This is a genomic window from Nonomuraea maritima (genome assembly GCF_900100395.1).
GTDB classification, from domain to species: Bacteria; Actinomycetota; Actinomycetes; order Streptosporangiales; family Streptosporangiaceae; genus Nonomuraea; species Nonomuraea maritima.
Window position 1 is genome coordinate 57,323 of sequence record NZ_FNFB01000023.1, and the last position, 55,911, is coordinate 113,233.

A 55,911-nucleotide genomic window follows, 5' to 3' on the forward strand; every position below is an offset into this window, starting at 1 on the left:
GGTGGGCGACGTCGAGGCCCTCGGTGTGGGAGGCCGAGGCCACCGCGGGTGTCGAGGGGTAGGAGATCGCGATGGGCATCGGCCTGGCGACGTCGGCCAGCGCCTCGGCGATCTCGCCCGGGGCGGTCAGCGGGGCCTGCCCCTTGCGCGACTCGGGCAGGCACGCCCGCACCGTGACGGCGTCGAGGTAGCCCGGCACACCGGCGGTGACCTGCCGGGGCGTGCAGAAGTGGCCGTCGGTCATGGGGGCCGCGGGCAGGTCGCCCTCTTCCTCGTCGCCCGGCCAGTGACCGGTCAGCCCGGCGTACAGCAGCCGGCCGAGCCCTTCGGCGTCGTCCAGGGCGGGCTGGTCGGTGGTGAGGCCGGACACCGCGGCGTCGACGGCCACGCCGAGCACCTTGACCGTGTTGCCGGTCGTCCACACCAGGTGGGCGGGACGCAGGCACAGGTGGTAGAGCTGCGCCTCGTGGGCGTGCGCCAGCGCCTCGGCGGCCTCGGCCACCAGGCCGGCGGCCCGCTCGGGCTCCAGCGGTCCCGCGGCGAGCAGGTCGGCCAGCGTCTCGCCGGTCACCCACTCGCTGACGACGTAGGCGGCCTTGTCGTCCTCGGCCGCGTCGAAGACCTGGGTGAGGCGCGGGTCGGTGAGGCGGCTCGCCGCGCGGGCGGCCGTGACGACCTCGTGGACGCGCGGGAAGTCGGGCGAGAACGTGTGGACGGCGACGGGCCGGGCCAGGATCTCGTCGATGGCCTTCCACAGGGTGGCCCCGTCGGCCTCGCTGACGCGATCTTCCAGCCGGAAGCGTTCGGCGAGGCGGGTGCCGGGGGTGACGGCCGACGTGCTCACAGGCTCACTCCGCTAGGCCGATCGGGGGTGCTCATGTCTCCACTCACCCGCGTGGTGTCCCACGAAGGCACGCTATGCCGGATGGATCCGCCCACGCCCCTCCTGCTTCCATTCGCGCGTGTCGGGCTCCATGGTAGTGCCGAGGAGATTCCGCCCGCGTTCTTTACCGACCTACCCGCCTCGCGACCATCCCAACGATCGAGTTGACCTCGGGAATGCGCATTCTGTGGGCCACGCCGAGATAAAGCAGCATCCCGAGACCGCCGCCGCTGGCCAGAACGATCAACGAATTGACGAACCCTAGCCCGTCGAGCGCCTCCGTGACCACCCATACGGCGGCGAGAGCCAGTACGGCGGTCGGCAGAGCCGAGAGATACATCCGCGTCAGGGCCATGCCGACGGTCCATCCGCCCAGCCCTTGGACCCGGCGGCTGGCCAGCGTCCAGGCGAGGACCGCGCCCAGCGCGTACGCGATCGCGTACGCCAGCGCCAGCCCCATGACCGTGTAGCGGGCCGGCAGCACCGCCGACAGCAGCACCATGAACACCGCGTTGACGGCCGTCGTGCCGGCGCCGATGTAGACCGGGGTACGGGTGTCGCCGAAGCTGTAGAACACCCGCAGCAACAGCTGGAAGATCGCGAACGGCACCAGCGCGAGCCCGTACACCTGCAGCACGTTGCCGATGTAGACGGCGTCGGCGACGCTGTTGGCGCCGTGGCCGTAGATCGGCACGGTGATCGCCGGGCCCAGCACCATGAGCAGCAGCGAGACCGGCACCATGACCGAGCAGATCAGCCGTACGCTCGACCCGAACTCGGTGCGCACGTCGTCGAAGCGCCCTTCGGTCACCGCCCGGCTCATGCGCGGCAGCATCGCGGTGATCACCGAGACGCCGATGACGCCGTACGGGAGCTGGAAGAGCTGGAAGGCCAGGGTGTACGGGCTGATGCCGTGGCCGGGCACCTCGTTGCCCGCCGAGCTGGCCAGGTTGGTGGTCAGCACGAAGCCGAGCTGGGTGACCACCACGTAGCCGATCGTCCAGATGCCGGCCCTGCCCATCTCGCCGAGCCGGGCGTTGCGCAGGTCGAACCGCGGCATGAAGGAGAACCCGACCCGCCGCAGCGCCACGATCAGCACGACCGACTGCGCCACGATGCCGGCCGTGGTGCCGAGGCCGAGCAGCGCGAGGTCGCCATCGGTCACCTTGGCGAGGTCGCCGCCGCCGGTGCCGAGGCCCGCGTAGAGGAGGAACGCGCCGATCTGCACCACGTTGTTGAGCACGGGCGCCCACATGGGGGCGCCGTAGCGGTCATGCGTGTTGAGGATGGCGCCCGCCACGGACCCGATGCCGAAGAAGGCCAGCTGCGGCAGGATGAACCGGGCCAGCGTGACCGCGACCTCGAACTCGCGGCTGCCGCGGTCCCAGTCGGTGTAGAGGTCGATGAGCAGCGGCGCGACCAGCACGGCGAGCGCCGCGACCACGATGAGCGCGGCCGTGGAGAGCGTCAGCAGCCGCTGCTCGTAGGCCCGGCCGCGGTCGGGGTCGTGCTGCTGCGCCCGGACGATCATCGGCACGACGACGCTGCTCAGCACGCCGAGCAGCAGCAGGTCGAGGATGCTGTACGGGATCGCGTACGCCGCGTTGTAGGAGTCGCCGAGCGCCGCCGTGCCGATCGCGTAGGCGAGGACCATCGACCGCACGAACCCCGTGACCCTGGACACCATGGTGCCCGCCGCCATGATGGCGCTGGCCCGAAGCATGCGGCTCATACGGTCTCACTTTCCCGTGACTTGGCGGCGCGTTCGTGCCTGCGCTGGGACCTGCGGCGGAGCAACCGCGTGACCACCGCGGCGAGCATCACGGTCAGCGCCGCCCCCACGATGACCAGCGCGATCCCGGTGTAGCCGGTCGTACGGATCGTCAGCCGCTGCGGCTTGCCGTACGGCTGCCTGTCGGCGGTCAGCAGCTGCACGGTCACCGTCGCGTCGCCGTTGACCGTGGCGGTCATCCGCACCTGGACCGTGCCGCTCTGACCCCCTCCGATCGGCAGCGGCTCGTCCTGCGGGAAGTCGACCTGCAGCAGGTCGGGGTTGTCGGACTTGACGTCGATGAAGAGCTGGATCGGCGTGGACAGGGAGTTCTTCACGCTGATGGGGACCACGCCGTTGCTGCCCGCCAGCGTGCGCGGAGCGCTGGTGATCTGGATCTTGTCGGTGGTCGACTTGACGGCGTCGCCGACCAGCTTGGTGACCGCGCGGCCCGCCCGCGTGCTGGTGCGCCAGGCCGACGAGGTCAGCCGCAGCACCGCCGCGTCGAAGGCGGACTCGGTCTTCTCGACCTTGACGAGCGCGGTGAGCTGCGCCTGGTGCCAGGTGTCCTTGACCGGCGCGAGGTATTTGCGGCCCAGCTCGTCCTTGCGGTTCTGGTTGGTGTAGCTCAGCCCGGCGCGCGGGACGGACGCCTTGCCCGGCTTGACGGAGTCGAGGGGGACCAGCTGCAGCCAGGGCAGCCGGCCCGCGGTCTTCAGCAGCGAGCTGACGAGCGCCGGGTTGGGGTTCCAGCGCCGCGAGGGGGCGATGACCAGCGTCCGCTGCGCGGTCTGGCCGGGTTCGGCGGAGATCAGCGCGGTCTCGGCGACGAAGCGCTGCGTGCTCAGCACGGACGACGCGCCGGACGCCGGCTCGAAGATGCGGCTCAGCTCGGCGTCGGCCGTCAGCGCGGTGACCGGCCCGTTGACCGAGTCGAGCTTCGCGGCGGCGTCGGGCGTGGTGGTGAGTGGCTGCTGCGGCGGCAGGTTGGCGGGGTCGAGCAGGACCGTGTCGACGCCGCTGACCGAGAGCAGGTCGAGCGCGTCGGGGTCGAGCAGGCCCGCGGCCGGCCAGTTGATGTTCGTCTTGGCGCCCCGGCCGAGCAGCGTCTGGGCCTTCGCCGCGCCGAGTTCGATGGCCCGCTTCGGCTGCGTGTCGAGCCCCTGGTGGGCGAGCGCCGTCACGTCGGGGTCGGCGTACGGGGTCGCGACCAAGGGGGAGGCGGCCAGCGAGGTGCGCATGGCCGTCAGCCAGTTCTTGGCCGCGGCGCTGGCGGGCTTGGGCTGTTCGCCGCCGCGGCTCTTGACGCGGTAGGCGCGCGACATCGCGTCGACGTCGTCGAGCAGCGCGGGGTCGACGACCCATGTGGTGCTGGCGGGCGCGGACTGCGCGATGGTCGCGAGGTCGGTCAGCCGGCCGCCGTCGCCGAGCGAGCCGGCGAGCTTGTCGTCGACGAACACCGGCCCGTCGACGGCCCGGTGGGGCTGGTCGATCACCGGCAGCACGACGGCCACCTTGACGCGCGGCGGCTTCGGGTTGGTGGGGGGCGCGTACGTCAGGTAGGTGCGCTGCGCCACCAGGGCGGCCCCGGCGTTGGGCGCGACCTCGACGGCGACCGGGTAGGCCCCGAACGTCCGGTAGCCGAGCTGCACGGGCGTAGCGGTGAACTGCCAGCGCGCCTGCCCGCCCGCGGGGATCGACGGGATGATCATCGCGGACGTGCTGGAGACGTTGTACGGGAGCGTCGCGGTGTTCTGGTCGCCCTGGTAGGCCGCCAGCGTCGCCCGGTCGGTGAAGGGCTGCGCCTGGTAGCGCAGGCGCACGTACACGTTGGTGAGCGGCGTGCCGGTGTCGTTGCGTACGGTGCCGGAGAACGTGATCACGTCGGTGAGGTTCTTCGCCACCGACGGCGTGATCGAGCCGATCGACAACGACACGGTCTGCCTGGCCGTCGTGGACAGCGGCCGCGAGGCAGCGAGGCTGGGCGCGGCCGCCATCGTGGGGGCGAGCAGCGCGGCGGACAGCATGGCGAGCAGCGCGGCCTTACGGATCACGCTGACACCCGGGCTGGTCTACGACGACGCACGCCCGCAATGGTACGGGCTCAGTGCCGTCGCGCGACCGCTCCACGTGCTCCCCTGGGTCGCGAGCCACGTAGGTCGACTATCTTGCCCGGCAGGAGAGTCAGCAGGTCAAGGCCCCGTACGGCGAGGGCTGTGTGCCGCTCTCCGGTGGGCATGAAGATCGGTTCCGGTCCGGTGGTGAGGCGGTCGTCGACGAAGACCGGCAGCGACTCCGGCAGCAGCAGCGGGCAGACCAGCCCGTCGGCGTAGTCGGTGGCCGCGTTCACCACGCGCGACGAGGCAGGACGCACCTGGCGCGCGCCGAGCAGACCGCCGACGACGCCGGGGCGCGGGGGGAGCGAGACGGGGGAGGTGACCCCGACGACGACCTCGCGGCCTGACCTGGTCGCCACCTCGAGCACCGTCACCATCAGGCACCTCTCGGGCGCGGCCGAGACCGTCTCGGGCAGCTCTTCGGCGCATGTCATGGGGCGCGGAAGGCGTACGATCTCATGATGGACTTGGTGCGCGAGGAGCCAGCGGTGGATCGCGAGGGCGTCCTTCATATAGTCCTCCTCCTTGCCTCATGCCCTGGCCCCCGACGGTCCTTGGACCGACGGTAACCCGGACCCGGTGTGGCTCGGGGGATATGTTCCGGAATCAGCCGAAGGACCCGACTCGTTTGTCCGACTCAACTCTGACCGAAAGCCAGCAGCGGGCCATGACCGACCTGTTCCGCAAGATCGCCCCGGTGGCCGACGAGCTCGGCCGTCTCTTCGAGGCGAAGGGCCACGAGCTCGCCGTCGTCGGCGGCCCCGTGCGTGACCTCCTGCTCGGCCGCATCGGCAACGACCTCGACCTCACCACCGACGCGCGTCCCGAGAAGGTCCTCGAGATCGTCAAGGACTGGGCCGACGCCGTCTGGACCATCGGCATCGACTTCGGCACCGTCGGCCTGCGCAAGGGCAGTCAGCAGATCGAGATCACGACGTACCGCAGCGAGTCGTACGACCCGAGGTCACGCAAGCCCGAGGTCATGTACGGCGACACGCTCGAGGCCGACCTCGAGCGTCGCGACTTCGCGGTCAACGCGATGGCGGTACGCCTGCCGTCCCACGAGTTCGTCGACCCCTACGGCGGGCTCGCCGACCTCGGCGCGAAGGTGCTGCGCACGCCCGGCCCGCCCGAGCGGTCGTTCGACGACGACCCGCTGCGCATGCTCCGGGCGGCCAGGTTCGCCTCCCAGCTCAGGTTCACGGTCCACCCCGCGACCCTCGCGGCCATGTCGGCGATGGCCGACCGCATCGACATCGTCTCGGCCGAGCGCGTCCGCGACGAGCTCGACAAGCTGCTCAGCGGCGCCGACCCGCGCGAGGGCCTGCGGCTGCTGGTCGACACGGGGCTCGCCGCCCGCGTGCTGCCCGAGCTGCCCAAGCTGCGCCTCGAGATCGACGAGCACCACCGCCACAAGGACGTCTACGAGCACACCCTGACCGTCCTCGACCAGGCCATCGCCCAGGAGGAGGACGGCCCCGACCGCGTCCTGCGCTGGGCGGCGATCATGCACGACGTCGGCAAGCCCAGGACGCGCCGCCACGAGCAAGGCGGACGGGTGTCGTTCCACCACCACGAGGTGGTCGGCGCGCAGATGACCAAGAAGCGCCTGGCCGAGCTGAAGTTCCCGAAAGACTTCGTGACCGACGTCTCCCGGCTGGTTGAGCTCCACCTGCGTTTCCACGGTTACGGCACCGGCGAGTGGACCGACAGCGCCGTGCGCCGCTACGTCCGCGACGCCGGCCACCTGCTCGACCGGCTGCACAAGCTGACCAGGGCCGACTGCACCACCCGCAACAAGCGCAAGGCGGCGGCGCTGGCGCGCACCTACGACCACCTTGAAGAGCGCATCGCGAGGCTCGCCGACGAGGAAGAGCTCGCCAAGATCCGGCCCGAGCTCGACGGCAACGAGATCCAGCAGGTGCTGGGCGTCGGCCCGGGGCCCGTCGTGGGGCGGGCCTACAAGTTCCTGCTCGACCTCAGGCTCGACAAGGGCATGATCGGCAAGGAGGCCGCCACCGAGGCGCTGCTCGAGTGGGCCAGGTCAAACGACCTCGGTGCGTGACATCGACGTGATCGCCCGGTAGGCGAGCGCCGCCGCCGGGTAGCCGACCGAGATGATCACGACGGCGAGGTACGACTTGCCGTCGGCCGGCAGGATCATCGCCGACAGGCCGGCGGCGAGCACGTACATGCCGTTGAAGAGCATGTCGTAGATCGAGAAGGCACGGCCGAGGTAGATGTCCTCCACGTCGCGCTGCACCGCGGTGTCGGCGCAGATCTTGACGCTCTGCCCGGCCACCCCGAGCACGAACCCGGCCACCGGCAGCCCCCACTCCTGGAAAGGCAGCACCAGCACCGCGGTCAGCACCCCGGCCGCGCTCAGCGCGATCGGCACCCACCGCTCGATCGTGAACCGCTCGGTCGCGTACGGGGTGATGATGACGGCCAGGAAGTAGCCGACGCCGGAGGCGGCCACCACCAGGCCGATCCCGCGCAGCGCGGCGTCGGGGTCGCCGTCGGTGAAGTAGTAGCGGTAGAGGATGATGCCGAGCGCCGTGCACATGCCGTACAGGAAGCGGTGGGCGGCGAGCGCGCCCATGGTGGCGGCGGCGGCGCGGTGGCCGACCAGGTGCCTGGCGCCGCTGACCAGACCGGCGACGACGTTGCGCAGCGCCTCACGGGCCTGCGGCCGCTCGGGGTCGTACGACGGGCCGAGCAGCTCGCGGTCCATCGTGCGCGCGACGAGCGCGCTCAGGCCGAACACCACGCCGGAGAGCACCATGAGCAGCGCGACGCCGTAGTGGTCGCCGCCGACCAGCTCGCGCAGCAGGAACCCGAGGCCCGCGCCGACGAACGTGACCACGGTGCCCGACGTGGGCGTCACCGCGTTGGCCGCCATCAGCCGGTCGGCGGGCACGACGTGCGGCAGCGAGGCCCCGAGCGCGGCGAGGAAGAACCGGTTGACGCCGAGGACGCTCAGCGCCACGGTGTAGAACGCCGGGTCGGGCGCGTCGGCCACGAGCAGCCCGGCGGCGACGAGCAGCAGCAGGGCCCGGACCATCGGCGCCACCACGAGGATCTGGCGCCGCGACCACCGGTCGATGAAGACCCCGACGAAGGGCCCGAGCACGCTGTAGGGCAGGAGCAGGACGGCGAGCCCGGCGGCCACCGCCAGCGCGGTCGTGTGGCTCTCAGGGCTGAAGAAGGCGAACCCCGTCACCGCGAACTGGAAGATCCCGTCGGAGAACTGGGACACCAGCCGGGTGCCGAAGAGGCGCCGGAAGTCTCGTCCCTGCAGGACCACGCGGAGATCGGCGGTGAAAGACACGCCCGCCAGCCTAGCCCGTGCGACCGCCGCGACCGTGCGGCTGATGCCAGGGGGGTTCCGTCCGCTCCGTGGGATCTCGTACGCTTCAAAGCGTGACGACAGAGGAACACGTGGTATTGGTCGATCGGGCCGGCCACTCGCTGGGCACCGCCCCCAAGAAGTCGGTGCACTGCCAGGAGACCCCCCTGCATCTCGCGTTCTCCAGTTACGTCTTCGACAGCGAAGGAAGCGTGCTGCTCACGAGGAGGGCCGATCACAAACTCACCTGGCCGGGGGTGTGGACCAACAGCTGCTGCGGCCACCCGCTGCCCGGCGAGGCCCTCCACGAGGCGGTCACTCGCAGGCTGTCGTACGAGCTCGGGCTGAAGGTCAGCCGGATCGACCTCGTGCTGCCGACCTTCGCCTACCGCGCCGTGATGGCCAACGGCATCGCCGAGCACGAGCTGTGCCCGGTCTACCGGGTCATGGTCGACGCGCCGGCCCGTCCCAACGCCGAGGAGGTGGGGGCGGTCCGCTGGATGCCGTGGAAGGAGTTCGCCGATGGCGTCGAGAACGGCCTGCTGGCCGTCTCGCCGTGGTGCAGGGAGCAGGTGCCGCTGCTCATGGAGCTCGGCGCCGACCCGCTCGCCTGGGTGCCGGCCTCGACGGCCGACCTGCCGCCGGCCGCCCGTCCGTGACTGAGCAGGCGCCGCACCCCTTGCGGGGATGCGGCGCCTCATCCGAAGGTCAGCGCTCGACCTCGCCGCGGATGAACTTCTCGACGTAGTCGCGGGCCTCGTCGTCGGAGTACTGCTCGGGCGGCGACTTCATGAAGTACGAGGACGCCGACAGGATCGGGCCGCCGATGCCCCGGTCGAGCGCGATCTTGGCGGCGCGCACGGCGTCGATGATGATGCCGGCCGAGTTGGGCGAGTCCCAGACCTCGAGCTTGTACTCCAGGTTGAGCGGCGTGTCACCGAAGGAACGGCCCTCCAGGCGCACGTACGCCCACTTGCGGTCGTCGAGCCACGGCACGTGGTCGGACGGCCCGATGTGGACGTCGGCCTTGGCCATCTCGTGCGGGATCTGCGAGGTGACCGACTGCGTCTTGGAGATCTTCTTCGACTGGAGGCGCTTGCGCTCCAGCATGTTCATGAAGTCCATGTTGCCGCCGAAGTTGAGCTGGTACGTGCGCAGCAGCTCGACGCCGCGGTCCTCGAACAGCTTGGCGAGCACGCGGTGCGTGATCGTGGCGCCGACCTGCGACTTGATGTCGTCGCCGACGATCGGCACGCCCGCCTCGGTGAACTTCTCGGCCCACTCGGGGTCGGAGGCGATGAACACCGGCAGCGCGTTGACGAACGCCACCTTGGCGTCGATCGCGCACTGGGCGTAGAAGCGGTCGGCCTCCTCAGAGCCCACCGGCAGGTAGGACACGAGGACGTCGACCTTGTTGTCACGCAGGACCTGGACCACGTCGACCGGGGCCTCGTCGGACTCCTCGATGATCTCGCTGTAGAACTCGCCGAGGCCGTCGAAGGTGTGACCGCGCTGGACGGTCACTCCCAGCGGCGGCACGTCCGCGATCTTGATCGTGTTGTTCTCGCTGGCGACGATGGCCTCCGAGAGGTCGCGACCGACCTTCTTCGCATCCACGTCGAAGGCGGCGACGAACTCGACGTCACCCACGTGGTAGTCGCCGAACTTCACGTGCATCAGGCCAGGGACCCGTGTGTCGGGGTCGGCGTCCTTGTAGTAGTGGACGCCCTGGACCAGCGACGACGCGCAGTTGCCGACACCGACAATGGCCACGCGAACCGAACCCATCGCACTCGCTCCCTTACTCATCAGTTGACGTGGTATCTCTTTCGGGCCTCTCCTCTGCGGAGGCCCGACGCTCCGTTGCGATCAGCTCGTTCAGCCAGCGCACCTCGCGCTCCACCGACTCGAGCCCGTGGCGTTGCAGCTCGAGGGTGTAGCTGTCGAGACGCTCTGCGGTGCGCGCGAGCGCGGTGCGCACCGCGTCGAGTCGTTCCTCCAGCCGGCTGCGACGGCCTTCGAGGATGCGCAGCCGCACCTCGGCCTCGGTGTGCCGGAAGAAGGCGAAGTGCACGCCGAAGCTTTCGTCCTCCCACGCGGAGGGACCGGCCTGGGTCAGGAGCTCCTGCAGCCGTTCCTTGCCCTCGGCGGTCAGCTTGTAGACGATCTTGGATCTGCCGCCGACGATCGCGTTCGGAGCGGGCTGCTCCTCGGCGATGAGTCCTCTGGCCAGCAGTGATCGCAGACAGGGATACAGCGACCCGTAGGAGAACGCACGGAACATCCCCAGCAGGGCGTTGAGCCGTTTGCGCAGCTCGTAGCCGTGCAGCGGCGTCTCGTGGAGCGACCCGAGCACGGCAAGTTCCAGGACCCTGCCCTGTCCGCCGGCCATGGGAACCGCCCTCCTCTCGCGTCGATGTATCGAGCCGATACATCCAGAGGATACGTCTGTCCGCTATATGGGTGCAATCGGCAAATCGGGCAAGTCGGTTAGATCGCCGGACGAAACGCCGTAGTCTGGCGCACATGTGGTCACAGCGAAGGGTGGTGGATTACGGCCTCGCCAAAAAGGCGGTGGTCCGCTCCCTGCGTACCGGACGCACTCCGCTCCGTGACGTCTGTGACGCTCAGCCCTACCTCCTTCGCGCGGCTCGCCACTTCGGCGAGCGGACAGCACGCCTCTGCCCGGTGTGCGAGAAGGAGAACGTCACCGACGTGACCTATGTGTATGGCGATTCCTTGGGACGGCATGCCGGTCAGGCAAAGGTCACATCAGAACTCGCGGTCATGGCTCATGATTACGATGAGTTCCGGGTGTACGTTGTCGAGGTCTGCCAAGGTTGTTCCTGGAACCACCTGACGGTGTCGTACGTCCTCGGGAACGGACCGCCTGACCTCGTTCATCCGTGAAGACCGAGGGCGGCGAGGAGCCTCACGCCCAATCACCGTTACTGTTCCGACGACGCTGCGAGGACGTGTGAGTAACAGCATGAATGAGGGGACGCCGCACCAACCCCGCGGGGGGCGGCGCCGTCGTTCCGGCTCATCCGATTCTGTGCCCCCAGGTCCTCCGCCCCAAACCGGCGAGGCAGGCTGGGGCCCCGCCCCGGCTCCGGCCCCGCAGCAGCGCCGTGCCGAGGCCGCGTACGAGCAGACCGGCGCCATGGCCGCGCAGCAGTACGAGGAGCAGCCCCGTCGGGCGCGTGCCGAACAGCCGTACGACGAGCAGACCCGCCGCATGCCGCCGCGCGCAGAGCAGCCCTCGCCCCGCCGCGCACGCCCGCAGGAGCCGTCGTTCCACCCGGAGCAGCCGCAGGAGCAGACGCGCTCGCGCCGGCAGGGCTCCCGCTCGATGAGCAACCAGGAGACCATCGTCGGCGACGGTCCGCGGCGCTCGCGCCGGCGCGGCCAGGACGGCCCTCCCGGTCCCCCCGGGCCGCCGGAACCGCCCACGAAGAACGGCGGGGGTCGCGGCGGCTGGCGCCGGTTCCTGCCGAGCTGGAAGATCGTGGTCGCGGGCGTCGTGGTCTTCTCCGCCGGCATCTTCGGCATGATCATGGTCGCGTACGCCAACATCGACGTGCCCTCCGTCGCCCAGGCCGAGGCGCTGGCGCAGCAGAGCACCATCTACTACCGCGACGGCAAGACGGTGATCGCCAGGCTCGGCTTCAAGCGCGAGCGCGTGCCGCTCGCGAAGATGGCGCAGAGCGTGCGTGACGGCGCGGTGGCCATCGAGAACAAGACGTTCTACGAGGACTCCGGCATCTCGATCCCCGGCATGGTCCGTTCGGTGTACAACACCGTGACGGGTGAGCAGGTGCAGGGCGCCTCGACCATCACCCAGCAGATGGCCCGTAACTACTTCGACGGGCTCAGCCAGGAAGTCTCCATCCAGCGAAAGATCAAAGAGATCTTCGTCGCGGTGAAGCTCGACGACACCATGACGAAGGAGACGATCCTCGAGACCTACCTCAACACCGTCAACTTCGGCCGTGCGTACGGCGTCGAGGCCGCCGCCAAGGCGTACTTCGGCAACAAGGTCACCGCCGCGAAGCTCACCCCCGAGCAGGGCGCCTACCTCGCCGCGCGCATCCAGCAGCCCGCCTGGGACGCCGACACGCCTGCGCTGCGCGACCGCTTCAACACGGTCGTCCAGTACATGTCCGAGCAGTGGCCCGACCGCTACGGCGACCTGCCCAAGACGGCGAAGTTCCCCAAGACGGTGAAGTCCAGCGACAACAACGAGATGGGCGGCCTGCGGGGCTACATGGTCCGTGAGGTGCTCAACGAGCTGGAGCAGCGGCGCCAGCTCACCGAGGACGAGATCAAGAGCGGTGGCTACGACATCGTCTCGACCTTCGACAAGAAGCTGATGCAGGCCGCGAAGGTCGCGGTGACCTCCCAGACGAAGAGCATGTCCAACGAGTTCCACGCCGGACTCGCCGCGGTCGACCCCAAGCACGGGCGTGTGCTCGCCTTCTACGGCGGTGACAACTACCTCACCGACCCTTGGAACGAGCCGTTCCAGTCGACGAAGCAGGCCGCGTCCGCGTTCAAGCCGTACGTGCTGGCGGCCTGGCTGCAGGCCGGCTACTCGCTCAAGAGCTATGTGCCGGGCAACGAGACCGTGCCGAAGGAGCTGCCGGGCCAGCAGGCGGGCGGCTTCGGGAACAGCCACAACGTCGGCGTCGCCGTCGACGTCATCAAGGCCACCGCGCAGTCGGTCAACACGGCGTACGTCTCGATGGCGTACGCGCTGCCCAACAAGCTCGAAGACGTCAAGAACCTCGTCGAGGCGGCCGGGTTCAACACCAAGCGCATGGAACAGGACGTCAAGGAGCACCAGTACCAGTTCGCCATCGGCAGCGCCCTGGTGACGCCGGTCGAGCAGGCCGCCGGCTACGCGATCTTCGCCAACGGCGGCAAGTACGTCCGCTACCACGTGGTGCGTGAGGTCCGGCAGAACGGTCTGGTCGCCTACGGCGAGGAGGCCGTCGCCAAGAAGGTCATCGACCCCGCCGTCGCCGCCGACGCCACGATCGCCATGCAGGAGGTGCTGAAGACCGGCACCGCCGCGAACCAGGGCCTCGGCAACCGGCCCGCCGCCGGCAAGACCGGCACCAACAACGACGAGAAGGAAGCCTGGTTCGTCGGTTACACGCCGCAGATCTCCACGGCGGTCGGCTTCTACCGCGAGCAGTGCCGGACCAAGTCCGGCAAGGTCGTCCCGCCGGAACACTCCAACTGCCCGGTGTTCCGCAAGGGCAGCAAGAAGTACGGCTGGGACAACCCGTACACCAGCCCCTTCGAGACCTCGCTCGGGTTCGAGGGCGCCGGCCCGCCCACCGCCGTCTGGCAGAAGTTCATGCAGCTCGCCCACGAGAACCTGCCCATCGAGCAGTTCCCCCCGCGAGCCGAGGTGGGCCTGCCGGAGAACATCGTGCCGAGCCCGACGCCCACGCCGACGGCCACCCCCGAGGACGAGTTCGACCAGGGCAACCCGTTCGACGAGGGCGGTGACCCGTTCGGCGACCACGTCCAGGACGACTGCACGGTCGACTGCGGCGACGTGACCACTGACGACGGCGTCACGATCGACGACGGCGGCGACGCGGGCGTCCCGCAGACCGCCGACGACGCCGGGATCGCGGGCGGCGGCAACGCGCCCCGGCCGCGGCCGAGCGGCGAGCACCAGTCGGCCGCCAGGCCGGAAGACCCGTGACGGTGACCGAGGCACGCGCCCCCTGGGGGGCGCGTGCCGTGCCGTATCTGCCCCTCGGGCTCATCGCCGCGATGGGGGCGACGCTCGCGTACATCGTGCGGCTGCCCTGCCGTACGGGTGGATGGAACGACCAGGTCGCGACGTACACCAACTTCTGTTACACCGACATCTACCCGCTGTACTTCGACCGGGCGCTGGCGACGCAGAATCCCTACTTCGCCGACGTGCCGTTCGACAAGCAGGTCGAGTACCCGGTGGTGCTCGGCGAGGTCATGCAGGTCCTCAGCTGGATCTCGCGGTGGCTGGAGAGCGACCAGGTCGCGCAGGCGGTCCGCTTCTACGACCTGACGGTGATCCTGCTCGGCATCTGCCTGGTGGCCGGCGTGCTGCTGATGGCCGCCGTCGCCGGGCCGTCGCGCCGCTGGGACGCGCTCTGGTACGCCATCTCGCCCGCCGTGGTGCTGGCCGCGTACATCAACTGGGACCTCGTCGCGGGCGCGCTGTCCATGGGCATGCTGCTGGCCTGGAAACAGCGCCGGCAGGGCCTGGCCGGAGTGCTGCTCGGGCTCGCCATCGCCACGAAGTTCTACCCGCTGATGTTCGTCGGCGCGCTGTTCCTGCTCACGCTGCGCACCGCGCGATGGCGGCCGTTCCTCGTCACGATGGGCTGGGCCGCGGGCGCGTGGATCGTGGTGAACGCACCCTTCATGATCTTCGCCTGGGACGGCTGGCGCAGGTTCTATGTCTTCTCCCAGGAACGCGGGGTCGACTGGGGCTCGCCGTGGCTGTTCTTCCAGCACAAGGGCTGGCCCGTCCTCGGTGAGGCCGACGTGACCACGCTCGGCATGGTGTCGCTGCTCGTGTTGTGCGTGGGCATCGCCGTGCTGACCCTGGCCGCGCCCCGGCGGCCGCGGCTCGCGCAGATCTGCTTCCTGGCGCTGGCCGCGTTCATGATGACGAACAAGGTGTGGTCGCCGCAGTTCGTGCTCTGGCTGGTGCCGTTCGCGGTGCTGGCCCGTCCGAACTGGAAGCCGCTGGCGCTGTGGCAGTTCGCGGAGATGTGGTACTTCGTCGCGATCTGGCTCTACCTGCTCTCGCAGCCGCCGCTCGAACGCGCCGACCTCGGCATCGGTGACGACACGTACTTCACCGCCGTCTGGGGACGGGTCATCACGATCGCGATCATGATGGCGTTCGTGGTGCGTGACATCCTGCGTCCCGACAAGGACGTGGTGCGGCAGACGGGCGTCGACGACCAGGTCGGAGGAGTGTTCGACGACGCGCCTGACAGGTTCACGCTGGCGTCCGTCTTTCGATGATCACGCGTTCCCCCCGGCTCGACGCGCTGCTGCTCTGGTTCGGCTCGCGCGCCGGCCTGCTCGTCGTGACGCTGCTCGGCGCCTCGCTGGGCGGCTACCTCGACGGCTGGCGCAAGTGGGACGCCACCCTCTTCATCACCATCGCCCAGTACGGCTACGACGGCGAACCCGGCAAACCGGTCGACGACGGGCTGCCCGCCTTCTTCCCCGGCCTGCCGCTGGCGCTGCGGGCCGTGCATCTCGTCGTACCCGACTGGGCGGCGGCCGGGCTGCTGGTCTCGCTCGTCGCGGGGGCGGTCGCCATGGTGGCGCTGTCCCGGCTCGCCGAGGCCGAAGGTGCCTCTGGCTGGATGGCGGTCGCGGCGCTGCTGCTCTTCCCGATGGCGGTGTTCCTGTCCGCCGGCTACAGCGAGTCGCTCTTCCTGGCCTTCGCGATCCCGGCCTGGCTGGCCGCCCGCCAGGGCCGCTGGCCGGCGGCGGCCCTGCTGGCGGCGGGCGCGTCCGGCGTGCGGATCACCGGGTTGTTCCTGGCGGCGGCGCTCGTCGTGGAGTTCGTCGCGCGCCGGGACTCACCGCGGCGCGCGGGGTGGCTGGTGGTGCCGTTCGTGCCGCTGGTCACGTACTCGCTCTACCAGTACGACAGGACGGGTGACTGGCTGGCGTGGAAGCACGCCCAGGAGGCCGGATGGGGGCGCGACTTCGCCTGGCCGTGGGAGGCATGGCGGACGACATGGCACGCGGCCATGGGGTCCGACGACTACGCGGCGGCGTTCCGGATGGAGATCGTGGGCGCGGTCGTGGTCGTGGCGGCGCTGGTCTGGCTGCTCGTCCTGCGCCGGTGGAGCGAGGCCGTCTACACCGGGACGCAGGCGGCGGCCCTCATGACCTCGGCGTACTACCTGTCGATCCCGCGCTCGCTGCTGCTGTGGTTTCCGCTGTGGGTGGTGGTCGCCCGGGTCACCACGCGGCGGACGTGGGTGCTCGTGCTCTACGCCGCGATCTCGGGGCCGCTCATGCTGCTGAACGCCGGACGGTACCTGAGCGGCGCGTGGGCAGGCTGACTTCTATACCCGTTTCGCAGCCTCCGTAATCCCAAAAAGTTATCCACAGGCTGTGTGTATCGGCTAGAGGTGCTTGCGCAGGAACGCGATGTCGTCGGCCTGGCCCTCGGCCGGCGTCTCCACCACGATCGGCGCCCCGGCCGCCCGGCACACCGCGAGGATCTGCTCGGCGTCGATCGTGCCCTTGCCCAGGTTGGCGTGGCGGTCGGCGCCGGAGTCGAACGCGTCACGCGAGTCGTTGCAGTGGATCAGGTCGATGCGGCCGGTGATGGCCTTGACCCGTTCGACCAGGTCGACGAGCTCCTCACCGCCCGCGTGGGCGTGGCAGGTGTCGAGGCAGAAGCCCACGTCGAACCCGTCGAGCGCGTCCCACAGCCGGGCGATCCGCTCGAGCTTGCGGGCCATCGCGTTGCCGCCGCCCGCGGTGTTCTCGATGAGCACTGGGATGGGGCACTCCATGCGTTCGAACACCTTGCGCCAGTTGTCGAACCCGGTCTGCGGGTCGTCGTTCTTGTTGACGTGGCCGCCGTGCACGACCAGGCCCTTCGCGCCGAGCCCCGCGGCCGCCTTCAGGTGCTGCTCGAGCAGCTTGCGGCTGGGGATGCGGATGCGGTTGTTCGTGGTCGCCACGTTGATCAGGTACGGGGCGTGGATGTAGACGTCGACGCCCTCGACCGGCTTCTCGGGCAGCACGGGCTTGTCGTACCCCTGCGGGTCGCCGAGGAAGAACTGCACCACCTCGGCGCCGACGGCCGCGGCGTGGGCGGCGGGATCGTCCTGGCCGACATGAGCTCCGATACGCACCATGTCACCGAGCCTATCCGTTTCGCGGGGACGGCCCGGGGCAGTCGCGAAGAGCCCCCTACGCGAGGAGAAGCGACATGACACGCTGGCGCCTGCGCGCACTGCTCTTATTGGTGTACGTCCTGGTCGGGATCTATGTGGCCTGGGTGTACGACTACATCACCCCCGGCCTGCTGCGGGACCTCGCCGAGGCGTTGCTCGCGGTGTTCCTGTGGTTCCTGGTCCTGCTCGGCATCGACCTGCACATCGGGTGAGCCGCTGGAAAGGACGGCGGCCCCGGTGCGCCCGGGGCCGTTCGCGTCGCGTACGCCTCATGGATGGGGGAGGAAACCGCCGTGGGCGATGCCGAGCGCGGCGCCCACGAACGACCCCACCAGCCCGACGACGTTGAGCGCGCGCTGAGGCGTGGTCGCCGAGACGTACTGTGAGTAGAGCCCCATCCCGAAACCGAGCGTGCCGATCCACGACGAGACGACGTGGGCGGCGGGCCAGAACGTCGCCACGAAGGCGACGATGCCGCACGCCAGCGTCGCGATCGCCAGGGCGTTCTCGGTGGGGTGCGGACGCCCGTCGGTGTTGAGTGTGAACCGGAACCGCTCCCTTTCGGAGGGTTGGAGAACATGTGGCACAGCCACCACCCCCTTGGTCTTCTACAGGGCTTTCCCAGGTACAGGTGACTGGTAACCTGGTCAACGCTGCGTTGTGATGGGAGTCCCATCGCCCCGGGGCGCCGAAAGGGGCCGCCCCGCTGACACGTCAGCGTCCTCCTGTCACGGCAGAGTGTCGTGACCGCAAGAGTCCAGAGGAGGTTGGAGTCCCGCATGCGTCGTTACGAAGTAATGGTCATCCTGGACCCTTCGCTCGATGAGCGCACTGTTGCGCCGTCCCTCGACCAGTTCCTCACCGTCGTCCGCAACGACGGCGGCACCGTGGAGAAGGTCGACGTCTGGGGCCGTCGCCGGCTCGCCTACGACATCGACAAGAAGTCCGAGGGCATCTACGCCGTCATCGACCTGTCCGCGCAGCCCGCGACGGTCAAGGAGCTCGACCGGCAGATGAACCTCAACGAGGGCATTCTTCGCACCAAGGTCATCCGGCCGGACGTGCACTAACCTCCGGCTTTTGTCGGAGCAGCCCCGTACTCTGAGCCGTAACCCAAGCGAAGGCGTGCAGGAAGGCGAGCGCTAGCCATGGCAGCAGGCGACACCGTAATCACCATTGTCGGCAACCTCGTCGACGACCCTGAGCTGCGCTTCACCCCGACGGGGCAAGCGGTGGCTCGATTCCGCATCGCATCCACTCCGCGGTTCATGGACCGACAGACCAACGAGTGGAAAGACGGCGAGAGCCTCTTCCTGACCTGCAACGTCTGGCGGCAGGCGGCGGAGAACACCGCCGAGAGCCTCCAGCGCGGCATGAGGGTCATCGTGCAGGGGCGGCTCAAGCAGCGGTCTTACGAGACCAAGGAAGGCGAGAAGCGCACGGTCTACGAGGTCGAGGTCGACGAGGTCGGCCCGTCTCTGCGCAACGCCACCGCCAAGGTCAACCGCACTTCCCGTCAGGGTGGTGGCGGCGGCGGCTTCGGCGGCGGCCCGGCCGACGACCCGTGGGCGTCCGCGTCCCCGGCCCCGCCCCAGGGCGGCGGCTTCCAGGGTGGCGGGGGCGGCTTCGGCGGCGGCGGCCAGCAGGGCGGCGGCGGCTTCGGCGGCGGCGGCAACGACTTCAGCGACGAACCGCCTTTCTAAACCCAGTCCACAAGCCCGAGTCCATTCCCGCTCTGACGGCGGGGCTCTGAAAGGAGCACCACGATGGCTAAGCCGGCACTGCGCAAGCCCAAGAAGAAGGTTTGCCTGTTCTGCCACGACAAGATCTCCTACGTCGACTACAAGGACACGGCTCTGCTGCGGAAGTTCATCTCCGACCGCGGCAAGATCCGTGCGCGCCGGGTGACGGGCAACTGCACCCAGCACCAGCGTGACGTGGCGACCGCGATCAAGAACGCCCGTGAGGTTGCGCTGCTGCCTTACACGAGCACCGCGCGTTAAGGAGGCCTGTCGATATGAAGCTCATTCTCACCAACGAGGTCTCCGGCCTCGGCACCCCCGGCGACGTGGTGGAGGTCAAGGACGGCTACGGCCGTAACTACCTCATCCCGCGCGGCTACGCCATGCGCTGGACGCGTGGCGCCGAGAAGCAGATCGAGACCATCCGCAAGGCGCGCGACGCCCGCGAGATCCGTGACCTCGGCACTGCCAAGGAGGTCGCCGGCCAGCTCGGCGCGCTGCGCGTCCGCCTGGCCACCCGCGCCGGTGAGTCGGGTCGCCTGTTCGGCTCGATCACGACGGGCGACATCGCCGACGCGGTCAAGGCCGCCGGTGGTCCCGCGCTCGACCGTCGCCGCATCGAGATCGTCAACCCGATCAAGAGCGTCGGCTCGCACCGGGTCACGGTCAAGCTGCACCCCGAGGTGTCCGCGAACGTGGACGTCGAGGTCGTCGCCGGCTGACAACCCCTGATCAAGGCCCCCTCCAGCAGGAGCGGGGCCTTTTTCATGCCTACCCCCACCCCCTGGAGCAGTGTCACCCTCGCACGTCTCCACCTGGGGGAGGGGCGTCCCGGGTCACCCTCGCACGTCACCATCTGGGGCAGGGGACGTCCCGGGTCACCCTTGCACGTCACCGTCTGGGCTTGCACGTCACCGTCTGGGGGAGGGGACGTCGCGCGTCACCCTCGCAGCCACCCCTTTGGTGGGGTGGGGCGTCGTGGGTCGCCCTCACATGTCACCACATAGGGCAGGGAGCCTCGTGGATCGTCCCCGCATCCCATCACCTGAAGGGCAAGGGCGGCCAACTTTGCGAGCCCGGCCAGGGGCGGCAACGCGGGGGTGTCGCGGATTGCCGAGTCAAGGCCGAGTGCCCCGCGCCGAACACAACGGCGCGCCCGCCCGAAAACGGTGCCCGTCCGAAAACGGTGCCCGCCCGAGACAGTGCCCGCCCGAGACAGTGCCCGCCGGAGGCAGCGTCCGCCGGAGGCAGCACCCGCGCGTGGGGCAGCGTCCGCGTGGGGCAGCACCCGTGCCCGAGGCGGCGTCCGAGCGAGGCAGCGTCCGCGCGAGGCACCACCCGTGCGTGAGGCGGCGTCCGCGTGAGGGAGCACCCGCGCGAGGCGGTGTCCGGGCGAGGTAGCACCCGCGCGTGAGGCAGTGTCCGCTCGGAAGAGGCGAGGCTGTGGGCTTATGGGGGCTGGGATTCTTTGGGTAGTCGCGTGATCCGAGAGGCCGGGGGCGCCTTACCGATCGGTTGACCAGGCCTCAGATGCGTTCGACTTCGAGCACGAGTTTGCCGGTGGTGCGGGCGGCCTCGATGCGGCGGTGTGCCTCGGCGGCCTGTTCCAGCGGCAACGACTCGACCCGCACCCGAAGCTCCCCGCGCGCGGCCGCGGCCACAGCCCGGCGCAGCGCCCGCCCCGCCTCTTCCGGGAAAGCGGCGGAGAACGCGGCCAGGTTGAACCCGGAGACGGTCTTGTTGGTGAACCACAGGTCATTGGCCGAGATCCCGACGTCCTCGGCGCCGGAGGCGTTGCCCATCACCACCATCCGGCCCATCGGGGCGAGCAGGTCAAGGCTGCTGCGGCGGGCCGTACCGCCGACCATGTCCACCACGACGTCGAACTGACCCGCCTCGGCCACCTGCTCGCGCAGGACGACCTCGTCGTAGCCGAACGCCTTGGCGGCCTCGATCTTGGCGGGGCTGCCCACGGCGCCCACCACGCGGCCCGCGCCCAGCAACCGGGCGGCCTGGCCGAGCTGGCTGCCCACGCCTCCGGCGGCGGCGTGCACCAGCACGTCTTCCCCCGGTGCTATGCGGGCCACCCGGTCGAGCACGAGGAACGCGGTGGTGCTGTTGGAGGGCAGCGCCGCCGCGACGTCCAGTTCCAGTCGGTCGTGGTTGTCGAGCGGAGCGACCAGGTCGGCGGAGGTGGTCACCACCTCCGCGTAGCCGCCGCCGTCGACGATCGTCAGCGCGGCCACCGGTTGACCGATGCTCAGCCCCTCGACGCCCGAGCCGAGCGCCCGGATGCGGCCGGACACCTCGATGCCGGGTACGAACGGCAGCGGTACGTCCACCACACCCTGCCGGTAGAGGATCTCGGCGAAGTTGGCGCCCGCGTAGGCCACGTCGATGGAGACCTGCCCCTGCCCGGGCTCGGGGGCCTCGGCCTCGTCAAGGCGGAGGACATCGGCGCTGCCGAATTCGGGAATCGTGATCGCTCTCATGCCGTCCATCGTGCTGTGAGGACGGTTGCCCTGGCAGTGTCAGTTCATCCTGGGTGTGCCACCACCAGGCTCTCCACCTTCTCCTTGGTGTCGGTGTCGGGGTGCGGGGTGTGCAGCACGACGTTGAGGTCGGCGCGATCAGGCAGCCGCAACAGCGAGTACTCGAAGGTGAGGTCACCGGCTTCCGGATGGGTGATGGCCTTGATCCCCTGGGAGCGGGAACGGACATCCGGTCGCATCCACAACTCGGCGAAGTCGGTACTGGCCGTACACAGGTCTTCGGCGATCTGCCCGAAGGTCGGATCGTCGTGATACCGGGCCGCGCTGGCACGGAAGTCGGCCACCATGTCAGGGGCGAACGCGTGCCACTCGGTGAACCTGCTGCGGTAGGTCGGGTGGGTGAAGAACGCCACCATGCAGTTCCGGACGTCGTCGTCGAACCCGAAGACCCGTCCGGCCGCGTCGTTCATCGCCACCAGGTTGTAGTGCCGGTCGAGCACGTGGGCCGGGTTGGGCATCCACGCGTCCAGCACCGCACGCAGTTGCTCGCTCACCGGCGCACCCGGCCTGCCCGCGGGTTCCGGCGGATTCAGCCCGGCGAGCACGTACAGGTGTGCCCGCTCGGCCTCGTCGAGCTTCAGCGCGCGGGCGACCGCGTCCAGCACGGCGTCGGACACCTTGATGTCGCGCCCCTGCTCCAACCACGTGTACCAGGACACTCCCACCCCGGCTAGCACGGCCACCTCTTCCCGGCGCAGCCCAGGAGTACGCCGGCGCCCTGCGGACGGCATACCGGCCTCGGCCGGGGTGAGGCCTTCCCGCTTGGCCCGCAGAAACTCTCTGAGCTGGTCACGCCGCCCCCGACTGCCACTCACACCCACACCATACGCGCCCAAATCCCACCTCCTTCACCATCGGTGGGGACACGCACTCAGCCCCGACGGCTCCCGCTCCTCCGACTCGTGGGGGTGGCGGGCGGCAGCGCCGACCAACCCCGCCCGCACCCCCACCGCCCGGCAACCCCCGGCAGCCACCCGCAACACACCTCACCCCTACGGCGGCCTGCGACGGACCTCACTGCCACGCTTCTCACGCCACGGCAGCCTCCGACGCCCCCACTGCAACCGCAGCACACCTCACCCCCGACGACTCGTGGCGTACCCCTCACGCCACGGCAACCTGCGACGGGCCCTCATCCGCCCACACACAGCAACACTCGCCGGCCGTCTGAGGGGTGCTGTTGCGGCCTTCAAGGGTTGGGCAGGTGGGGTGGGGGGTGGTGATCTTGGGGCGCAGGTGAGAGGGGGGAAATGGGCAGTAGAATGCCGTAGCATTTTCACTCTTTTCCCCCCTGGAGGCATGGCCATGGCCCGTCCCTGGATGCTGTTCACGACCGGACTTCTGGCCGTGGCGGTCGTGGCCTGTGCACCGGTCGACGATCCGGCCACCACCACCGCCGCGGCGCCGACGGCGTCCACCGCGTGCACGAAGGACCAGCTCCAGCTCCTCACCCCGGGCAAGCTGACCATCGGCACCGACAAGCCCGCCTACGAGCCGTGGTTCAAGGACGACGACCCGAGCAACGGCCAGGGCTTCGAGAGCGCGGTCGCGTTCGCCGTGGCGGGCGAGCTGGGCTTCGACCGCAGCGAGGTGCAGTGGAACACGGTGAAGTTCGACTCCGCGTTCGCGCCCGGCGAGAAGCAGTTCGACTTCGACGTCAACCAGGTGTCGATCACGCCCGACCGGGCCAAGGCGGTCGACTTCAGCAACGGCTACTACACGGTCAAGCAGGCGGTCGTGGCGGTCGAGGGCAGCAAGTACGCCGACGCGAAGAGCCTGGCCGACCTCAAGAACGCGAAGATCGGCGTCCAGGTCGGCACCACCTCGCTCGACGCCGTCAAGAGCGTCATTCAGCCCGCTGACGACCCCAACGTCTACAACGAGCAGATCGACGCGGTGAACGCGCTGAAGAACAAGCAGGTCGACGCGCTGGTCGTCGACCTGCCGACGGCCTTCTACGTCACCGCGGCCCAGGTGGAGAACTCCAAGATCGTCGGCCAGTTCAGCTCGACGGGCGGCACGCCGGAGGAGTTCGGGCTGGTCATGGAGAAGGGCAGCCCGCTCAAGACCTGCGTCGACAAGGCCGTGGACGCGCTGAAGGAGAAGGGCGAACTCGCCAAGATCGAGCAGCAGTGGCTCGGTTCGGCCGCCGGCGCGCCCGAGCTGCAGTGACCCGCAGATGAGCGAATGGGTCAAGTCCGACCGGCAGAAGGAGCGCGAACGCGTCCGTACGGTACGGGCGCGGCGTTCTGCCTCGATCGCGACCGTCTCGACGGTGGTCTTCATCGTCCTGGTCGTGTGGCTGGTCACCAACTCGCCGGGCTGGCCCCGGGTCTCGGAGACGTTCTTCGACCGGGAGCAGCTCGTCAAGGCGCTGCCTGACGTGCTGAGCGGCTTCTGGCTGAACATCAAGATCTTCCTGATCGCCGAGCCGCTCATCCTGGTCGTCGGCCTGCTGGTCGCGCTGGCAAGGGGCATCACGACGCCGGCGTTCTTCCCGATCCGGGCGCTCGCCACGCTGTACACGGACATCTTCCGCGGCGTGCCGACGATCCTGGTGATCTACCTGGTCGGGTTCGGGCTGCCCGCGCTGCGGCTGCAGGGCGTCCCGACCGACCTGGCGACGCTGGGCGTCATCGCCCTGACCCTCTCGTACGGCGCGTACGTGGCGGAGGTGTTCCGCTCGGGCATCGAGTCGATCCACCCGAGCCAGGTGGCGGCGGCGCGCTCGCTCGGCCTGAGCCACGTCAGGACGATGCGGTTCGTGGTGCTGCCGCAGGCCACCCGCCGGGTCGTGCCCCCGCTGCTGAACGACTTTGTCTCCCTGCAGAAGGACACGGCGCTCGTGGCGACCATCGGGCCGCTGGAGGCGTTGCGGCAGGCGCAGATCCACGCGGCCAGCACCTTCAACTACACGCCGTACCTCGTCGCGGCGCTGCTGTTCATCCTCCTCACCATCCCGATGGCCCGGCTGACCGACCACCTGGCCGCCCGTACGCGCAGGAGGCGTGGCGCATGAGCGTGCTGACCATGGAAGGCGTGTGGAAGAACTTCCACGGCCACAGCGTGCTGCGCGGCATCGACCTGGAGGTCGAGGCGCACGAGGTGGTCAGCCTCATCGGGGCGTCAGGTTCGGGCAAGTCGACGCTGCTGCGCTGCGTCAACCTGCTGGAGACGGTGGACGACGGAGCCATCCATCTCGACGGCGAGGAGATCACCGACCCCCGGGTCGACGTCGACGGGGTGCGCAAGCGGCTCGGCATCGTGTTCCAGGCGTTCAACCTGTTCCCGCACATGACCGTGCTCGACAACATCACCCTCGCGCCCCGCCAGGTGCACGGGGTGGCGAAGGCGCAGGCGGAGGAGGAGGCGCACGCGCTGCTGACCAGGTTCGGTCTGGCGCAGAAGGCGATGGCGTACCCCGACCAGCTCTCGGGAGGGCAGCAGCAGCGGGTGGCCATCATCAGGGCGCTCGCCACCCAGCCGCGGCTCATGCTGCTCGACGAGGTCACCTCGGCGCTCGACCCCGAGCTGGTGCTGGAGGTGCTGGGGATCATCAGGGAGCTCAAGGAGTCGGGCATGACGATGATCCTGACGACGCACGAGATGAGCTTCTGTCGCGACATCTCCGATACGGTGTGCTTTCTCGACGGCGGCGTGCTGCTGGAGAAGGGGCCGCCCGAGCAGATCTTCAGCGAGCCGGAGCACGCCCGTACGCGGGAGTTCCTGGGCAGCGTGCTGCGGTCGGGCAGGTTCTAGCGGCGGTGCCGGCCGCCGGTGGACAGCACCCGCTCGGGTGCGTGCGGACGGGCGAGGACGCTCTTGCGGCGGCCGTACACGAGGTAGACGAACAGGCCGAAGGCCATCCACAGGGTGAACCAGACCCAGGTGAGCACCCGCAGGTTGACCAGGAGCCAGAACGTGGCGAGCAGCGACAGCGCGGGCAGCAGCGGCGAGAACGGCACCCGGAACCCCCGCTGCAGGTGCGGCATGCGCCGCCGCATCACGATCACCCCGGCGGCCACGAACGCGAAGGCGAACAGCGTCCCGATGACGACGAGTTCCTGCATGGTGAGCACGGGCACGAACTCGGCCACCACGATCGCGACGAACCCGATCACCAGCGTGACCCGCGTCGGTGAGTGGTAGCGGCGGCTCACCCTGGCCAGACCGCGCGGGATGAGCCCGTCGCGGGCCATCGAGAACAGCACCCGCGTCTGCCCCACCATCAGGACGAGGATCACCGTGGTCAGCCCCAGCACCGCGCCCGCGTCGATGACGTGCACCATCCAGTCGACGCCGACCGCCCGGAACGCGCTCGCGAGCGGGGCGTCCACGGAGATCTTCGTGTACGACACCATGCCGACCATGACCAGGGCGACGGCGAGGTAGATGACCGTGGCCAGGACAAGGCTGCGGATCATGCCCTTCGGTATGGCCTTCGGCGCGTTCACGGTCTCCTCGGCCGAGGTCGCGACGACGTCGAAGCCGATGTAGGCGAACGCGATGGCGGAGGCCGCCGCGAAGATCCCGAACCAGCCGAACGCCTGGCTCTGTCCGACGAGCACTTCGAGTACGGTCGCCGGGGCCGTGTCGAGCGTCTTCGGCGGCACGTGAAAGTCGCCGAAGTTGGCCGGGTCGAGGTACAGCAGGCCGACGACGATGACCGCGCCGATGGCCAGCAGCTTGGCCGACACCATGACCCACAGCGCCCGCAGCCCCACCCGCGCGCCGAGCGCCACGACGCCGGTGAGCAGCACGAGGATCGCGAGGACGAGCACGTCCTGGACGAACTCCTTGTCCGGCACGCGGACGCCGAAGTTGGCGATCGCGGCGACCGTGATGGCGCCCCAGGCCCGTGCCACGACGGCGGCGGCGAACTGCAGTTCCAGGATCAGCGCCCAGCCGATGATCCACGCCCAGACCTCGCCGAAGATGACGTACGTGAAGGTGTAGGCGCTGCCTGAGGTCGGCATGGTGGAGGACAGTTCGGCGTAGCACAGGCACGCCAGCAGGGCCGCGATGCCCGCGATCATGAAGGACAGGATGACCCCGGGCCCGGCGGTGGTGGCCGCCTGCTGGCCGGCGATGCTGAAGATGCCGGCGCCGATCATGACGCCGAGCCCGAGCACGATCAGGTCGGCCGGGCGGTAGACCTCGGCCAGACTGTGCCGGGCGCCGGTGCGCAGGCCGGTGACCGCGGTGGGCGGCAGTCGTCGCAGAATCGTGGACACGGAACACCCCGCTCTGGGAACTCCTTCACCATCTCTCACACCCGTGACATCGGCAAGCACGGATCACAGCGCGCCGGCCCCTACGGTCCGTGTCCGGGGGCGAGCGGCTTGTCGCAGGTGATGCCCGGTTCCGTGGGCGTACGGCGACGCCGGGAAAGCCGGCGGGGCGCGCCGAGATTTGAGATTTCGATAACGTATTCCGACTCGCCCGCTTACTGGCAGGCAGGGGCGTTTGTGCAGGTCTAGGCCCCGGTGACCAGCCAGGCGGGTCCCGCGGCGCGTAGCGTCAGCGTGACGAGACGGGCCAGCATCCACACGCCGAGCGCGCACCAGAGGGCCACGACGCCGAGACCGGACGCGGCCAGCGCCGCAGGCAGGTACGCGAGCGTCGTCCACACCCCTGCCCAGGCGAGGTAGCGCTGGTCGCCCGCGCCGATGAGCACGCCGTCGAGCACGAACACCACCCCGCACACCGGCTGGAACAGCGCGACCGGCCACAGCACGGCCAGCAGCAGCTCGGTGACGTGCGGATCGGCGTCGAACAGCCCAGGCAGCACCGGACGGGCGGCGATGACGAGCAGCGCGAGCACCACGCCCGACCAGATGCCCCACTGCACCATCCGCTTCGTGGCCGCGCGGGTGGCGGCGACGTCGCCCGCGCCCAGCGAACGTCCGGTGATGGCCTGGCCCGCGATGGCGATGGCGTCCAGGGCGAAGGCGAGCAGCGTCCACACCTGTGTGGCGATGGCGTACGCGGCGAGTTCGGCCTCGCCCATGCGGGTGGCGATCACGGTGGCGGCGAGGAGCACGATCCGCAGACAGACCGTACGGATGAGCAGCGCGAACCCGGCCGTGCCCGCCTGCCGGACCCCGCGCGGGTCCGGGGTGAGCGGAGTGCCGAGCCGCCGCGCCCCGCGCGCCACGGCGACGAGGTAGACGGCCGCGCCCAGGGTCTGTGCCAGGACGGTGCCCCACGCCGAGCCGGCGATCCCCCAGTGCAGCCCGAGCACGAACCAGGCGTTGAGCGCCGCGTTGAGCGCGAACGAGCCCACCGCCACGACGAGCGGCGTCACCGTGTCCTGCAGCCCGCGCAGGACTCCGGTGCCGGCCAGCACGACGAGCATCCCTGGCGCGCCGAGCAGACTGATCCGCAGGTACGTCACCGCCTGTTCGCTCTGCGCGGGGTTCGCGCCGAACAATTCCACGAGCGTCGGGGCGAGTGGCCAGACGACGGCGATGACGGCGACGCCGATGGCGAGGGCCAGCCAGATGCCGTTCACGCCGCTGCGCATGGCCTGGTCGTGGTTGCCCGCACCCGTCTGCCGGGACACGGACGCCGTGGTGCCGTACGCGAGGAACACGCACAGGTTGACCAGCGTGGCGAGGACGGCGCCCGCGACGCCGAGAGCGCCCACCGCCGCGGTGCCGAGACCGTGTCCCACGATGGCGTAGTCGGCCAGCAGGAAGAGCGGCTCGGCCACGAGGGCCCCGAAGGCCGGGACGGCGAGGCGTAGAATCTCCCGGTCTCGGGATGTAATGGGCATTCACCCATTATGCGCATTACGGGGCGTGTCGCGGCAACTTTCTTTCCTCCACAGTCGGTGGACGGTGTTTTCGCAGGTCAGACGGCTTTCAGTAGAGGTGGAAAAGAGTTATCCCCAGGCTCCGTCCACAGGCCTTTCACACCCTGGGGGCTGTCCTCCACAGCTTGACCACAGGGTTGTCCACAGGTCGCGTTGCCGTCAGTCCGAGACTCAGGAAAACTGTCACCCCGGTCGACTACAAGTGGGGGTGGTGCGACCGCCTGGTTGTGAGGGGGCGTCGTGAGCATTGACGAAGAGGGCGGCGGAAGCCCCGGATTCGAGCGGACACCTCCGCACAACATGGAGGCGGAGCAGTCGGTCCTGGGCGGCATGCTGCTGTCGAAGGACGCCATCGCCGACGTCGTCGAGATCCTGCGCTCCGACGACTTCTACCGTCCCGCCCACCAGATGGTCTACGACGTCATCACCGACCTCTACGGTCGAGGCGAGCCCGCCGACGCGGTGACGGTCTTCGACGAGCTGCAGAAGCGCGGCGAGATGGCCCGGGTGGGTGGCGCTGCCTATCTGCACACCCTCACCTCGGTGGTCCCCACCGCCGCCAACGCCGGCTACTACGCCAAGATCGTCCGTGAGCAGGCGATCCTGCGCCGCCTCATCGAGGCCGGCACGCGCATCGTCACCTACGGCTACGGCGGCCAGAACGAAGAGGTCGACGACCTGGTCGACCGCGCCCAGGCCGAGATCTACAAGGTGACCGAGCGGCGCACGTCGGAAGACTACGCGCCGCTGGCCGACATCATGCCGGGAGCGCTCGACGAGCTCGAGGCCATCGGCAGCCGCGGCGGCCAGATGGTCGGCGTGCCCACCGGGTTCCAGGACCTCGACGCCCTCACCAACGGCCTCCACCCCGGCCAGATGATCGTGGTGGCCGCCCGTCCGGCCATCGGCAAGGCGCTCGCGCTCGACACGCCGCTGCCCACGCCCACCGGCTGGACCACGATGGGCGAGGTCGAGGTCGGCGACCAGCTGATCGGAGCCGACGGGCGCCCCACCCGGGTGGTCGCGGCGACCGGCGTCATGCACGGCCGGCCGTGCCACGAGGTGGCGTTCGACGACGGCACCGTCATCGTCGCCGACGCCCAGCACCAGTGGCGCACGACCGCCGACGGCGTGGTCACCACCGAGGCGCTGGCCGCCGTCCTGCGCGCCGGCGACCGGCCCGCGGTGGCCGTCGCGGCCGCCTTCGACCTCGCCGAGCGCGACCTGCCGGTGGCGCCGTACGCGCTGGGGGTCGATCTCGCCGGCGGCGCGGACACGAACGACGCGGCGTACGGAGCCCGCCACGGCCGGGTGGCCACGCTCACCCGGCGGCGCATCCCGGCGACCTACCTGCGCGCGTCGCGGCAGCAGCGGTCGATGCTCCTCGCGGGCCTGCTGGAGGTCGCCGGCCGTGTCGGCCCCGACGGGCTGACCAGGCTCGTCCTCGACGACCGCGAGCTCGCCGGCGACGCCCTCGAACTCGTCCTGAGCCTCGGCCACCAGGCCACGCTGCGCGGCAGCGTCGCCGGCCACGTGATCGTCTTCGCCGTGTCCGGTGAGGTCGCCACGAACGCGCGGGTCCGTCACGTCGTCGACGTGCGGCCGGTCGCGTCGCGCCCGGTCCGGTGCGTCGAGGTCGACAACGCCGACCACATGTACCTCGCGGGCCGGTCGTGCGTGCCCACCCACAACAGCACGCTCGGGCTCGACTTCGCCAGGTCCGCCGCGATCAAGCACGGCATGACCACGGTCATCTTCTCGCTGGAGATGTCCCGCAACGAGATCACCATGCGACTGCTGTCCGCAGAGGCGCGCGTGGCCCTCCACCACATGCGCTCGGGCGTGATGAGCGACGACGACTGGACCCGCCTCGCCCGCCGCATGAGCGAGGTGGCCGAGGCCCCGCTGTTCATCGACGACTCGCCCAACATGTCGATGATGGAGATCAGGGCCAAGTGCCGGCGGCTCAAGCAGCGCAACGACCTGCGGTTCGTGATCATCGACTACCTCCAGCTGATGAGCTCGCCGAAGAAGACCGAGAGCCGCCAGAACGAGGTCTCGGAGATCTCGCGTGCCATCAAGCTGCTGGCCAAGGAGCTCGAGGTCCCCGTCATCGCGATCTCGCAGCTCAACCGTGGCCCCGAGCAACGCACAGACAAGCGCCCACAAGTAAGCGACCTTCGCGAATCGGGTTGCCTGACGGCCGACACCCGGATCCTTCGGGCCGACACGGGTGCGGAGGTGTCACTGGGTGAGCTGTTGGCGTCGGGCGCGCGCGACATCCCCGTCTGGTCTCTGGACGACAGGCTGCGGCTCGTGCCGCGCACCATGACCCACGTCTTCCCCAGCGGCACGAAGGAGGTTTTCAAGCTACGGCTGACGTCAGGTCGGGAAATCACGGCGACAGCCAACCACCCATTCATGACCTACGACGGCTGGCGTCCTCTGGGAGAGATCGGCGCCGGCACTCGCCTCGCCGTTCCTCGTCACGTCCCCGCCCCGCAGAATCTCCAGGAGTGGCCCGAGGAGGAGGTGATCCTTCTCGCGCACCTGATCGGAGACGGTTCGTTCGTCAGGAGACAGCCGATCCGGTACGCGAGCAAGGACGAGGCGTGCCTTGAAGCCGTCACGAAAGCCGCCACGCATTTCGGGGTCACCGCGGTTCGAGACGAGTACGCAGCCGCGCGCGTGACCACGCTGCGGCTTCCCGCCCCGTACCAGCTCACGCACGGCAGACGCAACCCCATCGCCGCCTGGCTTGACGGCCTGGGGCTGTTCGGTCTCCGGAGCCACGAGAAGTTCGTCCCGGAGGGGATCTTCGCCCTGCCGAAACAGCAAGTCGCCTTGTTCCTCCGACACCTGTGGGCGACCGACGGATGCGTGTGGTGGGACGAGAAGCAGAACCAGGCGCGGATCTACTACGCTTCCACGAGTCGCCGCCTGGTCGATGACGTGGCCCGGTTGCTCCTCCGGTTCAACGTGATGGCGCGCATCAAGACCACGCAGAAGGGCAACCATCGGCCGGGATATCACCTTTACATCTACGGTTCCGAGAACCAACTGCGGTTCCTGGAGACGATCGGCGTGCACGGCCAACGGGCCGATCATGCTGCGCGCTGCATGCCGGCGTTGCTGGCGGCCAAGAGCAACACGAACCTGGACACGGTCCCTCGTGAGGTCTGGGATCACGTCCGCGACGTTCTGGCGGAGAAGGGCATGAGCCATCGGGCGTTCTCCGCCGAACTGGGCACCCAATTCTGCGGCAGCACCCTATGGAAGCATGCGCCGAGCCGGGCGCGCCTGGGTCGGGTGGCGGCGATCCTGGACGACGCTCAGATGGAAATGCTGGCGACGAACGACGTCTTCTGGGATGAAGTCGCCTCGATCGCGAGCCTGGGCGAACAGTCGGTCTACGACGCGACCGTGTTGGGCACCCACAACTTCGTCGCCAACGGCATATCCGTCCACAACAGCATCGAGCAGGACGCCGACATGGTGATCCTGCTGCACCGCGAAGACGCCTACGAGCGTGAGTCGCCGCGCGCGGGCGAGGCCGACCTGCTCATAGCCAAGCACCGTAACGGCCCGACCGGCACGGTCACCGTGGCGTTCCAGGGCCATTACAGCCGGTTCGTGGACATGGCCCAGCACTGACCCCCTCCGCCGGAGAAACGCTTCCGGGAGCCACGGGCAAGGGCTAGGCTCGGGCGATCATTCGGCGGCCACGGGAGTCAGGGGGACGCGTGCGCGACTCGTTCGTACACCTGCACGTTCACACCGAGTACAGCATGCTCGACGGAGCGGCCAAGATGAAGCCGCTGGTCGCGGAGGCTGAGCGGCTCGGGATGCCGGCGATCGCGATGTCCGACCACGGCAACATGTTCGGGGCGTACGAGTTCCAGTCGGTCGCGCGGAACAGCCCGGTCAAGCCGATCATCGGGATCGAGGCGTACGTCGCGCCCGCGTCGAGGTTCTTCAAGAAGCCCGTCTTCTGGGGGTCGCGCGCGGAGACCGGCGTCGCCGACGTCGAGGGCGGCAAGGACGTCTCCGGCGGCGGCCGCTACACCCACATGACGATGTGGGCCAAGGACGCCGACGGGCTGCGCAATCTGTTCCGGCTCTCCTCGCTGGCGAGCTTCGAGGGCTACTACGGCAAGCCGCGCATGGACCAGGAGCTGGTCTCCCAGTACGCCGGCGGCATCATCGCCACCACCGGCTGCCCGTCCGGAGTGGTGCAGACCCGGCTGCGGCTCGGCCAGTGGGACGAAGCGGTCAAGGCCGCCGGTGAGTACCAGGACATCTTCGGCAAGGAGAACTACTTCCTGGAGCTGATGGACCACGGCATCCCCATCGAGCGCGAGGTCCGTGCCGACCTGCTCAAGCTGGCCAAGCAGCTCGACATCCCGCTCCTGCTCACCAACGACTCGCACTACGTGACCGAGGACCAGGCCGACGCGCACGACAGCCTCCTGTGCGTCGGCGTCGGCAAGAACAAGGACGACCCCAACCGGTTCAAGTTCAACGGCAGCGGCTACTACCTCAAGACCGCCGACGAGATGCGGGCGCTGTTCCCCGACATGCCTGAGGCGGCCGACAACACACTGCTGGTCGCCGAGATGGTCGGCGACTACGGCGAGGTGTTCGCCGAGGTCAACCGGATGCCCGACTACCCCGACGTCCCCGAGGGCGAGACGCAGGAGTCGTGGCTGCGCAAGGAGGTGGAACGCGGCCTGGTCATGCGGTACGGCGAACCGGTCCCTGCCGAGGTGCTGGAGCGGTACGAGACCGAGATGAAGGTCATCGGCCCGATGGGCTTCTCCTCGTACTTCCTCGTGGTCGCCGACATCTGCCGGCACGCCCGCGACAACGGCATCGCGGTCGGCCCGGGCCGAGGCTCGGCCACCGGGTCGATCGTCGCGTACGCCACCCGCATCACCGAGCTCGACCCGCTCGAGCACGGCCTGCTGTTCGAGCGGTTCCTGAACCCCGAGCGCATCAACCCGCCCGACGTCGACCTCGACTTCGACGACCGCCAGCGCGACCGCATGGTGGCGTACGTGACCCAGAAGTACGGCAGCCCCATGACCGCCCAGGTCAACACGTTCGGCACGATCAAGGCCAAGGCCGCCGTCAAGGACGCCAGCCGGATCCTCGGCTACCCGTTCGCGGTCGGCGACAAGATCACCAAGGCGATGCCGCCGGACGTCATGGGCAAGGGCGTGCCGCTGGCCGACCTGTTCGACGAGGACCACCCTCGCTACAACGAGGGCACCGAGATCCGCGCTCTGTACGAGTCGGACGTCGACGTGCGCAAGGTGATCGACACCGGTCGCGGCATCGAGGGGCTGATCCGCGGCACCGGCGTGCACGCGGCCGCCGTCATCCTGTCGTCCGACCCGTTGCTCGACCTCATCCCGATGCACATGCGCGACAAGGACAAGGTGATCATCACCGGGTTCGACTACCCGTCGTGCGAGTCGATGGGCCTGGTGAAGATGGACTTCCTGGGCCTGCGCAACCTGGGCATCATCGACCACGCCATCAAGATCATCAAGCAGAACCGGGGTGTCACGCTCGACACCCTGGAGCTGCCGCTCGACGACGCCAAGACGTACCAGCTGCTGGCCCGCGGCGACACGCTGGGCGTGTTCCAGCTCGACGGCGGCCCGATGCGCCAGCTGCTGAAACTCATGGAGCCGACCCGGTTCGAGGACATCGCCGCCGTGCTCGCCCTCTACCGTCCTGGTCCGATGGCGGCCAACGCGCACACCAACTACGCCCACCGCAAGAACGGCCGCCAGGACATCGAGCCCATCCACCCCGAGCTCAAGGTCGCGCTGGAGCCGATCCTCGGGCCGACCTTCCACCTGCTCGTCTACCAGGAGCAGATCATGGCGGTGGCTCGCGAGCTGGCGGGCTACTCGCTCGGCGGCGCCGACCTGCTGCGCCGCGCGATGGGCAAGAAGAAGCCCGAGATCCTGGCCAAGGAGTTCGCGAACTTCCAGGCGGGCATGCGCGGCAACGGCTACAGCGACGAGTCCATCCAGGCGCTGTGGGACGTCATGCTGCCGTTCTCCGGATACGCGTTCAACAAGTCGCACACCGCCGGGTACGGGCTTGTCGCCTACTGGACGGCGTACCTCAAGGCCAACTACCCCGCCGAGTACATGGCGGCGCTGCTCACCAGCGTCGGCGACGACAAGGACAAGGCGGCCGTCTACCTCGCCGAGTGCCGCAAGATGGGCATCCAGGTGCTGCCGCCGGACGTCAACGACTCCCACCTCGACTTCGTCGCGGTCGGCGACGACAAGGTGCGGTTCGGGATGGGCGCGGTCCGCAACGTCGGCGAGAACGTCGTCGACGGCATCGTGAAGGCCCGCGCCGACAAGAGCGCCTACCGCGACTTCAACGACTTCCTCGACAAGGTGCCGCTCGCCGTCTGCAACAAGCGCGTGATCGAGTCGCTGATCAAGGCGGGCGGGTTCGATTCGCTCGGTCACCAGCGCAAGGCCCTGCTCATGGTCCACGAGCAGGCGGTCGACTCGGTCATCGACATCAAGAAGAACGAGGCCCACGGCCAGGACTCCCTGTTCGGCGGTTCGGACGACGACGGCGCGGGCGAGATGTTCTCCGTCCAGATCCCCGACGACGAGTGGGACAAGAAGACCAAGCTCGACTTCGAGCGGGAGATGCTCGGCCTGTACGTGTCCGACCACCCGCTGGCCGGCACCGAGCGTCTGCTGGCCCGCAACCGCGACACCACCATCGCCGACCTGCTCGACAGCGGCCGCGACGACCGCGGCGACGTCCGCGTGTGCGGCCTGATCACGAAGGTCGACAAGCGCGTCAACAAGGCGGGCAACGTGTGGGCCATCGCGACCGTGGAGGACATGGACGCCGCCGTGGAGTGCCTGTTCTTCCCCAGGTCGTACGAGCTGTACGCGCCGGAGCTGCGCGAGGACGCCGTGGTGTCGGTCGCCGGGCAGATCAACAACCGCGACGGAGCCATCTCGATCTTCGCGACCGAGCTGACCCCGATCGACGTGTCGGGGGTCAGCAGCGACTCCGGCCACCCGGTCACCCTGCAACTGCGCGAGGAGCGCATCAACCAGCGGCTCGTGGAGGAGCTCCGCTCGGTGCTCAGGCAGCACGAAGGCCCGGTTCCCGTCCTGGTCAACCTGCGTCGTACGGCGGGCAAGACGGTGGTGCTGTCGTTGCCGGGCTTCCGGGTCAACCCCGAGCCGGCGTTCGCCGCCGACATCAAGCAGCTGTTCGGGCCGGAGGCGATCTCGCTGTGACCGGGCGGCGGATCGAGATCGTCTCGGGTCCTGAGCCGCCCAGGTGCCCCCGCTGCCGGCGGGAGGGGCTGCTGCTGGCGCGCGTGCCGTACGGCTGGACGAACGCCGGCGGCGTCGCGGTGCGCGGCCGGGGCGAGGTCGTGCTGTGCGCCGCGTGCGACGCCGACGCGGCGCGGGCGGCCCCGCTCATCACGTGGTTCCACGTGCACGCGACGGTCGAGCCCGCCGACAGCGAGGAGTTCCTCCAGCTCCTGGCGGCGTGGGCCGACGAGGTGTCGGTCCCGCCGCTCGACAGGAAGCGCTGGGAGGACGAGATCGAACAGCTCACATGACAGACGTGTGGGTTGTGACGAAGCAGACAGCGGCCGCCGGAATCAGGGCTGATCGTTTCGGTGCTCTACGGGAGGAACCGAAGCTAAGGGGAAGCTCATGACCATTTTGGTTGCCTATGACGGTTCGGCGGACGCCCGCGCCGCGATCGAGACCGTGGCCAAGCATCTCGCGGCCGAGCCCGTGATGGTCGTCACGGTGTGGGAGCCGCTGCTCGTCCAGCTGAAGAAGTACCCGACCGCGGTGGGCATGCTCAACCCGGCCACCGAGGAAGAGGCCCACGCCGAGGCCGAGCGGCACGCCAAGGAGGGGGCCGAGCTGGCGGCCGCGGCCGGCCTCACCGACGTCACCCACCGCGCGGTGGCCGACAACGAGTCGATCTGGAAGACGATCGTCGACGTGGCCGACGAGATCGACGCCTCGCTGATCGTGACCGGCTCGCGTGGCCTGGCCGGCGTCAGGTCGGTGCTGCTGGGCAGCGTCTCCAACCACGTGCTGCACCACGCGCACCGGCCGACGCTCATCGTCCCGCCGTCGAAGGCGTGACGGCGCAGTTCTAGGACTGGCAACTCTGAGGAGGGCACAGCCGGGTGTCGATGCGCCGCGCACCCGGGCCCTCGTCGCCGAGCCGGTCGTGCGGGTTGGCCACCGGGCACGACTCGAGCGACAGGCACCCGCAGCCGATGCAGTCGGTGAGGTCGTCGCGCAGCCGCTGGAGCTGCAGGATGCGGTCGTCGAGCTCGGCGCGCCAGGCCGCCGACAGCCGGGCCCAGTCGGCGCGAGTGGGGGTGCGCTCGTCGGGCAGCTCGGCCAATGCCTCGCCGATGACCTTCAGCGGGATGCCGATGCGCTGGGCGAGCTTGATGAAGGCCACCCGGCGCAGGCTGTCGCGGCTGTAACGGCGCTGGTTGCCGGCCGTGCGCCGGCTCTTGATGAGCGCCTTGGACTCGTAGAAGTGCAGGGTGGAGACGGCCACGCCGCTGCGCTCGGCGAGCTGGCCGACCGTGAGCTCCTTGGCGTTCCAGGCAGCCTTCGTCGTCACACCTCGACCTTACGTGAGGGTTCGTTCGAAGAACGTCTCCAGGACGACGGCCGACCGCGTCCCGGACACGCCGTCCACCTCGAAGACCCGGCGCAGGACGTCCTGCAGCTCACGCGTGGCCGACGTGCGGACCTTCAGCAGCACCGAGGCCTGCCCCGCGATGACGTGGGCCTCCTCGATATCGGGGATCGCCGCCAGTGCCGCGCCGCTGTCGCCCATCCACGTGTCGCTGTCGACCAGCACGTACGCCGTCACCGTACGCCCGAGCGCCGCCTGGTCGACCTCGATCGTGGTGCGCCGGATCACCCCGCGCTCGCGCAGCTTGCGTACGCGTTCGTGCGCCGCCCCGCTGGACAGCCCCACGGCCTGCCCCAGGGTCGCGTACGAGCGGGTCGCGTCGTCCTGCAGCAGGCTGATCAGTGTTCTGTCGATCTCGTCCACCACCGAATACTATCTGGCAGTACAGCGGGAAGATCGAATGGCGTATGGTGTGGCGCTATGGACACCATTGTCACGGAATTCGAGGTGCTGGACGAGCGGTTCGCCCACGTCGGCGGTGACGGCCGGATCGAGGTGCTCCACACCGGCGCCCGGTGGGCGGAGGGCCCCGTCTACTTCCCGGCCGGCCGCTTCCTCGTCTGGAGCGACATCCCCAACGACCGGATGCTGCGCTGGGACGAGACGACCGGCGCCGTCGGCCCGTTCCGCAGCCCGGCCGGTTACTCCAACGGCAACACCCTCGACCGCGAGGGCCGGCTGGTCACGTGCGAACACGGCAACCGCCGCGTCACCCGTACCGAGCACGACGGCTCCATCACCGTGATCGCCGACCGCTGGCAGGGCAAGCGCCTGAACAGCCCCAACGACGTCGTCGTCCGCTCCGACGGCTCCGTCTGGTTCACCGACCCACCGTACGGCATCCTCAGCGACTACGAGGGGCACGCCGCCGAGCAGGAGATCGACGGCTGCCACGTCTACCGGGCCGACCCGGTGACCGGCGAGGTGCGCGTGGTAGCCGGCGACTTCACCCGGCCCAACGGCCTCGCGTTCTCGCCGGACGAACGGCGCCTCTACATCGCCGACACCCACACCGGACGCCTGCGGGTGTTCGACGTGACCGACGACGGCACGCTCACCGGCGGCGAGGTCTTCGCCGAGGCCGGTGACGGGCTCGACGGCCTGCGGTTCGACGCCGCCGGCCGGATCTGGGCCGCCGCCGGCAAGGCCGTGCTCTGCTTCGACCCCGACGGCACACTGATCGGCCGGCTCCGCCTCCCCGAGCGCACGGCCAACCTGGTGTTCGGCGGCCCCAAGCGCAACCGCCTGTTCATCACCGCCTCCACCTCCCTCTACTCCCTCCTGACGAACGTCACCGGCACACGCCCGATCTGGGCGTCCCGCTGAAGGTGTACCTGGATGCAGTGACCGGCATGTCCTGATGGGTCAGACTGGTGCGTATGCTCCGGAGGTACGGTCAGCTCGCCGTCCTGCTCGCCCTCGTGGGCGTGCAGGCGCCGATGATGGTCGGCACCGCCATCACGCTGCTGCTGACGTTCACGCTGGGGATGGTCTTCCTGTTCTCCCCGCAGGTGATGGCGGTCAGGCGACTCGCGCAGCGGCACCGGCGGCTCGTCGGTGACTGGACGGGCACGCCGATCGAGCCCCCCTACCGGCCCGCGCCGCCACCACCCGTGCGGCAGGCCGACGGCATGTACCGGTCCGACCGCACGCTTTACACCACGCCGCGCGTCCCGGCCTGGAACAACCGGTGGAGGTGGCTGATCAGCGACCCGGCGACCTGGCGCGACACGCTGTGGCTGCTGCTCGACCCGGCGGTGAAGGTCGCGCTGGTGCCGCTGTTCGTGCTGCTGCCCGGCCGCGGCCTGCGCGTCTACGCCCACTGGGTCGACCTGGTGCTCGGCGCGACCGCCGCCAGCCGCCTGGCCGGCCAGGTGAGCCACCTGCAGCGTACGCGTGACCTCGCGGCCGACTCCCAGGCGGCCGAGATGCGCCGGATCGAACGCGACCTGCACGACGGCACGCAGGCCAGGCTCGTGGCCATCGGCATGACCCTCGGCGCGGTCGAACAGCTCGTCGACACTGACCCGAACGCCGCGAAAGCGCTGCTCGCCAGGGCCAGGGACGCCTCCTCCGAGACGCTCGTCGAGCTGCGCCGGGTGATCCGCGGCATCCACCCGCCGGTGCTGGCCGAACGCGGCCTCGCCGACGCCGTGCGCGCCCTCGCCATGGACAGCCCCCTGCACGTCACCGTGGACGTCGACCTGCCGCACCGTCCGGAGGCGCCGGTGGAGGCCGCGGTCTACTTCGCCGTCAGCGAGCTGCTGTCGAACGCCGCCCGCCACGGCGACGCACGCACCGCCACCGTGGACATCAGCGCCAACGGCGCCGTACTGCGGGTCACCGTCACCGACGACGGGCTGGGCGGCGCCGACCCGGCCGCCGGCAGCGGCCTGGCCGGCATCGAGCGGCGACTCGCCGCCTTCGACGGCGTGCTCGCCGTGCACAGCCCGCCGGGCGGCCCCACGACGGCGACCATGGAGCTGCCGCACGCGCTGCCGGGGGCGGCGGTCGAGGCGTCACGGATGCCGCGCCGGAAGGTGGCCCTGGTCGTCCTCCTCTGGGGTACCGCCTGGTGCCCCACGTTCCCGCAGGGCATCGTGGCCGGCATCTTCAAGATCTTCGACCTCGAGAAGCCCGGGTGGTTCCTCGGCCTGCACCTGCCCGAGCCCTACCAGTGGCCGGTGATCCTGGGGATGATCACGCTCGGGGTCACCATGCACGTCGCGGCCATGCGCATCGTGGCCGCGTACAACCGCGAGCACTGGGCCCCGGGCGCCGTACCCTGGGCGAGGGGCTGCTGATGCTCCGCGTCCTCGTCGCCGAAGACCTCTACCTGCTCCGCGAAGGGCTGGTGCACCTGCTGCAGGCGCACGGCTGCATGGTGGTCGGAGCCGTGGAGACCGGCCCCGAGCTGCTGAAGGGCCTGCTGGAGCTGCGCCCCGACGTCTCCATCGTCGACGTACGGCTGCCGCCCACGTTCACCGACGAGGGGCTGCAGGCCGCGCTCGAAGCCAGGAGGCAGGTGCCCGGCCTGCCCGTCCTCGTGCTGTCCCAGCACGTCGAACAGCTCTACGCCCGCGAGCTGCTCGCCGACGGCTCCGGCGCGATCGGCTACCTGCTGAAGGACCGCGTCTTCAACGCCGCCCAGTTCATCGACGCCGTACGCCGGGTGGCCGCGGGCGGCACCGTCATGGACCCCGAGGTGATCGCCAAGCTGCTGGCCAGCAACGCCCGGCACGAGCCGCTGGCCGGGCTCACGCCGCGCGAGCGCGAGGTGCTGGAGGCGATGGCCGAGGGGCGCTCCAACGCCGCCATCTCCCAACGCCTCTACCTCAGCGAGAGCGCCGTGGCCAAACACACAGCCTCCATCTTCACCAAACTCGGCCTGGCCCCCTCGGAGGACGACAACCGCCGAGTCCTGGCCGTACTGGCGTACCTGAACAGCCGCTGACCCACCGCCGCCCCGCCACGACGACCCTCGCCCTGGCAGGGCACTGACGGAGGAGGCGATCGGCGCCGGCGCCGTGCACGCGAGGTGTAGGTGGGACCGGTTGGCGGCGGCCGTTGCGTGCCGGCTGTCCTGACGTGCGTGAACGGTGGGGCCCGTTCTTGTCGGTGGCACCGGCTATTTTCATAGGGCACGGCGCAACGAAGAGGTGGTATCAGGTGAAAATCCGGGTTAACCGCGATGTTCTGGCCGATGCGGTGGCATGGGCCGCTCGCATCCTGCCGAGCCGCCCCGTCGTCCCCGTCCTGTCCGGGTTGCTGCTGGAGGCGGGTGACGACCTGACCGTGTCCGCGTTCGACTACGACGTCTCCGCGCGGGCCGCGATCGACGCCGACGTCGCCGAGGAGGGCAGGGTGCTGATCCCCGGGCGGCTGCTCGCCGAGATCAGCCGCAGCCTGCCGGCCGACGACGTCGAGATCCTCACCGACGCCCAGGAAGCGGTGCTGACCTGCGGCAGCGCCGAGTTCGGCCTGATCACGATGCCGGTCGAAGACTTCCCGACGCTGCCGACGATGCCGCCGGTCGTCGGCGCCGTCGGCGGCGGCGTGTTCGCCTCCGCGGTCAATCAGGTGGCGCCCGCGGCCAGCCGCGACGACACCCTGCCGATGCTCACCGGCATCCGGGTCGACATCGACGGCGACGCGGTGGCCATGGCGGCGACCGACCGCTACCGCATCGCGGCCCGCGACTTCACCTGGCGTCCGGCCGCTCCCGGCGTCGCCGTCTCGGCCATGGTTCCGGCGAAGGTGCTGGTCGAGGTGGCCAGGTCGCTGCGCGGCGGCGAGGTGTCGGTCGCGATGGGCGACGGGGTGGCCGGGTTCGAGAGCGTCGGCCGCAGCACGACCGTGCGCCTGCTCGACGAGCAGTTCATCGACTACCGTGCGCGGCTGACGTCCGACTGGTCGATCAGAGCCGACGTGGCGGTGGCGCCGTTCGTCAGCGCGATCAAGCGGGTGGCGCTCGTCGCCGAACGCAACACCGCCATCCGGCTGTCGTTCAGCCAGGGTCAGGTGCTCATCCAGGCGGGTGGGAGCGACGTCAGCCGCGGTGCCGAGGTGGTGCCGTGCGAGCTGCGCGGCGACGACCTCCAGATCGCCTTCCAGTCGCAGTGGCTGCTCGACGGCCTCACCGGCATCGAGTCCGAGCTCGCCCGCATCAACATGGAGTCCCCGACGCGCCCGGCCCTCATCCAGGACGTCCCGGGCGACGCCCAGCCGGTCTTCCGCTACCTCGTCATGTCACTGCGCCAGACCTGAGGGAGACCGACGCCGGATCTGGCGCCCAGGCGCCAGATCCGTCTGAGCCGTCGAGGGCGCCTGCGGGTCCAGGCAGTGAGCCGGCCAGGGTGCCTGCGGTCCAGATACCAGATCCGCGTGAGCGGGAGAGGGTGCCTGCGGTCCAGGCAGTGAGCCGCGAGGGTGCCTGCGGCCTTTTTCGAGTCGAGCCCAGCGCGGGCGCCCTGTGGTTCGAGGCGCCCGCGGGAAGCCTCAGGACTCGGTGAGGGCGATGAGGATGTGTTCCATGCAGGCGTGGCCCGCCCGCTCGGCCGCGGCCGCGTCGCCGGCCGCGATGGCGCGGGCGATCGCCTCGTGCGGGATGTAGTTCTTGTTCAGCGATGTGCCCGCCGCGGTGATGCTGGCCCGCAGCGCGGCGGAGAAGTCCTCGTACAGGTCGATCAGCACCAGGTTGTGGGTGGCGTGCGCGACCGCCATGTGGAAGGCGAGGTCAGACTCCACGAACCGGTCGGGGTCGTCGAGCTCCCAGGCCCGCTCGCGCTCGGCGAGCGCCGCCTCGATGCGGCGGATGTCCTCCTCGGTGCGCCGCGTGGCGGCGAGCCGTGCCGACTCGACCTCCAGCGCCCGCCGCACCTCAAGGATCTCCAACTGCTCGGCCTGGCGCAGCCGGCGCAGCATCGCGCCGGACAGCTCGCTCGTCGCCCGGACGTAGGTGCCGTCACCCTGACGACACTCCAGCAACCCGGCGTGCGTGAGCGCGCGTACGGCCTCCCGGACGGTGTTGCGCCCGACACCGAGCTGCTCAGCGAGCACGGTCTCGGTGGGAATCTTGCCGTTCATCTGCCAGGCTCCTGATGTGATCTGCTCCTTGAGCTGATCGATCACCTGGTCGACGAGCGAAGCTCGCTGCGCCGTACGCAGACTCACCGTTCGCCTCCTCCGGGAAAGCCAATCATCCTATGAGTCAATGATTGGCGGACTTACATTATTCCAGACGCTGTCTCTGGAACTCCCGGCAGGTCAGCGAGAAACGGTGGCGTCGGCCGTCACACCGGCCATCGCGGAACGCACCCCGGCCGCCTCGAGCGCCTTGCGGTACGCGACCGTCTGCTCCGCGCGGAGCCCGGCGCGCCCGTACAGGTCGCCCAGCTCACGCCAGCAGCGCGCGGCCGGACGGTCGGAGCCGAACACCGGCCGGTCGAGGCCGTCGAGCAGCGCGTGCGCCGTACGGAGGTGGTCGAGGGAGTCGTCGCCCTGGTCGAGGGCGACGGTGGCCAGCACGAGCCGGGCCTCGGTCTGCGTGGTGGCAGAACGGTCGTGGGTCAGCCCCAGTGCCTTGCCGGCCAGCTGGGCGGCGCCCACGAGCTCACCGGCCCGCAGTTTGACCCGCGCGTGGACGACCAGGCTCTCGCCCAGCTCGGCCGCGGTCGCCGGGAACGCCGTGAACACCCGTGCGGCACTTTCGACGAAGCGCTCGGCCTCGTCGGTCGACACCGTCGCCAGCCGCGCCCAGTGCAGCGCCGTACGGGCGAGCCGCAGCGCGATGCGTGACTCCCGGCCCGCCATGATGGCGTCGTCGGCCAGCCGTACGGCCAGCGCGGAGTCGTCACCCGCGGCCGCGGCCGTGCTCGCCTGCCACAGCGACCGGATCTCGGCGGAACGGTCCACAACCTCAGGAACGCCCGACCGGCCCAGCACCGTATGGACATAGGCCAGCTCGGGGGAGTCACTCTCGCGCTCGCCGCGCGACTCGACGATCGCGGCGGCCAGGTCGACGGCGATCTCGCCCTGCGTGACGGACAGCCGCTGGGCCTGCTCCAGCGCGTGGCCGGCCAGGTCGCGGGCCCGCAGCCGGTCGCCGGCCAGCTGGTAGCAGCGGCTCAGCGCGATCGTGAGCGGAAGGTCGGCCAGCCGCTCGGGGTGGGCCGCGGCCTCCCTGCGCAGCAGTTCGAACGCCTCCACCGCCTGCCCGAGCCGGCCCTGCGCCTCGAGGGCGCGAGCCCTGCCGAACCGCGCCTGCGCGGTCAGCATGGCGTTCTCCTCGTCGGCCGCCTTCACGATCTCGGTGAAGCGGTCGGCGGCGACGGAGGGGTCGCCGTGCTGCAGCTCAAGCTCGGCGTGCCGCAGCCCGAGCTCGGTGTCGATGCGCTGCCGAGGCTCGATGCCGTGCAGGAGGAACTCGGTGGTGCAACCGAGGCGTTCGGCCAGGAGCCGGGCCACCACGGGAGTCGGCGTGCGCTTGCCCGACTCGATGAGTGAGACATAACTGTCAGACAGGTCGGGTCCGGCCAGTTGGGCCTGGGACATCCGCCTGTTCAGTCGCAGTCCGCGGACGCGGTCACCGATGGTTCCCTGACTCGGCATCTCATCTCTCAAGGCGGGGGAGGGTCAACAACACGCAATGATTGCATGAAGTAGCCGAATCTGGTATCCCCACGTGAAGAATTTGCCACGCGAAGATTAATCGTCCCCGTCGTCCTTCCCGGGGAAAAGCATCTGGCAGACTTCGAGGTACAACGTCTCCGGGTACGGAATGTATCCGACCGTTGACAGAGCCTGGTCCTGACCGGCTGACTCGAGGATGAACTCACCGTAACCGAGCATGCGCCCGAGCAGAGATCTTTGGAAGCTCATGTCGGTGACCTTCGCCAATGGCATCATCGCGACCTTGCGCGTGATCAACCCGGTGGTCAACAACATTCGCTTGGAAGTCACCACAAAGTAATCGACCGACCACTCCGCGACTTTCCATACGAAGCGGATCAGCAACAGCAGCCAGAGCCACCACACGACGACGAGAGCCGTGCCGCCGGCCTGACTGCTGCCGAAGAACCTGCTGAGCAGGCCGGCGACGATCAGGCCGCCGAGCACCTCGGCGACGGGACGCAGCAGGACGGCGGGATGCCGCCGAACCATGATGACTGATTGCTCCTGGGGGAGGAGGTAGCGGTTGACCGACGATGGAGCGGAGTCCCCGTGGGTCACAAGTCTCATGAGAGGCTGTTCACGAATTGCGCCAGAGAGTCGGCTGCGTTGAACACCGTGTCGAACGCTCCCTTCACCGCGTCCGCGGCGTCAGCTGGTCGAGCGAACAGGTAGTACGCCACAAATGCGATACCACCGTATGTGAGGACTTTTTTGACCTGCACCGTCGGCCTCCGTGCCACTTACCCACTCCACCCGCCCACTACATTACCCACCCGAGTGTGCGGGTAAAGGTAAGTCGGCGGGTTAGTTCCGATCTTGGTCAGCCACGTTCGCTGGCCACGAGAGCCAGGACGTGAAGGTGCTTGCGCGCGATGCGTTCGACGAGGCTCGGGTGTGCGTATCCGGTGACCTCGAGCGCGCCGTAGTGCGCCGCCTCGACGCAGCGCGTCACGGTGGTCGCCGAGTGGACGCCGGCGAACTCGTCGCACAGCACCTCCTCGACCTCCGCGTACGGAGTTGGATCCGCCTCAGTGTGATCGCTCATCGTCGCCCCCCACGCGCATGCGGAAGTTGCCTTCCGGGCCTGTTCGTACCCACTCGACAACAGTATGTAACGAAGTGGTGACCCCATGTGACGGGAAAGGGATTTTTTGCGGCGATCGGTGCGTCAGACGACGCCGTAGAGACGGTCGCCCGCGTCGCCCAGGCCGGGCACGATGTAACCGTTCTCGTTGAGGCGCTCGTCGAGCGCCGCGGTGACCACGCGGACCGGCTTGCCGGAGCCGGCGAACACCTTGTCCATGTGGGCCAGGCCCTCGGGTGCGGCCAGCAGGCAGATGGCGGTGACGTCGATCGCGCCCCGGTCGAGCAGGAACTGCACGGCCGCCGCGAGCGTGCCGCCGGTGGCGAGCATCGGGTCGACCACGAAGCACTGCCGGCCGGACAGGTCGTCGGGCAGGCGGGTGGCGTACGTCTCGGCCTGCAGCGTCGACTCGTTGCGGATCATGCCGAGGAACCCGACCTCGGCGGTGGGCAGCAGCCTCGTCATGCCGTCGAGCATGCCGAGCCCGGCCCTCAGGATGGGCACGACCAGCGGGTACGGCTTCGCCAGCCGCAGCCCCCGCGCCGTGGCGACGGGCGTCTCGACGCTGACCTCGGTGACCCGCACGTCGCGGGTGGCCTCGTACGCGAGCAGCGTCACGAGCTCGTCGGCGAGCCTGCGGAAGGTCGGCGAGTCGGTGCGGACATCGCGCAGCGCGGTGAGTTTGTGGGCCACGAGCGGATGGTCGACGACCAGGGTTTCCATGAAAGGCAACGGTATCTTGTGCCATGCTCCGTCCGCACCCATGCCTACCTGCGCGAAATGTCCTCCGGCGCGTGCCGTACGTTGGGCGGGGCGAGGCCGGGGAAGGCTGAGCGCGTGGCGGGCGGTCCCAGGGCTTCGCGTCGCGGGTTTTGATCACAATTTGGTCGGAGAGGCCCACGCCGGATGGCGGGTTCTGAAACGATTGGGTGCTGGTGATATCTGTCGTGTCAACGGTCGGGTGGGGATGGCGATGACAGACGAAGACGCTCTCGACTTCGCCATCGTGGTCTATCGCGAGGACGACCGATGGGACGCCGAGCTGCTGCCCGTGGCGCTCACGTCCGATCTGAAGGGGCTCATCCACGCGCTGAGGCAGCAGCCGAGCGAAAGTGGCACGATCGGTCTGGTCGCGGTCGGCGACGAGTTCTTCGTGGCGCTGCGGGTCCTCGGCGAGCGGGTCGACGTGTTCCTGTCCGACATCGCCGCCTCGTGGGACTTCCCGCTGGCGCAGCAGGTGCTCGAATACCTCGACGTCCCCGTGCCGGACGAGGAGGAGCTCGACGAGATCCTCCAGGACGAGGAGACGGTGCTGCCCGCCGGAGATCTGTCGATCTTCGCCGATCTCGGGTTGGACGAGATGGAGCTGGGCATCCTCTCCGGCGACATCGACCTGCTGCCCGAAGACGTGTTGTCCAGCATCGCCGCGCGGCTGGGGTTCTCCGAGCCGTTCGAGCGGGCCATCGAATCCGTCTTCGGCTGACCCCCCTGGAGCACGGACATGGCGTCCAACACCTTCTCTGCGGCGTTCGTCAGGACCTCCGACGGTTGGAGCGGCGCCGAGGTCGACCTCGCGGACGCCGAGATCATCGACGATCTCGGTGACGCGGTCGCGGAGTCACTGAGCCTCACGGGAGACGAGCTGGCGCTGCTCTGCGTCGAGGTGGAGGACGAGTGGTTCGCCATCGTCCGCTACCGCGACGACGACGAGCCGCGGGTCTTCCTGTCGGACGCGCACGCGGTGTCGTCCGACCGTCTGGGTGAGCTGTTCGCCGAGTTCGTCGGCGTGGTGCCCGACAAGGAGGGCACCGAGCTCGGGGTGCGCCCGGCCGGAGACCTCGACCTCCTCAGCGACCTCGGCATGAGCAGCGAGGAGCTGCTGGAGCTCAGCATGGAGGAAGGCGTCCTCCCTGCCGACATCCTGTCGCTGATCGCCGAGCGGCTGTCGTTCGCCGACGAGCTCGACCGGCTCAGGTGACCGACGACGAGGCCATGCGCCTGGCCCTGGCCGAGGCGGTCGCGGCGGGCGAGCGGGGTGAGATCCCCGTGGGGGCGGTCGTCCTCGGCCCCGATGGCGAGGTGCTCGCCGCCGCGGGCAACGACCGCGAGTCCGCCGCCGACCCGACCGCCCATGCCGAGGTGCTCGCGCTGCGGCGGGCCGCCGCGCGCCGCGGCGAGTGGCGGCTGGGCGGATGCACGCTCGTGGTGACCCTGGAGCCCTGCACGATGTGCGCGGGCGCCGCGGTGCTGGCCAGGGTCGACCGCATCGTGTACGGCGCCACGGACGACAAGGGCGGCGCCGTGGGCTCGCTCTGGGACGTCGTCCGCGACCGCCGGCTCAACCATCGGCCCGAGGTCGTCATGGGCGTTCTGGCCGAGGAATCCGGCGAGCTGTTGAAGCGGTTCTTCGCCACTCGCAGGATCCGGTAAGCTCTGTCGCGGTGGTGTCGCCTAGTGGCCGAGGGCGCACGCCTCGAAAGCGTGTGATGGGGCAACTCATCCGTGGGTTCAAATCCCACCACCACCGCCAGACGATGTCTCAGGCATCGGAAACCCTCGAACCTCCGGGTTCGGGGGTTTCGTCATTTCCGGGGGCCTTTCCCGCGCGCGAAAACCCCGCACAGCGCTCGGTTTCGGGTTGTGAGCACTTTTACGCGGTGCGGTGAGCGGCTGCGTCGTTAGCGTCACTTCCGATCAAGGGACGAACGCCGCGGATCCACTCCACCGGCGGGGCTCCCGAAGCATGAGAAGTGAATGCGAGAAAGAACCGTGAAGAAGAACGCGTTGAAGGTGCTCGCCGCCGTAGCCGTAGTGGCCGCGGGCGGTGTCGCGCTGTCGCCGGCGGCGTCGGCCTCGACGGCGTCGTCACCGTGTCCGCACAACCAGATCTGCGTCTTCGAGAACGCCGGCTTCCACGGGGGCTACAAGTTCTACCACCGCGGCACGAACGTCTCGACCTTCAACACCCTGGAGCAGGTGTTCAGCAACCGGGTGCTCACCAACGACAAGATCTCCTCGATCGTCAACAACACGAACCGGTGGATCACGTTCTACAGTGAGGCCGGCTTCAAGGGCCGCTACCTGCGGGTCGCGCCGCACGCGTACGTGAAGGACCTCGACAGCTACCACTTCAACGACGTCATCTCGTCGCTGGACGGCTGACCCCGCGCGCCCGGTCTCAGGGCGCACCAAAAATGGGAGCCGCAGTTCGCGACTCCCATTTCCCTGTGTTCAGGGGAGTTCGAGGACTCTCGCGTGCAGGATCGAACGCTGGTGCAGCGCGGCGCGCAGGGCGCGGTGCAGGCCGTCCTCGAGGTAGAGCTCGCCCTGCCACTGGACGACGTGCGGGAAGAGGTCGCCGTAGAAAGTGGAGTCGGCGGCCAGCAGAGAATGCAGGTCGAGCATGGCTTTCGTGGTGATCAGCGAGTCGAGCCGGACCTGCCGTGGCGGGATCTGCGCCCAGTCCTTATGGGTCAGACCGTGGTCGGGGTAAGGGCGTCCGTCGCCGACAAGCTTGAAGATCACCCATCCGATTTTAGGAGAGAATCGGATTCCTTGCGCTGTCCAGTCCTCTTTTAGCAGGTCAGCGTGGCATCCAGGATCAGATCACGCCGGTGAAGGTGTCGCAGCGCTTGGGGTCGCCGGTCTCGTACCCGACGTTGAACCATCTCGTGCGCTGCTCGGAGGTGCCGTGCGTGAAGGCGTCGGGCGTCACGCGGCCGCTGGTGCGGCGCTGGATGGTGTCGTCGCCGACCGCCGCCGCGGCGTTGAGCGCCTGCTGGATGTCGCTCTTGGTGAACGGCTCCTCGTAGAAGCCGGTCCGCACCGCGTTGTGCGCCCACACGCCGGCGTAGCAGTCGGCCTGCAGTTCGAGGCGTACCGCCGGGCTGCCGGCGCCGGGACGGCCCTCCGGGTCGACCTTCTTCATGACGCCGAGGACGTTCTGGACGTGGTGGCCGTACTCGTGCGCGATCACGTAAGCCTGGGCGAACGGGCCGCCCTCGGCGCCGAAGTCGCGCTGGAGCGTGTCGAAGAACGACAGGTCGAGGTAGACCTTGCGGTCGGTCGGGCAGTAGAACGGCCCGGCGGAGGTGGCGGCGAAGCCGCAGGCGGTGCTGACCTTGCGGGAGAACAGCACGGTCCTGGCAGGGGTGTACGTCACACCGTCGCGCTCGGCCAGTTCCTGCCGCCAGTACGACTGGATGCTGTTGACCGTGCCGACGATGCGGCAGTCCTCCGACTGGTCGGCGTCGGCGCCGGTCCTGCAGCGTTCGGCGAGGTTGCCCGACGGCGTGGGCGCGGTGGTCGGGGGAGGGCTCGGCAGCCGTCCGCCGCCCTGCTGTCCGCTCTGGTCGCCGGTGAACGGAGAGGGGACCAACCCGAACAGGAAGAGCCCGGCCACGGCCAGGAGCACCAGCAGGCAGCCGCCCTTGCCGCCGATCGGCAGCATGCAGCCGCCGGGCATGCCGCCGGGGCCGCCGCGGGGTCGCCGGCCCGAAGCCCGGGCGTCTTCGACCTGCGAGGGGTCGAGTGGAGCATCGTCGTCGAACTGCATCTCGCGCCTCCCGATGCAGTTCTCCCCGGTGGGGGGACGGATACTCTGCGTAATGAATCAGGCAGGACTTCTTGGGGTGCGCCGGATAAGCTGGCGCCATGACGGGTGGTCTAATCGGTATTGCGGTGGTTTCGCTAGGTATGGTGCTCACGCCGGGGCCGAACATGGTCTACCTGATCTCCCGGTCGATCGCGCAGGGCCGCCGCTCCGGGCTGATCTCGCTCGCCGGGGTCTTCCTCGGCTTCTCCGCCTACCTGACCGCCACCTGCCTCGGGCTGACGGCCGTCTTCGCGTACGTACCGGCCCTGTACACGGCGCTGAAGCTGGCCGGGGCCGCGTACCTGCTCTGGCTGGCCTGGAACGCGGTACGGCCGGGCGGCGGGTCGGTGTTCGAGCCGCGGGAGCTGCCGGCGGAACGGCCCGGCAAGCTCTTCTCGATGGGGCTGCTGACCTGCCTGCTCAACCCGAAGATCGCGATCCTGTACCTGTCGCTGCTGCCGCAGTTCGTCGACCCGTCCATGGGCCACGTGCTGCTGCAGAGCCTCGCGCTCGGGTCCGTACAGATCGTCGTGGGCACGCTGGTGAACGGCCTGATCGTGATCTCCGCGGCGGGTCTGGCGGCGTTCCTGCTGCGCCGGCCGGCCTGGCTGCGCGTTCAGCGGTACGTCACCGGGACGATGCTCGGTGGCTTCGCGCTCACCATGGCGGCCGACCGTTCGAGGGCCGTCGTCGCGGGGTGACGACGACGGTCACCTGTCGAACCACGTCGCCGAGGAAGGCCCGCACAGCAGCCAGAACACGATCCCTGCCATGGCCACGCCCAGCAGGTTGCCGACCGTGACGCCGTCCAGGAGCTGCCAGCCTCCGAGGAAGACGATCAGCGCCTCCATGACCAGTCCGGCCGTGCGTACCCAGCCGCGCCGGGAGGACATCCGTGCGGCGAGGAACCCGATCAGCGCCAGCGTCGCCAGCGGGACGGCCAGCCAGAGCAGGAACGCGCCGACGACCCCGGTCGGCAGCGCACCGCCCAGGAGCGTCGCCAGCAGCAGCACGCCGACGAGGCCCAGGATCGACTGCGCCCACATGCAGAACCGGGCGACCGCCACGGACGGCGGCATCGCCGTGATGGTGTACGACTCCGACATCGCACGCCTCCTTCCACGCGGATCGTGAACGAGCGCGACCAGGGCGGCAAATGCGCGCTGGTTATCCACCGACGTCACGCCGGCCCGGCATACCGGTCCGGCATCACGACCTGCCCTTTTTCCGGGAAACGGGCAGGCGGCAATGCCCTCTCAGGGGCGATGTCAGGGACGTTCCCGGGGACGTCCCTGACGCCGGAGCACCCGGTCGCGCTGGAGACTCGGGGGCATGACGAGAATCTTGGGTGTCGCCGCGGGTGCCGTCGGGGTCGCGGCGTTGTTGACGGGGTGCGGCCTCACCGGCGGCATCCTCGATGAGGACACCGCGTCCTACGACGTCGCGGACAAGGTCGCCGCGATCAGCATCGCAACCGACTCCGGGCAGATCGAGGTGACCGAGTCGGCCCGTGACGACATCCGCGTCACCGAGCACCGCCGCTGGCGCGGTGACAAGCCCGTCACCAGTCACGAGACGCGGGGCGACACCCTCGTGCTCGCGTTCACCTGCCCCCGCCGGCTGGTGTCCGTGAGCTGCGACGTCGCCTACGTCGTCGAGATCCCCCGCGGGCTGCGCGTCAAGGCCGTCAGCGACTCCGGCGCGGTGACGCTGCGGGACCTGTCCGGCGACGTGGACGCGTCCAGCGACTCCGGCGCGATCGAGGCGGGCGGGCTGGCCGGCAAGAAGGTGCTCGCGAGGACCGACTCCGGCGCCATCACCCTCGCCTTCACCGGCCGGCCCGACAAGGTCGAGACGGTCACCGACTCCGGCGGCACCGAGGTGCGCGTGCCGGGAGGGCCGTACGCCGTCAAGGCCACCACCGACTCGGGCGCCGAGAACATCACCACCCCGCAGGACGCCTCGGCCCCGCGCTCGATCAGCCTCACCAGCGACTCGGGCTCGATCACGGTCACCGGTTCCTGATCGTCCGTGGGTCGTGCGGCACAGTGGATCAGCTGATGCGCGTCGCCTCGTCGAGCAGGCCGTCGAGGAGGGCGACCCGCCGTTCGGTGTTGTCGCGGATCGCGATGAGCGCGACGCTCAGACCCAGGGCGGGGACGCGTGCCTGAAGGGCGCGCAGCCCGCTCCAGCCGCCGCCGTGCCGGTAGACGCGGTGCGGTCCGAGCGACCTGACGCCCATGCCCCAGGCGTAGTCGACAGGCGTTCCGTCGTCGAGGCGTCCCGGGGTCTGCATGAGTGCGGAGACGCCGAGTTCGTCCGCGTTGAGCGCCTCACTCCAGCGCAACAGATCACGCAGGGACGTCCACACCCCTCCGTCGCCCAGTGACAGGGGCGCGGGGCTCAGCGGCGTCGCGCCGGGCGGCGCGGGGGCTGGACCGGGCCAGTAGTGGGTGCCGGCCATTCCCAGCGGCCGGAAGAGGTGGTCGTGGGCGAAGTCGGGCAACGGCTTTCGAGCGGCCCGCTCCACGATCACTGCCAGGCACACGTATCCGGCGTTGGAGTAGACGTACCTCGTGCCGGGCCGGTCTTCCAGCGACGGCGTCCGGGCGAGCGCCTGGACGACGGTTCGGGTGGTGCGGTCGTCTGTCCAGGAGTCGGGGAGGGCCGCGGTGTGGTGGAGGAGATGGTGGAGGCGGACCGTGGCGGACCAGCTCGGTAGTTCCGGCATCCAGCGTGACAGCGGCGAGTCCGTGTCGAGCACGCCTCGCCGAACCAGCAGCGCCGCGCAGGCCGCTGTCATCTGCTTGGCCAGTGAGGCCGCGTAGACGGTGGTCGTCGTGGTGAACCGCGCACCGCCGGACGTCAGCCCCTGTGCCACCTCGACGGGTGGCGCGCCGTGCCGCCGCATCCCCACGGCGATCGGTTCGTCCCCGTCGTAACCGGCCGCGGCTACTAGGGCGGCCATCCGTTCCCGCGTCAGTGACACGGACCATCCTCCCGTACGTCAGGCCCGTCAGCGGCCGTGTCAGTACGGGGACGGCCCGGTGTCAGCGCCGTCGCCGATCGTGGATCTCACGCCAGGAGGGCGCTCACCGAAGGAGATTCACGATGGGACACGGTTTCTCGGCCACGGGGCTGGCCCGGTTGCGCGGGGTGCTGGAGCGGCACGTCGACTCCGGGAAGATCCCCGGGGTGGTCGCGCTGGTCGGCCGGGGCGACGAGACGCACGTCGAAGCGCTCGGGACGATGCGGCACGACGGTGGCGAGCCGATGCGCCGGGACACCATCTTCCGGATGGCCTCCACGTCCAAGCCGGTCTCGATGGCTGCGGCGATGGCCCTGCTGGACGAGTGCCGGCTGCGGCTGGACGACCTGGTCGACCCGTGGCTGCCCGAACTCGCCGACCGGCGGGTGCTGAAGCGGATCGACGGCCCGTTGGACGACACCGTCCCGGCGCGGCGGCCGATCACCGTACGGGACGTGCTGACCTGCACGTTCGGGCTCGGCATGGACGTGACGGCGCTGGGCACCCCGATCATGAACGCCGTCTTCGAACGGGGGCTCACGCCCGACCTGCCCACGCCGATGCCCGAGCAGGACGAGTGGATGCGCCGCCTGGGCGAGCTGCCGCTGATGTACCAGCCGGACGAACGCTGGCAGTACCACATCGGCAACGACCTGCTTGGCGTGCTGGTGTCCAGGGTGACGGGCCAGACGTTCGGGACGTTCCTCCGCGAACGGATCTTCGACCCGCTGGGCATGAAGGACACCGCCTTCCACGTGTCGGCCGACCGGATCCACCGGCTGCCCGACCTGTACGCTCCCGACCCGCAGACCGGAGAGTTCGCCGTGTGGGACCCGGCCGACGGCGGACGGTGGAGCCGCACTCCGGCGTTCGAGGGAGGCGGCGGCGGGCTCGTCTCCACCGCCGACGACTACCACGCCTACTTCCGGATGCTGCTGAACGGCGGCGAAGGGATCCTGTCGCGGCCCGCCGTCGAGCTGATGACGACCAACCGGCTGACGCCCGAGCAGAACGCCTTCCGCAACGCCATGGCCACCCAGAACGTCCACGTGTCGTACGGACAGGGGCAGCACGGCGGCTGGGGCCTCGGGATGGCGGTGCGCACGTACCGCGGCGACTACGCGTCCGTCGGGCAGTTCGGCTGGGACGGCGGCAGCGGCACGTCGACGTACGCCGACCCGGACAAGCAGCTCACCGGGATCCTGCTCACCCAGGTCGGGATGTCGGTGCCGAACTCGGCGCAGCTCATCCACGACTTCTGGACCACCGTCTACCAGGCGATCGACTGACCCCCACCCCTGCACATCAGAAGGAGCACACCACCATGTCCGTCACCCTCACCGTCCAGGACAAGCTCACCCTCCGCACCGCCGCGTACGGCGCCGTCACGCTGATGGCGGCCGCCGGCGCCGCCGGCCGGCCGCACCGGGCCGCCACCGACGGCTCCATCGCCCTGTACTCCGCGACCGGCCTGGTCGGGCACGTGCTCGCCGAGAAGTCGAAGGGCATGGATCTGAACGGCACGTCCGTGGCAGGCCTCGCCGACCGGGTGCTGCCCGCCCTGACGGCGGCCATGACCCTGCTCAAGGAGCAGGACCCGGCGGAGGCCGACAACTTCCGCCGTACCGTCGTCATCGCCGTCGAGGCGGCCGGACGTGCCCACCAGGGAGGGCCCGGCCCCGTCATGGCCGAGACGGCCCGCAAGATCACCGAAGCCCTCGACGCCGCGTGAGGCGTTCGGGTGCCGGCGGCGCGACGATCGATAGCATCGGGGCATGTCACACGACCGCGCGGGCGCGACCTCGCCCGCCCGTGCCTCGTTCGACGCGGAGTCGGCCGAGTGGGTACGGACGCTGCGCGGCCCCGAGCCCGAGCGCCAGGCGGCCGTCGCGCGGTTGCACGCGCTGCTCCTGCGGGTCGCCGGGAAAGAGGTGAACAGGCGGGGCCCTCGGTGGGGCATCACCGGCCCCGAGCTCGACGACCTGTCGCACCAGGCCGCGGCCGACGCGCTGCTGGCCGTCACCGCCAAGATCGGCGACTTCCGCGGAGAGAGCCGGTTCACGACGTGGGCGTACAGGTTCGTCGTCCTGGAGGTGTCGTCGAAGCTCGGACGGCACTTCTGGCGCAACCCGCCTGTGCCGCTCGAGAGCGAGGAGTGGGAGCGGCTGCCCGACCGGTTCGGGTTCGACCCGGCGAGAGAGTCGGAATGGCGTGACCTGCTCGCGGCGCTGCGCACTGCTGTGGAGGAGAAGCTCACCGAACGGCAACGCCGGGTCTTCGTCGCGCTCGTCCTCAACGGGGTCCCGCTGGACGCACTGACGGTCGAGCTCGGCACCAACCGGAACGCCGTCTACAAAACGATGTTCGACGCCAGGCGTAAGCTCCGGGCCGCTCTCGCCGCGAAAGGTTATGTGAACGATGACATGGTGAGGCGACCGTGAACGGCTGGACCGAGCTCGACCGCTTCCTGCACACCGACCCGCGCGACGTGGGGTGCGAGGAGGCGATGGCGATGCTCCACGTCTACGTCGAGCTGGTGGCGCAGGGATCAGGGGCCGAGCAACGCTATCCGGGCATCACCGCGCACCTGCGGGCCTGCGGCCCCTGCTCGGACGACTACGAGGGCCTTCTGGCCGCGATCAGCGACCCCGACGCCTGAGCAGCCCGCCGGTGCCGGAGGGCGATGGCCGGCGCTTGTGACAAGCATCACACGGCGGTAAGAGTTCGCCGGCGCGTGATGCGAACCTGGGCATGACTGATTCGTTCAAGGGCAAGGTCGCTCTGGTGACCGGGGCCGGGCGAGGTATCGGTCGCGCGACCGCTGTCGGACTGGCCGCTGGGGGCGCGGCCGTCGCGCTGGTCGCGCGTTCGGTGGACGAGCTCGCCGAGACGGCGGACCTCGTCCGGCAGCAGGGCGGTTCGGCGCTCGTGGTGCCCGCCGACCTGGGCGACGACGAGCAGCTCGACCGCGCGACCGGACGGGTCCGCGACGAGTTCGGCGCGGTCGACATCCTGGTCAACAACGCGGGTGTGGTCTGGCCGCTGGAACCGACCGCCACCGTCGACCCCGCCACGTGGGCCGTGGCGATGAAGATCAACGTGGTC

57 protein-coding genes and 1 tRNA gene (2 of these 58 only partly in view) are annotated in these 55,911 nt (G+C 69.6%); 34 read left to right on the plus strand and 24 right to left on the minus strand.

The genetic code is table 11. The features are described from left to right. The 4 genes from BLR04_RS28675 to BLR04_RS28690 all read right to left on the minus strand — a co-directional run. Positions 1-844: the 5' portion of a protein kinase family protein gene (locus BLR04_RS28675; RefSeq protein WP_090771062.1), read on the minus strand. The gene continues 677 nt to the left of window position 1, outside the view; 844 of the gene's 1,521 nt are visible here — the first part of the coding sequence; its start codon is at positions 842-844; the stop codon falls past the left edge of the window. Positions 845-1,007: 163 nt separating this feature from the next. Continuing rightward, entirely contained in the window at positions 1,008-2,615 is a 1,608-nt protein-coding gene (gene murJ, locus BLR04_RS28680) for a murein biosynthesis integral membrane protein MurJ (protein ID WP_245740621.1), read from the minus strand. After that, complete coding sequence (locus BLR04_RS28685; protein ID WP_090771066.1) at positions 2,612-4,708, minus strand: DUF6049 family protein; 2,097 nt, start codon at positions 4,706-4,708, stop codon at positions 2,612-2,614. The genes murJ and BLR04_RS28685 overlap by 4 nt, the downstream gene beginning before the upstream one ends. A gap of 50 nt (positions 4,709-4,758) precedes the next feature. Continuing rightward, the gene (locus tag BLR04_RS28690) at positions 4,759-5,283 is read right to left on the minus strand and encodes an aminoacyl-tRNA deacylase (protein ID WP_090771068.1); all 525 of its coding nucleotides are present in this window, start codon (positions 5,281-5,283) and stop codon (positions 4,759-4,761) included. An 83-nt stretch (positions 5,284-5,366) separates the two neighbouring features. On the opposite strand from BLR04_RS28690, the gene BLR04_RS28695 reads away from it, so the two are divergent. Further along, positions 5,367-6,836 (plus strand): CCA tRNA nucleotidyltransferase, encoded by a 1,470-nt coding sequence (locus BLR04_RS28695; protein WP_090771070.1) that lies wholly within the window; start codon positions 5,367-5,369, stop codon positions 6,834-6,836. Here BLR04_RS28695 and BLR04_RS28700 read toward each other — a convergent pair. Then, positions 6,816-8,102, minus strand: a complete 1,287-nt coding sequence (locus tag BLR04_RS28700) for an MFS transporter (protein WP_090771072.1) — start codon at positions 8,100-8,102, stop codon at positions 6,816-6,818. The two genes, BLR04_RS28695 and BLR04_RS28700, sit on opposite strands and share 21 nt — an antisense overlap. Positions 8,103-8,194: 92 nt before the next feature. Between BLR04_RS28700 and idi the strand changes: the two genes are divergently transcribed. Further along, entirely contained in the window at positions 8,195-8,779 is a 585-nt protein-coding gene (gene idi / locus BLR04_RS28705) for an isopentenyl-diphosphate Delta-isomerase (RefSeq protein ID WP_090771074.1), read from the plus strand. Between the two features lie 49 nt (positions 8,780-8,828). Here idi and BLR04_RS28710 read toward each other — a convergent pair whose 3' ends face one another. Both BLR04_RS28710 and BLR04_RS28715 read right to left on the minus strand, forming a co-directional pair. Beyond that, positions 8,829-9,908: an inositol-3-phosphate synthase gene (locus tag BLR04_RS28710; protein WP_090771076.1), complete on the minus strand. Its 1,080-nt coding sequence runs from the start codon at positions 9,906-9,908 to the stop codon at positions 8,829-8,831. 13 nt (positions 9,909-9,921) lie between these two features. After that, entirely contained in the window at positions 9,922-10,512 is a 591-nt protein-coding gene (locus BLR04_RS28715; RefSeq protein WP_090771078.1) for a PadR family transcriptional regulator, read from the minus strand. Between the two features lie 134 nt (positions 10,513-10,646). On the opposite strand from BLR04_RS28715, the gene BLR04_RS28720 reads away from it, so the two are divergent. The 4 genes from BLR04_RS28720 (at position 10,647) to BLR04_RS28735 (ending at position 16,222) form a co-directional block, all read left to right on the plus strand. Further along, positions 10,647-11,030 (plus strand): DUF5318 family protein, encoded by a 384-nt coding sequence (locus BLR04_RS28720; protein ID WP_090771080.1) that lies wholly within the window; start codon positions 10,647-10,649, stop codon positions 11,028-11,030. A 145-nt stretch (positions 11,031-11,175) separates the two neighbouring features. Further along, positions 11,176-13,842: a transglycosylase domain-containing protein gene (locus tag BLR04_RS28725; RefSeq protein ID WP_143022258.1), complete on the plus strand. Its 2,667-nt coding sequence runs from the start codon at positions 11,176-11,178 to the stop codon at positions 13,840-13,842. 38 nt (positions 13,843-13,880) lie between these two features. Continuing rightward, positions 13,881-15,161, plus strand: coding sequence for a glycosyltransferase family 87 protein (locus BLR04_RS28730; RefSeq protein WP_245740623.1), 1,281 nt, complete (start codon positions 13,881-13,883; stop codon positions 15,159-15,161). Next, positions 15,158-16,222: a mannosyltransferase family protein gene (locus BLR04_RS28735; RefSeq protein WP_090771084.1), complete on the plus strand. Its 1,065-nt coding sequence runs from the start codon at positions 15,158-15,160 to the stop codon at positions 16,220-16,222. The genes BLR04_RS28730 and BLR04_RS28735 overlap by 4 nt, the downstream gene beginning before the upstream one ends. Positions 16,223-16,285: 63 nt before the next feature. On the opposite strand, the gene BLR04_RS28740 is transcribed toward BLR04_RS28735, so the two are convergent. Continuing rightward, on the minus strand, positions 16,286-17,029 hold the full coding sequence (locus BLR04_RS28740; protein WP_176903331.1) for a deoxyribonuclease IV: 744 nt from the start codon (positions 17,027-17,029) through the stop codon (positions 16,286-16,288). A 74-nt stretch (positions 17,030-17,103) separates the two neighbouring features. Between BLR04_RS28740 and BLR04_RS40955 the strand changes: the two genes are divergently transcribed. Beyond that, the gene (locus BLR04_RS40955; protein WP_176903332.1) at positions 17,104-17,280 is read left to right on the plus strand and encodes a hypothetical protein; all 177 of its coding nucleotides are present in this window, start codon (positions 17,104-17,106) and stop codon (positions 17,278-17,280) included. A 57-nt stretch (positions 17,281-17,337) separates the two neighbouring features. Here BLR04_RS40955 and BLR04_RS28745 read toward each other — a convergent pair whose 3' ends face one another. Next, positions 17,338-17,655 (minus strand): hypothetical protein, encoded by a 318-nt coding sequence (locus tag BLR04_RS28745; RefSeq protein WP_245740624.1) that lies wholly within the window; start codon positions 17,653-17,655, stop codon positions 17,338-17,340. 192 nt (positions 17,656-17,847) lie between these two features. On the opposite strand from BLR04_RS28745, the gene rpsF reads away from it, so the two are divergent. From rpsF to rplI, 4 genes are all read left to right on the plus strand, one after another. Beyond that, positions 17,848-18,138, plus strand: coding sequence for a 30S ribosomal protein S6 (gene rpsF / locus BLR04_RS28750; protein ID WP_090771086.1), 291 nt, complete (start codon positions 17,848-17,850; stop codon positions 18,136-18,138). Positions 18,139-18,216: 78 nt separating this feature from the next. Continuing rightward, positions 18,217-18,771: a single-stranded DNA-binding protein gene (locus tag BLR04_RS28755; RefSeq protein ID WP_090771088.1), complete on the plus strand. Its 555-nt coding sequence runs from the start codon at positions 18,217-18,219 to the stop codon at positions 18,769-18,771. A gap of 63 nt (positions 18,772-18,834) precedes the next feature. Then, positions 18,835-19,071 (plus strand): 30S ribosomal protein S18, encoded by a 237-nt coding sequence (gene rpsR / locus BLR04_RS28760; RefSeq protein WP_020543048.1) that lies wholly within the window; start codon positions 18,835-18,837, stop codon positions 19,069-19,071. Between the two features lie 14 nt (positions 19,072-19,085). Then, a complete protein-coding gene (rplI, locus tag BLR04_RS28765; RefSeq protein ID WP_090771091.1) occupies positions 19,086-19,532 on the plus strand; it encodes a 50S ribosomal protein L9 in 447 nt (148 codons plus the stop codon). An 804-nt stretch (positions 19,533-20,336) separates the two neighbouring features. Here the strand turns inward: rplI and BLR04_RS28770 are convergent. Both BLR04_RS28770 and BLR04_RS28775 read right to left on the minus strand, forming a co-directional pair. Next, positions 20,337-21,302: a quinone oxidoreductase family protein gene (locus BLR04_RS28770; RefSeq protein ID WP_176903333.1), complete on the minus strand. Its 966-nt coding sequence runs from the start codon at positions 21,300-21,302 to the stop codon at positions 20,337-20,339. A 44-nt stretch (positions 21,303-21,346) separates the two neighbouring features. Next, positions 21,347-22,177, minus strand: a complete 831-nt coding sequence (locus tag BLR04_RS28775; protein WP_245740625.1) for a helix-turn-helix transcriptional regulator — start codon at positions 22,175-22,177, stop codon at positions 21,347-21,349. A 490-nt stretch (positions 22,178-22,667) separates the two neighbouring features. On the opposite strand from BLR04_RS28775, the gene BLR04_RS28780 reads away from it, so the two are divergent. From BLR04_RS28780 to BLR04_RS28790, 3 genes are read left to right on the plus strand one after another with little or no spacing between them, the layout of a single operon-like run. Further along, complete coding sequence (locus tag BLR04_RS28780; protein WP_090771178.1) at positions 22,668-23,534, plus strand: ABC transporter substrate-binding protein; 867 nt, start codon at positions 22,668-22,670, stop codon at positions 23,532-23,534. Between the two features lie 7 nt (positions 23,535-23,541). Next, on the plus strand, positions 23,542-24,381 hold the full coding sequence (locus BLR04_RS28785) for an amino acid ABC transporter permease (protein WP_090771097.1): 840 nt from the start codon (positions 23,542-23,544) through the stop codon (positions 24,379-24,381). Beyond that, positions 24,378-25,121 (plus strand): amino acid ABC transporter ATP-binding protein, encoded by a 744-nt coding sequence (locus tag BLR04_RS28790; RefSeq protein WP_176903334.1) that lies wholly within the window; start codon positions 24,378-24,380, stop codon positions 25,119-25,121. The genes BLR04_RS28785 and BLR04_RS28790 overlap by 4 nt, the downstream gene beginning before the upstream one ends. Here BLR04_RS28790 and BLR04_RS28795 read toward each other — a convergent pair. Beyond that, positions 25,118-26,596: an APC family permease gene (locus BLR04_RS28795; protein WP_245740626.1), complete on the minus strand. Its 1,479-nt coding sequence runs from the start codon at positions 26,594-26,596 to the stop codon at positions 25,118-25,120. The two genes, BLR04_RS28790 and BLR04_RS28795, sit on opposite strands and share 4 nt — an antisense overlap. 242 nt (positions 26,597-26,838) lie before the next feature. Beyond that, the gene (locus BLR04_RS28800; RefSeq protein WP_090771099.1) at positions 26,839-28,140 is read right to left on the minus strand and encodes an MATE family efflux transporter; all 1,302 of its coding nucleotides are present in this window, start codon (positions 28,138-28,140) and stop codon (positions 26,839-26,841) included. 279 nt (positions 28,141-28,419) lie between these two features. Between BLR04_RS28800 and BLR04_RS28805 the strand changes: the two genes are divergently transcribed. The 4 genes from BLR04_RS28805 to BLR04_RS28820 all read left to right on the plus strand — a co-directional run bounded on the left by BLR04_RS28805 (position 28,420) and on the right by BLR04_RS28820 (position 36,353). Continuing rightward, positions 28,420-31,833 (plus strand): replicative DNA helicase, encoded by a 3,414-nt coding sequence (locus tag BLR04_RS28805; RefSeq protein ID WP_425413457.1) that lies wholly within the window; start codon positions 28,420-28,422, stop codon positions 31,831-31,833. A gap of 89 nt (positions 31,834-31,922) precedes the next feature. Further along, positions 31,923-35,477: a DNA polymerase III subunit alpha gene (gene dnaE / locus BLR04_RS28810; RefSeq protein WP_090771101.1), complete on the plus strand. Its 3,555-nt coding sequence runs from the start codon at positions 31,923-31,925 to the stop codon at positions 35,475-35,477. Then, complete coding sequence (locus BLR04_RS28815; RefSeq protein WP_090771103.1) at positions 35,474-35,809, plus strand: DUF6300 family protein; 336 nt, start codon at positions 35,474-35,476, stop codon at positions 35,807-35,809. The genes dnaE and BLR04_RS28815 overlap by 4 nt, the downstream gene beginning before the upstream one ends. Before the next feature lie 97 nt (positions 35,810-35,906). Then, positions 35,907-36,353, plus strand: a complete 447-nt coding sequence (locus BLR04_RS28820; RefSeq protein WP_090771105.1) for a universal stress protein — start codon at positions 35,907-35,909, stop codon at positions 36,351-36,353. Positions 36,354-36,363: 10 nt separating this feature from the next. Here the strand turns inward: BLR04_RS28820 and soxR are convergent, their stop codons facing one another. Together soxR and BLR04_RS28830 are read right to left on the minus strand one after the other, a co-directional pair. After that, positions 36,364-36,849 (minus strand): redox-sensitive transcriptional activator SoxR, encoded by a 486-nt coding sequence (soxR, locus tag BLR04_RS28825; RefSeq protein ID WP_090771106.1) that lies wholly within the window; start codon positions 36,847-36,849, stop codon positions 36,364-36,366. A gap of 9 nt (positions 36,850-36,858) precedes the next feature. Next, entirely contained in the window at positions 36,859-37,290 is a 432-nt protein-coding gene (locus tag BLR04_RS28830) for an Lrp/AsnC family transcriptional regulator (protein WP_090771185.1), read from the minus strand. Positions 37,291-37,347: 57 nt separating this feature from the next. On the opposite strand from BLR04_RS28830, the gene BLR04_RS28835 reads away from it, so the two are divergent. The 4 genes from BLR04_RS28835 to dnaN all read left to right on the plus strand — a co-directional run bounded on the left by BLR04_RS28835 (position 37,348) and on the right by dnaN (position 41,694). Beyond that, positions 37,348-38,253: an SMP-30/gluconolactonase/LRE family protein gene (locus tag BLR04_RS28835; protein ID WP_090771108.1), complete on the plus strand. Its 906-nt coding sequence runs from the start codon at positions 37,348-37,350 to the stop codon at positions 38,251-38,253. 53 nt (positions 38,254-38,306) lie between these two features. Further along, positions 38,307-39,731, plus strand: coding sequence for a sensor histidine kinase (locus BLR04_RS28840; RefSeq protein ID WP_090771111.1), 1,425 nt, complete (start codon positions 38,307-38,309; stop codon positions 39,729-39,731). Next, the gene (locus BLR04_RS28845) at positions 39,731-40,381 is read left to right on the plus strand and encodes a response regulator transcription factor (protein WP_090771112.1); all 651 of its coding nucleotides are present in this window, start codon (positions 39,731-39,733) and stop codon (positions 40,379-40,381) included. The genes BLR04_RS28840 and BLR04_RS28845 overlap by 1 nt, the downstream gene beginning before the upstream one ends. A gap of 215 nt (positions 40,382-40,596) precedes the next feature. Beyond that, the gene (gene dnaN / locus BLR04_RS28850) at positions 40,597-41,694 is read left to right on the plus strand and encodes a DNA polymerase III subunit beta (RefSeq protein WP_090771114.1); all 1,098 of its coding nucleotides are present in this window, start codon (positions 40,597-40,599) and stop codon (positions 41,692-41,694) included. Between the two features lie 231 nt (positions 41,695-41,925). Here the strand turns inward: dnaN and BLR04_RS28855 are convergent, their stop codons facing one another. From BLR04_RS28855 to upp, 5 genes are all read right to left on the minus strand, one after another. Beyond that, a complete protein-coding gene (locus tag BLR04_RS28855) occupies positions 41,926-42,600 on the minus strand; it encodes a FadR/GntR family transcriptional regulator (protein WP_090771117.1) in 675 nt (224 codons plus the stop codon). 93 nt (positions 42,601-42,693) lie between these two features. Beyond that, complete coding sequence (locus tag BLR04_RS28860) at positions 42,694-44,037, minus strand: helix-turn-helix domain-containing protein (protein WP_090771119.1); 1,344 nt, start codon at positions 44,035-44,037, stop codon at positions 42,694-42,696. A gap of 96 nt (positions 44,038-44,133) precedes the next feature. Continuing rightward, the gene (locus BLR04_RS28865) at positions 44,134-44,667 is read right to left on the minus strand and encodes a PH domain-containing protein (protein ID WP_090771121.1); all 534 of its coding nucleotides are present in this window, start codon (positions 44,665-44,667) and stop codon (positions 44,134-44,136) included. Between the two features lie 253 nt (positions 44,668-44,920). Further along, positions 44,921-45,145 carry a hypothetical protein gene (locus tag BLR04_RS28870; protein WP_090771123.1) on the minus strand — a complete coding sequence of 75 codons (225 nt, stop codon included), beginning with the start codon at positions 45,143-45,145 and terminating at the stop codon, positions 44,921-44,923. Positions 45,146-45,268: 123 nt separating this feature from the next. Next, entirely contained in the window at positions 45,269-45,907 is a 639-nt protein-coding gene (gene upp / locus BLR04_RS28875) for a uracil phosphoribosyltransferase (RefSeq protein WP_090771125.1), read from the minus strand. 244 nt (positions 45,908-46,151) lie between these two features. Between upp and BLR04_RS28880 the strand changes: the two genes are divergently transcribed. The 5 genes from BLR04_RS28880 (at position 46,152) to BLR04_RS28900 (ending at position 48,346) form a co-directional block, all read left to right on the plus strand. Next, positions 46,152-46,667, plus strand: a complete 516-nt coding sequence (locus BLR04_RS28880) for a tRNA adenosine deaminase-associated protein (protein ID WP_425413458.1) — start codon at positions 46,152-46,154, stop codon at positions 46,665-46,667. 18 nt (positions 46,668-46,685) lie between these two features. Beyond that, a complete protein-coding gene (locus tag BLR04_RS28885; RefSeq protein WP_090771127.1) occupies positions 46,686-47,162 on the plus strand; it encodes a tRNA adenosine deaminase-associated protein in 477 nt (158 codons plus the stop codon). Further along, on the plus strand, positions 47,159-47,614 hold the full coding sequence (locus tag BLR04_RS28890) for a nucleoside deaminase (protein ID WP_342672312.1): 456 nt from the start codon (positions 47,159-47,161) through the stop codon (positions 47,612-47,614). Before BLR04_RS28885 ends, BLR04_RS28890 begins: the two co-directional genes overlap by 4 nt. A 10-nt stretch (positions 47,615-47,624) precedes the next feature. Further along, positions 47,625-47,714: transfer RNA gene (locus BLR04_RS28895), tRNA-Ser, on the plus strand. 224 nt (positions 47,715-47,938) lie between these two features. Further along, entirely contained in the window at positions 47,939-48,346 is a 408-nt protein-coding gene (locus tag BLR04_RS28900) for a peptidase inhibitor family I36 protein (RefSeq protein ID WP_090771129.1), read from the plus strand. 69 nt (positions 48,347-48,415) lie between these two features. Here the strand turns inward: BLR04_RS28900 and BLR04_RS28905 are convergent, their stop codons facing one another. Together BLR04_RS28905 and ypfJ are read right to left on the minus strand one after the other, a co-directional pair. Further along, entirely contained in the window at positions 48,416-48,709 is a 294-nt protein-coding gene (locus BLR04_RS28905; protein ID WP_090771131.1) for a type II toxin-antitoxin system VapB family antitoxin, read from the minus strand. Positions 48,710-48,785: 76 nt separating this feature from the next. Beyond that, positions 48,786-49,739, minus strand: a complete 954-nt coding sequence (gene ypfJ / locus BLR04_RS28910) for a KPN_02809 family neutral zinc metallopeptidase (protein ID WP_090771133.1) — start codon at positions 49,737-49,739, stop codon at positions 48,786-48,788. Positions 49,740-49,864: 125 nt separating this feature from the next. On the opposite strand from ypfJ, the gene BLR04_RS28915 reads away from it, so the two are divergent. Next, entirely contained in the window at positions 49,865-50,479 is a 615-nt protein-coding gene (locus BLR04_RS28915; RefSeq protein WP_245740630.1) for a LysE family translocator, read from the plus strand. A 9-nt stretch (positions 50,480-50,488) separates the two neighbouring features. Here the strand turns inward: BLR04_RS28915 and BLR04_RS28920 are convergent, their stop codons facing one another. Next, on the minus strand, positions 50,489-50,884 hold the full coding sequence (locus BLR04_RS28920) for a hypothetical protein (protein WP_090771137.1): 396 nt from the start codon (positions 50,882-50,884) through the stop codon (positions 50,489-50,491). 226 nt (positions 50,885-51,110) lie between these two features. Between BLR04_RS28920 and BLR04_RS28925 the strand changes: the two genes are divergently transcribed. Next, the gene (locus BLR04_RS28925; RefSeq protein WP_143022259.1) at positions 51,111-51,803 is read left to right on the plus strand and encodes a DUF4097 family beta strand repeat-containing protein; all 693 of its coding nucleotides are present in this window, start codon (positions 51,111-51,113) and stop codon (positions 51,801-51,803) included. Positions 51,804-51,831: 28 nt separating this feature from the next. Here the strand turns inward: BLR04_RS28925 and BLR04_RS28930 are convergent, their stop codons facing one another. Further along, the gene (locus tag BLR04_RS28930) at positions 51,832-52,767 is read right to left on the minus strand and encodes a serine hydrolase domain-containing protein (RefSeq protein ID WP_143022260.1); all 936 of its coding nucleotides are present in this window, start codon (positions 52,765-52,767) and stop codon (positions 51,832-51,834) included. A gap of 122 nt (positions 52,768-52,889) precedes the next feature. Here BLR04_RS28930 and BLR04_RS28935 point away from each other — a divergent pair, with 122 nt between their 5' ends. From BLR04_RS28935 to BLR04_RS28955, 5 genes are all read left to right on the plus strand, one after another. Continuing rightward, complete coding sequence (locus BLR04_RS28935) at positions 52,890-54,095, plus strand: serine hydrolase domain-containing protein (RefSeq protein WP_090771143.1); 1,206 nt, start codon at positions 52,890-52,892, stop codon at positions 54,093-54,095. Positions 54,096-54,130: 35 nt separating this feature from the next. Further along, positions 54,131-54,538: a hypothetical protein gene (locus tag BLR04_RS28940; protein WP_090771145.1), complete on the plus strand. Its 408-nt coding sequence runs from the start codon at positions 54,131-54,133 to the stop codon at positions 54,536-54,538. Between the two features lie 43 nt (positions 54,539-54,581). Next, positions 54,582-55,247 carry an RNA polymerase sigma factor gene (locus BLR04_RS28945; RefSeq protein ID WP_090771146.1) on the plus strand — a complete coding sequence of 222 codons (666 nt, stop codon included), beginning with the start codon at positions 54,582-54,584 and terminating at the stop codon, positions 55,245-55,247. Then, positions 55,244-55,465, plus strand: coding sequence for a hypothetical protein (locus BLR04_RS28950; protein ID WP_090771148.1), 222 nt, complete (start codon positions 55,244-55,246; stop codon positions 55,463-55,465). Before BLR04_RS28945 ends, BLR04_RS28950 begins: the two co-directional genes overlap by 4 nt. Positions 55,466-55,557: 92 nt before the next feature. After that, positions 55,558-55,911, plus strand: partial view of an SDR family NAD(P)-dependent oxidoreductase gene (locus BLR04_RS28955; protein ID WP_090771150.1) — the 5' end (the start) only. Its footprint extends 414 nt past the window's final position; 354 of the gene's 768 nt are visible here — the first part of the coding sequence; the start codon lies at positions 55,558-55,560; the stop codon falls past the right edge of the window.

Excerpts from the sequence above, each read along its gene's own strand:
- murJ (WP_245740621.1), bottom strand. The coding sequence starts at position 2,615 with ATGAGCCGCATGCTTCGGGCCAGCGCCATCATGGCGGCGGGCACCATG.
- BLR04_RS28690 (WP_090771068.1), bottom strand. The coding sequence starts at position 5,283 with ATGAAGGACGCCCTCGCGATCCACCGCTGGCTCCTCGCGCACCAAGTC.
- BLR04_RS28695 (WP_090771070.1), top strand. The coding sequence starts at position 5,367 with ATGTTCCGGAATCAGCCGAAGGACCCGACTCGTTTGTCCGACTCAACT.
- BLR04_RS28710 (WP_090771076.1), bottom strand. The coding sequence starts at position 9,908 with ATGGGTTCGGTTCGCGTGGCCATTGTCGGTGTCGGCAACTGCGCGTCG.
- BLR04_RS28715 (WP_090771078.1), bottom strand. The coding sequence starts at position 10,512 with ATGGCCGGCGGACAGGGCAGGGTCCTGGAACTTGCCGTGCTCGGGTCG.
- BLR04_RS28720 (WP_090771080.1), top strand. The coding sequence starts at position 10,647 with ATGTGGTCACAGCGAAGGGTGGTGGATTACGGCCTCGCCAAAAAGGCG.
- BLR04_RS28735 (WP_090771084.1), top strand. The coding sequence starts at position 15,158 with ATGATCACGCGTTCCCCCCGGCTCGACGCGCTGCTGCTCTGGTTCGGC.
- BLR04_RS28740 (WP_176903331.1), bottom strand. The coding sequence starts at position 17,029 with ATGGTGCGTATCGGAGCTCATGTCGGCCAGGACGATCCCGCCGCCCAC.
- BLR04_RS40955 (WP_176903332.1), top strand. The coding sequence starts at position 17,104 with ATGACACGCTGGCGCCTGCGCGCACTGCTCTTATTGGTGTACGTCCTG.
- rpsF (WP_090771086.1), top strand. The coding sequence starts at position 17,848 with ATGCGTCGTTACGAAGTAATGGTCATCCTGGACCCTTCGCTCGATGAG.
- BLR04_RS28755 (WP_090771088.1), top strand. The coding sequence starts at position 18,217 with ATGGCAGCAGGCGACACCGTAATCACCATTGTCGGCAACCTCGTCGAC.
- rpsR (WP_020543048.1), top strand. The coding sequence starts at position 18,835 with ATGGCTAAGCCGGCACTGCGCAAGCCCAAGAAGAAGGTTTGCCTGTTC.
- rplI (WP_090771091.1), top strand. The coding sequence starts at position 19,086 with ATGAAGCTCATTCTCACCAACGAGGTCTCCGGCCTCGGCACCCCCGGC.
- BLR04_RS28770 (WP_176903333.1), bottom strand. The coding sequence starts at position 21,302 with ATGAGAGCGATCACGATTCCCGAATTCGGCAGCGCCGATGTCCTCCGC.
- BLR04_RS28780 (WP_090771178.1), top strand. The coding sequence starts at position 22,668 with ATGGCCCGTCCCTGGATGCTGTTCACGACCGGACTTCTGGCCGTGGCG.
- BLR04_RS28785 (WP_090771097.1), top strand. The coding sequence starts at position 23,542 with ATGAGCGAATGGGTCAAGTCCGACCGGCAGAAGGAGCGCGAACGCGTC.
- BLR04_RS28790 (WP_176903334.1), top strand. The coding sequence starts at position 24,378 with ATGAGCGTGCTGACCATGGAAGGCGTGTGGAAGAACTTCCACGGCCAC.
- BLR04_RS28800 (WP_090771099.1), bottom strand. The coding sequence starts at position 28,140 with ATGCCCATTACATCCCGAGACCGGGAGATTCTACGCCTCGCCGTCCCG.
- BLR04_RS28820 (WP_090771105.1), top strand. The coding sequence starts at position 35,907 with ATGACCATTTTGGTTGCCTATGACGGTTCGGCGGACGCCCGCGCCGCG.
- BLR04_RS28835 (WP_090771108.1), top strand. The coding sequence starts at position 37,348 with ATGGACACCATTGTCACGGAATTCGAGGTGCTGGACGAGCGGTTCGCC.
- BLR04_RS28840 (WP_090771111.1), top strand. The coding sequence starts at position 38,307 with ATGCTCCGGAGGTACGGTCAGCTCGCCGTCCTGCTCGCCCTCGTGGGC.
- BLR04_RS28845 (WP_090771112.1), top strand. The coding sequence starts at position 39,731 with ATGCTCCGCGTCCTCGTCGCCGAAGACCTCTACCTGCTCCGCGAAGGG.
- BLR04_RS28860 (WP_090771119.1), bottom strand. The coding sequence starts at position 44,037 with ATGCCGAGTCAGGGAACCATCGGTGACCGCGTCCGCGGACTGCGACTG.
- BLR04_RS28865 (WP_090771121.1), bottom strand. The coding sequence starts at position 44,667 with ATGAGACTTGTGACCCACGGGGACTCCGCTCCATCGTCGGTCAACCGC.
- BLR04_RS28870 (WP_090771123.1), bottom strand. The coding sequence starts at position 45,145 with ATGAGCGATCACACTGAGGCGGATCCAACTCCGTACGCGGAGGTCGAG.
- upp (WP_090771125.1), bottom strand. The coding sequence starts at position 45,907 with ATGGAAACCCTGGTCGTCGACCATCCGCTCGTGGCCCACAAACTCACC.
- BLR04_RS28880 (WP_425413458.1), top strand. The coding sequence starts at position 46,152 with ATGGCGATGACAGACGAAGACGCTCTCGACTTCGCCATCGTGGTCTAT.
- BLR04_RS28885 (WP_090771127.1), top strand. The coding sequence starts at position 46,686 with ATGGCGTCCAACACCTTCTCTGCGGCGTTCGTCAGGACCTCCGACGGT.
- BLR04_RS28900 (WP_090771129.1), top strand. The coding sequence starts at position 47,939 with ATGCGAGAAAGAACCGTGAAGAAGAACGCGTTGAAGGTGCTCGCCGCC.
- ypfJ (WP_090771133.1), bottom strand. The coding sequence starts at position 49,739 with ATGCAGTTCGACGACGATGCTCCACTCGACCCCTCGCAGGTCGAAGAC.
- BLR04_RS28920 (WP_090771137.1), bottom strand. The coding sequence starts at position 50,884 with ATGTCGGAGTCGTACACCATCACGGCGATGCCGCCGTCCGTGGCGGTC.
- BLR04_RS28925 (WP_143022259.1), top strand. The coding sequence starts at position 51,111 with ATGACGAGAATCTTGGGTGTCGCCGCGGGTGCCGTCGGGGTCGCGGCG.
- BLR04_RS28935 (WP_090771143.1), top strand. The coding sequence starts at position 52,890 with ATGGGACACGGTTTCTCGGCCACGGGGCTGGCCCGGTTGCGCGGGGTG.
- BLR04_RS28940 (WP_090771145.1), top strand. The coding sequence starts at position 54,131 with ATGTCCGTCACCCTCACCGTCCAGGACAAGCTCACCCTCCGCACCGCC.
- BLR04_RS28945 (WP_090771146.1), top strand. The coding sequence starts at position 54,582 with ATGTCACACGACCGCGCGGGCGCGACCTCGCCCGCCCGTGCCTCGTTC.